At 33.2% G+C, this 44,969-nt stretch carries 43 protein-coding genes (1 of these 43 only partly in view); 8 read left to right on the forward strand and 35 right to left on the reverse strand.

Annotation, left to right across the window (positions count from 1 at the left end):
- Nucleotides 1–167 carry the beginning of a DUF421 domain-containing protein gene (locus N4A68_08785; protein MCT4564398.1) on the reverse strand. It extends 529 nt beyond the left edge of the window, so the window shows 167 of its 696 coding nt (coding positions 1–167); its start codon is at nucleotides 165–167; its stop codon lies beyond the left edge, outside the window.
- A 170-nt stretch (nucleotides 168–337) separates the two neighbouring features.
- Between N4A68_08785 and N4A68_08790 the strand changes: the two genes are divergently transcribed.
- From N4A68_08790 to N4A68_08800, 3 genes are all read left to right on the forward strand, one after another.
- A complete protein-coding gene (locus tag N4A68_08790) occupies nucleotides 338–835 on the forward strand; it encodes an ECF transporter S component (protein MCT4564399.1) in 498 nt (165 codons plus the stop codon).
- Nucleotides 825–1,547: an alpha-ribazole kinase gene (locus tag N4A68_08795; GenBank protein MCT4564400.1), complete on the forward strand. Its 723-nt coding sequence runs from the start codon at nucleotides 825–827 to the stop codon at nucleotides 1,545–1,547. Before N4A68_08790 ends, N4A68_08795 begins: the two co-directional genes overlap by 11 nt.
- 428 nt (nucleotides 1,548–1,975) lie before the next feature.
- Complete coding sequence (locus N4A68_08800) at nucleotides 1,976–2,848, forward strand: hypothetical protein (GenBank protein MCT4564401.1); 873 nt, start codon at nucleotides 1,976–1,978, stop codon at nucleotides 2,846–2,848.
- Between the two features lie 81 nt (nucleotides 2,849–2,929).
- Here the strand turns inward: N4A68_08800 and N4A68_08805 are convergent, their stop codons facing one another.
- The 8 genes from N4A68_08805 to N4A68_08840 all read right to left on the reverse strand — a co-directional run bounded on the left by N4A68_08805 (nucleotide 2,930) and on the right by N4A68_08840 (nucleotide 12,970).
- Nucleotides 2,930–4,099: an ABC transporter permease gene (locus tag N4A68_08805; protein ID MCT4564402.1), complete on the reverse strand. Its 1,170-nt coding sequence runs from the start codon at nucleotides 4,097–4,099 to the stop codon at nucleotides 2,930–2,932.
- Entirely contained in the window at nucleotides 4,092–5,447 is a 1,356-nt protein-coding gene (locus N4A68_08810) for an ABC transporter permease (GenBank protein MCT4564403.1), read from the reverse strand. Before N4A68_08810 ends, N4A68_08805 begins: the two co-directional genes overlap by 8 nt.
- Before the next feature lie 13 nt (nucleotides 5,448–5,460).
- Nucleotides 5,461–6,396, reverse strand: coding sequence for an ABC transporter ATP-binding protein (locus N4A68_08815; protein ID MCT4564404.1), 936 nt, complete (start codon nucleotides 6,394–6,396; stop codon nucleotides 5,461–5,463).
- 11 nt (nucleotides 6,397–6,407) lie between these two features.
- Nucleotides 6,408–7,406, reverse strand: coding sequence for a hypothetical protein (locus tag N4A68_08820; GenBank protein MCT4564405.1), 999 nt, complete (start codon nucleotides 7,404–7,406; stop codon nucleotides 6,408–6,410).
- Between the two features lie 137 nt (nucleotides 7,407–7,543).
- Nucleotides 7,544–8,191: a response regulator transcription factor gene (locus N4A68_08825; protein MCT4564406.1), complete on the reverse strand. Its 648-nt coding sequence runs from the start codon at nucleotides 8,189–8,191 to the stop codon at nucleotides 7,544–7,546.
- Between the two features lie 24 nt (nucleotides 8,192–8,215).
- The gene (locus N4A68_08830) at nucleotides 8,216–9,367 is read right to left on the reverse strand and encodes a sensor histidine kinase (protein MCT4564407.1); all 1,152 of its coding nucleotides are present in this window, start codon (nucleotides 9,365–9,367) and stop codon (nucleotides 8,216–8,218) included.
- A 232-nt stretch (nucleotides 9,368–9,599) separates the two neighbouring features.
- Nucleotides 9,600–10,874: a hypothetical protein gene (locus N4A68_08835; protein MCT4564408.1), complete on the reverse strand. Its 1,275-nt coding sequence runs from the start codon at nucleotides 10,872–10,874 to the stop codon at nucleotides 9,600–9,602.
- Between the two features lie 227 nt (nucleotides 10,875–11,101).
- On the reverse strand, nucleotides 11,102–12,970 hold the full coding sequence (locus N4A68_08840) for a helix-turn-helix domain-containing protein (protein ID MCT4564409.1): 1,869 nt from the start codon (nucleotides 12,968–12,970) through the stop codon (nucleotides 11,102–11,104).
- 298 nt (nucleotides 12,971–13,268) lie between these two features.
- Between N4A68_08840 and N4A68_08845 the strand changes: the two genes are divergently transcribed.
- The 4 genes from N4A68_08845 (at nucleotide 13,269) to N4A68_08860 (ending at nucleotide 18,212) form a co-directional block, all read left to right on the forward strand.
- Entirely contained in the window at nucleotides 13,269–14,462 is a 1,194-nt protein-coding gene (locus tag N4A68_08845; protein ID MCT4564410.1) for a hypothetical protein, read from the forward strand.
- A 133-nt stretch (nucleotides 14,463–14,595) separates the two neighbouring features.
- Entirely contained in the window at nucleotides 14,596–15,834 is a 1,239-nt protein-coding gene (locus N4A68_08850; protein MCT4564411.1) for a Zn-dependent hydrolase, read from the forward strand.
- A complete protein-coding gene (locus N4A68_08855; protein MCT4564412.1) occupies nucleotides 15,835–16,998 on the forward strand; it encodes a M20 family metallopeptidase in 1,164 nt (387 codons plus the stop codon).
- Nucleotides 16,999–17,045: 47 nt separating this feature from the next.
- Complete coding sequence (locus N4A68_08860) at nucleotides 17,046–18,212, forward strand: M20 family metallopeptidase (protein MCT4564413.1); 1,167 nt, start codon at nucleotides 17,046–17,048, stop codon at nucleotides 18,210–18,212.
- Between the two features lie 303 nt (nucleotides 18,213–18,515).
- On the opposite strand, the gene aroQ is transcribed toward N4A68_08860, so the two are convergent.
- The 15 genes from aroQ to N4A68_08935 form a co-directional block, all read right to left on the reverse strand.
- A complete protein-coding gene (gene aroQ, locus N4A68_08865) occupies nucleotides 18,516–18,953 on the reverse strand; it encodes a type II 3-dehydroquinate dehydratase (protein ID MCT4564414.1) in 438 nt (145 codons plus the stop codon).
- Between the two features lie 114 nt (nucleotides 18,954–19,067).
- Nucleotides 19,068–19,583 (reverse strand): shikimate kinase, encoded by a 516-nt coding sequence (locus N4A68_08870; protein MCT4564415.1) that lies wholly within the window; start codon nucleotides 19,581–19,583, stop codon nucleotides 19,068–19,070.
- A gap of 1 nt (nucleotide 19,584) precedes the next feature.
- The gene (aroE, locus tag N4A68_08875; GenBank protein MCT4564416.1) at nucleotides 19,585–20,400 is read right to left on the reverse strand and encodes a shikimate dehydrogenase; all 816 of its coding nucleotides are present in this window, start codon (nucleotides 20,398–20,400) and stop codon (nucleotides 19,585–19,587) included.
- 72 nt (nucleotides 20,401–20,472) lie between these two features.
- Nucleotides 20,473–21,633 (reverse strand): chorismate mutase, encoded by a 1,161-nt coding sequence (locus tag N4A68_08880; GenBank protein ID MCT4564417.1) that lies wholly within the window; start codon nucleotides 21,631–21,633, stop codon nucleotides 20,473–20,475.
- Nucleotides 21,630–22,721 carry a chorismate synthase gene (aroC, locus tag N4A68_08885; protein ID MCT4564418.1) on the reverse strand — a complete coding sequence of 364 codons (1,092 nt, stop codon included), beginning with the start codon at nucleotides 22,719–22,721 and terminating at the stop codon, nucleotides 21,630–21,632. The genes N4A68_08880 and aroC overlap by 4 nt, the downstream gene beginning before the upstream one ends.
- On the reverse strand, nucleotides 22,702–24,000 hold the full coding sequence (aroA, locus tag N4A68_08890) for a 3-phosphoshikimate 1-carboxyvinyltransferase (GenBank protein ID MCT4564419.1): 1,299 nt from the start codon (nucleotides 23,998–24,000) through the stop codon (nucleotides 22,702–22,704). Before aroA ends, aroC begins: the two co-directional genes overlap by 20 nt.
- A gap of 76 nt (nucleotides 24,001–24,076) precedes the next feature.
- Nucleotides 24,077–25,141, reverse strand: a complete 1,065-nt coding sequence (gene aroB / locus N4A68_08895) for a 3-dehydroquinate synthase (protein ID MCT4564420.1) — start codon at nucleotides 25,139–25,141, stop codon at nucleotides 24,077–24,079.
- A gap of 1 nt (nucleotide 25,142) precedes the next feature.
- Nucleotides 25,143–26,006 carry a prephenate dehydrogenase gene (locus N4A68_08900; GenBank protein MCT4564421.1) on the reverse strand — a complete coding sequence of 288 codons (864 nt, stop codon included), beginning with the start codon at nucleotides 26,004–26,006 and terminating at the stop codon, nucleotides 25,143–25,145.
- A 7-nt stretch (nucleotides 26,007–26,013) separates the two neighbouring features.
- Complete coding sequence (aroF, locus tag N4A68_08905; protein ID MCT4564422.1) at nucleotides 26,014–27,027, reverse strand: 3-deoxy-7-phosphoheptulonate synthase; 1,014 nt, start codon at nucleotides 27,025–27,027, stop codon at nucleotides 26,014–26,016.
- Nucleotides 27,028–27,740: 713 nt separating this feature from the next.
- Nucleotides 27,741–28,037 carry a DUF2325 domain-containing protein gene (locus N4A68_08910; protein MCT4564423.1) on the reverse strand — a complete coding sequence of 99 codons (297 nt, stop codon included), beginning with the start codon at nucleotides 28,035–28,037 and terminating at the stop codon, nucleotides 27,741–27,743.
- A gap of 384 nt (nucleotides 28,038–28,421) precedes the next feature.
- Nucleotides 28,422–29,192, reverse strand: coding sequence for a TIGR03943 family protein (locus N4A68_08915; GenBank protein MCT4564424.1), 771 nt, complete (start codon nucleotides 29,190–29,192; stop codon nucleotides 28,422–28,424).
- 10 nt (nucleotides 29,193–29,202) lie between these two features.
- A complete protein-coding gene (locus tag N4A68_08920; GenBank protein ID MCT4564425.1) occupies nucleotides 29,203–30,288 on the reverse strand; it encodes a permease in 1,086 nt (361 codons plus the stop codon).
- A 41-nt stretch (nucleotides 30,289–30,329) separates the two neighbouring features.
- Nucleotides 30,330–31,151 (reverse strand): metal ABC transporter permease, encoded by an 822-nt coding sequence (locus N4A68_08925; GenBank protein MCT4564426.1) that lies wholly within the window; start codon nucleotides 31,149–31,151, stop codon nucleotides 30,330–30,332.
- Entirely contained in the window at nucleotides 31,144–31,899 is a 756-nt protein-coding gene (locus N4A68_08930) for an ABC transporter ATP-binding protein (GenBank protein MCT4564427.1), read from the reverse strand. Before N4A68_08930 ends, N4A68_08925 begins: the two co-directional genes overlap by 8 nt.
- Nucleotides 31,900–31,912: 13 nt before the next feature.
- Nucleotides 31,913–32,860: a zinc ABC transporter substrate-binding protein gene (locus N4A68_08935; GenBank protein ID MCT4564428.1), complete on the reverse strand. Its 948-nt coding sequence runs from the start codon at nucleotides 32,858–32,860 to the stop codon at nucleotides 31,913–31,915.
- Between the two features lie 418 nt (nucleotides 32,861–33,278).
- Between N4A68_08935 and N4A68_08940 the strand changes: the two genes are divergently transcribed.
- Nucleotides 33,279–33,713, forward strand: a complete 435-nt coding sequence (locus N4A68_08940; GenBank protein ID MCT4564429.1) for a transcriptional repressor — start codon at nucleotides 33,279–33,281, stop codon at nucleotides 33,711–33,713.
- A gap of 116 nt (nucleotides 33,714–33,829) precedes the next feature.
- Here N4A68_08940 and N4A68_08945 read toward each other — a convergent pair whose 3' ends face one another.
- The 11 genes from N4A68_08945 to N4A68_08995 form a co-directional block, all read right to left on the reverse strand.
- On the reverse strand, nucleotides 33,830–34,195 hold the full coding sequence (locus tag N4A68_08945; GenBank protein ID MCT4564430.1) for a DUF134 domain-containing protein: 366 nt from the start codon (nucleotides 34,193–34,195) through the stop codon (nucleotides 33,830–33,832).
- Nucleotides 34,196–34,254: 59 nt separating this feature from the next.
- The gene (locus N4A68_08950; GenBank protein MCT4564431.1) at nucleotides 34,255–34,530 is read right to left on the reverse strand and encodes a DUF5320 domain-containing protein; all 276 of its coding nucleotides are present in this window, start codon (nucleotides 34,528–34,530) and stop codon (nucleotides 34,255–34,257) included.
- Between the two features lie 142 nt (nucleotides 34,531–34,672).
- Nucleotides 34,673–36,286 (reverse strand): nickel ABC transporter substrate-binding protein, encoded by a 1,614-nt coding sequence (nikA, locus tag N4A68_08955; protein MCT4564432.1) that lies wholly within the window; start codon nucleotides 36,284–36,286, stop codon nucleotides 34,673–34,675.
- A complete protein-coding gene (locus tag N4A68_08960) occupies nucleotides 36,283–37,047 on the reverse strand; it encodes a dipeptide/oligopeptide/nickel ABC transporter ATP-binding protein (GenBank protein MCT4564433.1) in 765 nt (254 codons plus the stop codon). The genes nikA and N4A68_08960 overlap by 4 nt, the downstream gene beginning before the upstream one ends.
- Nucleotides 37,040–37,804 (reverse strand): ABC transporter ATP-binding protein, encoded by a 765-nt coding sequence (locus N4A68_08965; GenBank protein ID MCT4564434.1) that lies wholly within the window; start codon nucleotides 37,802–37,804, stop codon nucleotides 37,040–37,042. The genes N4A68_08960 and N4A68_08965 overlap by 8 nt, the downstream gene beginning before the upstream one ends.
- Complete coding sequence (locus N4A68_08970; protein MCT4564435.1) at nucleotides 37,782–38,624, reverse strand: ABC transporter permease; 843 nt, start codon at nucleotides 38,622–38,624, stop codon at nucleotides 37,782–37,784. The genes N4A68_08965 and N4A68_08970 overlap by 23 nt, the downstream gene beginning before the upstream one ends.
- Nucleotides 38,621–39,583 (reverse strand): ABC transporter permease, encoded by a 963-nt coding sequence (locus N4A68_08975; GenBank protein MCT4564436.1) that lies wholly within the window; start codon nucleotides 39,581–39,583, stop codon nucleotides 38,621–38,623. The genes N4A68_08970 and N4A68_08975 overlap by 4 nt, the downstream gene beginning before the upstream one ends.
- Nucleotides 39,562–41,301 (reverse strand): ABC transporter ATP-binding protein/permease, encoded by a 1,740-nt coding sequence (locus N4A68_08980; GenBank protein MCT4564437.1) that lies wholly within the window; start codon nucleotides 41,299–41,301, stop codon nucleotides 39,562–39,564. The genes N4A68_08975 and N4A68_08980 overlap by 22 nt, the downstream gene beginning before the upstream one ends.
- Nucleotides 41,294–43,039, reverse strand: coding sequence for an ABC transporter ATP-binding protein/permease (locus tag N4A68_08985; GenBank protein ID MCT4564438.1), 1,746 nt, complete (start codon nucleotides 43,037–43,039; stop codon nucleotides 41,294–41,296). Before N4A68_08985 ends, N4A68_08980 begins: the two co-directional genes overlap by 8 nt.
- Before the next feature lie 101 nt (nucleotides 43,040–43,140).
- Nucleotides 43,141–44,130 carry an AraC family transcriptional regulator gene (locus N4A68_08990; GenBank protein MCT4564439.1) on the reverse strand — a complete coding sequence of 330 codons (990 nt, stop codon included), beginning with the start codon at nucleotides 44,128–44,130 and terminating at the stop codon, nucleotides 43,141–43,143.
- Nucleotides 44,131–44,400: 270 nt separating this feature from the next.
- Nucleotides 44,401–44,667 (reverse strand): hypothetical protein, encoded by a 267-nt coding sequence (locus N4A68_08995; GenBank protein MCT4564440.1) that lies wholly within the window; start codon nucleotides 44,665–44,667, stop codon nucleotides 44,401–44,403.
- Between the last annotated feature and the right edge of the window lie 302 nt (nucleotides 44,668–44,969).

Here is a 44,969-nt window from a genome sequence, read left to right on the forward strand (position 1 = left end):
TCATAAATTGCATTACCTAATAATTCTCCTAATACCAGGGCAGAAATAAAATCAAAGGGTGTCACCTGGCTTATCTGAGTCTTTCCTAAAATCTTAGTGATTAATAAAAGAGCAAAGAAACCTAAGATTAATTCATGGGTCAAATTCCAAAAAAATGATAGCTCCAATAATTTCATCCTTTCACTAAAAGAAATAATACATAGGGTGATTATGGGATTTGCTCACTTAATATATTATTTCTAAATTTAGTAAGATATATAGCAAAAAAATTAAATTGAATTTAGAAATGAAAAATACTATACTTATAGAGACAAATTCAAAACTAGGAGGATTAATAATGAAAAACAACACAAAAAAACTGGTATTGATGGCAATGTTTATAGCCCTTAGTTTTATTGGAGCCTATATCAAGATCCCTAGCCCAGTAGGAAGTATAGCTTTTGATTCTATGGCTGGATATCTAGCAGGGCTTGTTTTTGGTGGAGGTTTGGGTGGCGTAGTTGGATTCTTAGGTCATATTTTAACTTCTGCAAATACAGGTTTCCCACTTTCACTTCCAGTTCATTTAATAGTAGCATTTATGATGTTTATATCCGTTTATTTGTATGGACTTACGTATGAAAAAATCAATGTATTTGTAGCAGCATTCCTTGGAATATTAGTAAACGGTGTTGTATCTCCACTTGCATTGCTTTTATTTCCTCAGTTTGGTTGGCCATTTTTCCTTGGTATAACTCCATTTTTATTAATAGCAAGTACTTTAAACGTAATTCTTTCAATTGTAGTATATATACCACTGAAGAATAGATTAAAGGATCTCAAAAATGAGATATAGCCATAGAGATGTAGATTTTATAAAGCTGAATCAAGATCAGTATTTGACCATAGCATGTGATTCATGTGGTGCTATAGGCTTAAAAGAAAATGATATTGTAAGGGTTCCATATAGTATCACAGGAAAATATACTGCTAGGGTTTGTCTTATGGAAATTATATCTATAGGAGCTAAGCCCGTGGGTCTCACAGTAAATATATGTAACGAACCTACACCAACCGGTAATGAAATCATAGGGGGCATTGAAGATGAGCTGTCGGAGGCGGGTCTTGATATCCCCCTTACAATAAGCACTGAAAAGAATATGCCAACTACCATGACAGCCCTTGGTATAACAGCTATTGGACTTATAAATAAAAATGATATTTTACTCAAAGACATATCAAGGGGAGATTATGTCTATTCCATAGGGATTCCCAGCATTGGAAATGAAGTTTTAGAAAATCAGGAATTAATATGTAATATAAAAATCCTAAATAATATTTTAGCTGAAAAGGGTATAAAAGAGGTTATCCCAGTCGGCTCAGCTGGAATAATGGGAGAGATCGATAAACTTTGTAGACAATACTGTGTAGAAATTCAACCTTTAAATGATTTACACATAGATATTTACAAGTCTGCAGGCCCATGTACTGTCATAATAATTATAAGTAAAAATAAATTAAATGATGCTTTTGAGGCCCCTATTAATCTGATAGGAAGGATACTTTAGGATACTTCCAAGGGCAATATGAAATCCTTCTTTATTTTACATTTGAATTCTTACATTTTTATTACATTAACTTAAGTGAGCAAATTGCATAATTACCTTCTGCAAAAACTATCTACTATATATAGTTAAAAAACCTTAAGAACTATAACATATATATTATGCAATTCTGCCAAGTAAGAGTTATGAAATTTCCTCAAGTAAAAAGGTATTAATTTGGCTTGATAGAATATATTATACATACAAATATATTTAACCCAAATTATTCATAGAAAATTCAAGATTTTACTTCTTGTTTCTAGAATATTCATTAAGTTCTGTATGCACCGTTGGACTATGGGATCAGACCCCATAAAAGCCTTAGAAATCAAAATCCCCATAAATTTTTTGAGACTTTCCATGAATGATACGGGTTATATTAGGAGGTAACCATGTACGATTCTTTTTGGAATTATTTTAAAAAAAGCTTCAAGCTCATTTTTCAAAAACCTATACTATTTGTTCCAACACTAATAAGCCTTGCACTCTCCATAGTGTTTACCCTAGGCATTATAGCAAGCATTGGAGTACCGGACTCAATAGTTTCCTTAAATATTGGTATGATATCGTTAATCCTTTTAGGTGTACTCATAATGATTGTGCTTGAATTATTTATTTCTGCTGGTAATTTTAATATGATAAAACAAGCAGTTGATATTAATGAAGTAAGTATGGATGATTTCTGGGTAGGAGCTAAAAAATATACTGGAAGAATATTTTTAGGAGGGCTTATATTTTCTGGTATATTACTTCTAGTACTTCTTATAATTGTTGTACCGGTCATATTGACTAAAAGCTCTGGTTTAACTATCACATTACTCATATTGTTTAGTATTCCTGTAATTATATTTATCCTATTTATAAGTCTTTGGGAAACAATCTTAGTTTACGAAGACTGTAATATTATTAAATCCTTTAAGCTAAGCTTCTCCTTTGTAAAAAAACATTTTGGTCTTGTTTTTGTAATAAACCTATTACAAGCCATATTCACGAATGATAAAAATTCTCATAAAAATGGTGATAATGGCGCTTCAATTAATCTACCCTTCCATAGTAAACATGGAGGAAAAACTTATAATCTACATGTTTTTGGAAAGTACATACCATTTTCCATTGGAACAATTGGAGTTATTTCTATACTTATCACTATTATAAAAGCGTTCTTGTCCCTTTATTTTGAAGTAATATTCTTTGTAATATATCATGATCGAAGGAAAAGTATATTTAATGATGGTAATGGATTTAATGATTTAGAAGCTGATTAAAATGATGAATAAGTTTTGAGCTACTAAAATAGCGGCTCAAAACTTATTTATTTTACGTATTTCAATTTTATTTCTTTTTACTCAAACTTTAACCAACTTCACACCTATCATAAAGAAGACCATACCCATTCCAAGTAATATCACAGATGGCATAATAGCAGCTTCAAAACCATATCCTGCCACTGCTATTTTCTCCATACCTTCAACTGCCCACTTTTGAGGAACAAAATTTGCAATGGTTAGTAATACCTTTGAGTTTATTATATCTAGGGGCCACATACATCCACCTAGCATTGCAGTACTAGTAAGAACTACTGGAGTAATAGCTGATAGCTGAGAATATGTCTTTACAATCCCTGAGAGCAATAGCCCTAAGGCGGTTATGGTGAATACAAAGGTTCCTGCTATCATGATAATTCCTAATATACTCGAACCCCAATCTATATTAAATAAATATTTACCTCCAAGTATTAATACGCTAAGCTGGATAACTCCTATTATATAGGCCGCCACCATACTCCCACCTAATAATGAAAACTTTGATATGGGAGAAATCAACATCCTCTGCCATATATTATATTGTCTATCATTAAGTATAGTCCCTATGCTAAATACCGCTGTATAAGTAGAGAAAAATATAGCAAAGCCTATCATCATATGCTTTAGATGATTATAGCTCCTAGTACCTTCCACATTGATCATTTGTTTTTTTACATCTACGGGCTTTTTATATTTCCAACTTTCTTTGGCCTTTGAATAAATCCTAGAGACCATTTCTTCCCTATGGATATTTTTTGAACTGCTAATATAATTCGCTGTAACCTCAGATATTTTGATGTTTGTTATCATCTTATTTGAAATATTTGACATTATATTTTCTAATGTAAAGATGTAGCGATCTTCCTTTATCTTTAAAATCTCAATACCCGGTGCATTACCCATATCTATGTTTTTACTAAAATCACTATTTAAAATGAACGCCGTTAAAGCTTCGCCCTCGTCTACAAGCTTTATAGCCGTGTTATAGTCACTCATTTCATATTGGAAGGTGGAGTTTGTTTTTAATTCATCTATAAATAGTTGTGAGTATTTACCTTGATCTTCATTGATTACTAAAACCCTTGGCTTATAGCTATCAACATCAGAAGCTCCAAAAATTGCTGTTAGACCTAATGCCATAGCAGTTAGCAGTAATATAGGTAAATAATCATCCCTAAGCCTTAAAAATCTTAGCTTAATTATACTAAACATATTTTGCTCCATCCTTCCATTTCAAAATATATACTGCCATAGAATTAAACACTATTCCTAATCCTAAAAGAACCAACAAATATATCTTTACTTCTCCTATACCATATCCCATCATTGACTTTAAATAGGACTTTAACGCAATACCATTTATTGATAGAATACTTAGTTTTTGCATGAATTTGGGTAGCATTTCAAAGGGTACAAAGCTTCCTCCAATCAAGGCCATTACCTGAATTACTATATTATCGAAAACCATGGACATTTTATAGTTTCCAGCTTTAAGGGTAGCGGCAGCAATCATTGTTCCAAGTCCTGCTACAGCAAACATAGTACATAGACTTATTATGACTACTAACCCTAAATTACCCCAGTTTACTTTAAAAAGAAGACTTGAATAAAATATCATAATAGTCATTTGTAGTAGGGAGAAAATAAATACCATAAAAAATTTTCCCGCTGCAATCTTCCACTTTGAAGTGCCAGCAATAATCATTCTTTGATAAGTTATATTGTCCTTTTCCTCTAACAATGTTCTACTTCCATATCCAGCTGCAAATAGCATGAACATAGTTGCCATAGCTGCTGCATAATAATCAAAGCTTGAAATTGACTTTTTACCCTCAAGCTGTATATAACCAATATTTGCTCCTATATCTTCTATACTTTTTTCTATTTCCTTAACTATAATTCCCATATCTTCAAATACAGTTTTTTCTATGCCTTCCTCAAGTGCAGTTTCCAAGAAAACATTTTTACCAATTATTATTGAAGATATTTTATCAGTAAATCCAGACATAACTCCTTCAACCACTTGTAGTCCCATAGCATATTCCGGGTTTCCAATCACATTAATACTAACTTTATTCCTAAAAGGAGTAATGAAGTTAATAGTCATATCATAGACAAAATTTTCAGGTAGAATAACTACCCCTGCTATTTTTTTATTCTTTAATAGCTTCATTGCCGTTTCTTCATCTTCAACTCTATAGTCAATTATTTTTTTGAGTTTATTGTTGCCTAGAAATTTATCAAAAAATAATTCCTCAATATTTAATTCCTTAGCCGCCTTAATAAGATCATTACTTTCATTGTAATTTAAATTTTCACCAATTAGACCATTGGTCAAGCTATTGTTAATATTATCTATATCTTTATCCATATCATATTTTTTAACTATAGCTAAATGAAATTTTGAGATATTCCCTTCATTCATATCCATAAATGAACCACCTAATGCGAAGCTCAATATGGTAGAAAGAATTATTGGCATAAATATCATAATGGCCAAAGCCTTTCTATCGCTAAGGATTATTTTCAAGTCCTTCCTTAACATATCCATTATCCTCATATATATCTTCCCCCTAATCCCTAAGCGCTCTACCAGTTAGGTGTAAAAACACTTCTTCAAGGTTAGGTTTTTTGACATCTATTGAAAGTATATTGCTATGGGTTTCACTAACCTTATTAATAATATCCTTAAAAACGTCATGTCCATTATGGATCGTAATTTCTATCTCATTATCTATTGATTCAACCTTATCAATATAGTCTATATCCTTTATATTTCTGATAAGATTATCTGTTATCTTATCAAATCTTAAGTTAATTCTTTTATCACCCTTTATAATATCTATAAGCTCATCCTTAGTTCCACATTCAATGATCTTACCCTTATCCATGATACTTATCCTGCTGCATAAATACTCTACCTCATCCATGTAATGGCTGGTATAAATAATAGTCATTCCTTCTTTATTAAGCTCAAGAACAGTATCTAGTATATGATTTCTTGACTGTGGATCTATTCCAACTGTAGGCTCATCCATTATAAGCAGCTCAGGCCCATGTAAAAGAGCAGCACCTATATTTATTCTCCTCTTCATACCCCCAGAATACTTTTCAACCTTATCCTTGAGCCTATCCTTTATACCTATAATTTCAGCTACTTCTTCAATCCTTTTTTTCAGCCCTTTCCCCTTTAGACCATATACATTTCCAAAAAATCTTAGATTTTCATAGCCCGTTAAGGTTGGATACAAGGCTATTTCTTGAGGCACAACTCCAAGACTTTTTTGCAAAGGCTTATGATCCTCTAGTATACTCTTTCCCTTATATACTATATCTCCGTTGCTTGGCTCCATAAGAGTAGATATCATCGATATAGTTGTAGATTTTCCAGCACCATTTGGGCCTAGAAGCCCAAACACATCACCCTTATTAACTTCAAAGCTTATTCCATCCACTGCCTTTGTATTTTTGAAATTCTTCTGTAAATCAATAACCTTAAGCAAAGCCATAGCCATACCTCCTATTCATTCTTATCAAAAATATTTTCAAACATAAATGGTATACCTTGTTCTATTTCCTCTGGATCAAGGGTGTTTTCCTTTGTAAACTCTGGAAATTCAAATTTTTGCTCGCTTTCAATATCCCATCGATTAATTTCAAGCCCATACTTAAACCCATTTATATTATAAAAATCACTTCCTATAAATTTTAAATCAAACTTTATTTCTTCCTTTACTATATATCCGTCTATATCTATATAAGCTACATATGATAGATTATCAATTTTACTTTTCTTTAATCCTTCTTTAAAATCATTTAATAGCTTAGATACATCAGATATTTTATGCTTTTTGCGACCCTTGTTTATATATTCTTCTATAGTTTCCTTAAGAAGCTCGTCCTTCAGTAAAATATCGGTAGATTCACTTAAAAGGTTTTTAAACTGTTCTCCCGTTAGATTCACAGTATACTTTCTAACCTTTACCTCTCCATTAGGAGTAGTCATAAAGCTATCTTTGCTTACAAAAACATCATCACTTTTTATAGTAGTAAGCCACTTGTTCCTAATATCCTCAATAGTTTTCTTAGAGATATATTCATTTTTCCCATCTACATCCTTTGAATAATTATCTGTAAATTCTTCACTTAGCACTAAATACTTTCCTATTATGGGCATTCGAATAAATCTCTTCTCTCCATCATCATAAAAGGTTGTATCAAAGCCTATGCCCCCAAAATTATAATAGTTTCTTGCTATGGTTTTATCGGCTTCATTATCATAGATTAGATTTAATTGTGATTCAAAGCTTTTAAAATAGTTTATATCCTTTATTTCTTCACTGGATAACCCTTCGGTATCAAAGTCCATATTCATTTTCATATCCATTGACTGCTGGCCCTTTTCGATCTCCCTCGTCTTTTTAATAGACTGTATATAATCTTCAAAATCATTCCTTTGACAGCCTATTAACGACACTATTAATATACTCACCGATATTATTAACAATATTCTTTTCAATCTAATTCCTCCATCCTCTTCATTCTTTGTCCTAATTATATTGTATAAAAAAAGAGATACTTATTCTTGTATCCCTTTTCACCTATTTCTTTATAAACCCATGACTTTTTGCACATGTTTTTTATATTATATATTCTTTATAGATCATTTCTTACTGCAAATATAGCAAGCTGTGTTCTATCTCTTAATTCAAGCTTATTTAATATTTTAGTTATATGGTTCTTAACTGTTCCTTCACTAAGATATAAGTCCTTTGATATTTCCTTATTATTCTTTCCTTCTCCAACTAATCTACATATATCCTTTTCCCTAGGCGTTAAAATTTCTGCTCTACTGTCCTTCGTTCTAATTCCATTGCCCTTTGCCATCTCAGAAAATTTGCTTATAACCTTTGATGCTACCTCTGGTTGTATTAAGGCTCCTCCATTGTACACTGTTCTAACGGCATTAGCTATCTCCCTAGGAGTTGCATCCTTTAATATATATCCCGATGCTCCATTCTTAAGCGCTTCATATATATATTCATCATCATTGAAGGTTGTAAGTACTATGACCTTAACATCTGGAAAATCTTGTTTTATGAGCCCTGTGGCTTTAGCTCCATTCATCTCGGGCATTTTGATATCCATAAGGACTATGTTGGGTTTATTCCATTTACAAAGCTCGTATGCTCTCTTCCCATTATTTGCAATCCCACAGATATTTATATCATCTTCCTTCCCCAATATCATTTTAAGCCCTTCTGTTAATATTTCTTGATCATCTACAAGAAGTACATTTATCATTTCCTCACTCCCAACACCTAGCTTCTATTTTGGTAAATATCCCTTAACGATAAATCCATTCTTTGACTCAAATTCAACTTTTCCATTTAAGCTACCTATTCTTTCCTTCATACCCCTTAATCCATAGCCTTCTTTTATACTTTCTGTTCCAATACCATTATCCTTTATATAGAATTCAATATATTTGTTATATCTAATTTCTACTTTTACCTTAGTCGCTTTTCCGTGTCTTACAGAATTAGTTAAAGCTTCTTGAACAATTCTATATAATGTTGTATCTATATCACGGTTTGTACTTACATGTTCTCCAATGATTTTGAATTCTATCTCTATACCTGCTGCAATAGAAAATTCATCTATCAATTCTCCTATTGAATTTGTTTTCCCTATTGTTTCTTCTACTCTAAGAGTTTCAACTACTCTTCTTATACTTAACAAGCCATCTCGTGCCATCCTTTTGGCACTATTAAGCAATTCCTTAGATTTATCCATATCTTCATCCATCATATGGGTAGCCATTTCCATTTGCATTATTAGGGCTGTCATATTATGTCCAAGGGTATCATGTATATCCCTCGCTATACGGTTTCTTTCCTCTATTACTGCTAGGGCTTCTATTTTTTCTGAGTACTCCCTTAGCTTTTTATGGGTACTTAATAGCTCACTATATAATATATCCTTTTTTTCTTTTTCTTCCTTATTATATTGTGCAAAATTCACTATAACTAATATCAAAGCATTTACAAGTATAAAGAATGCTATTTGAGATAAATTTGCAAGATTGTTATCGTAGGATATTAATAATATATACTTTACTAGTGATACTCCAACAGTTATTATACTAATTACCAAGCTTTTATCTCTTTTAAGGGTTAAGGAAACCTCTAATAGTATGACAATATAAAAGGAATGAAAAAAGTAATTTATAAGAAATCTAGAATTATGCTCCAAAAGAAATACTAATAATATATCTATTAGAAATGAGATGCTTAATAATAGTTCCTTTTTATAAAAAAGCTTTCTAAGGATACCTAAGATTATATATATGACAAATATTCCGGTAAGTCTATACAGCCTAATTCCAGAAACATTTTCAAAGTAAACTGCCATATAGAAAATTGGCATTAGAAAGACTATTTTAATTAAGCTAAGTAATCCTTTTTTTCCAAAGTTCATTTTTATTACTCCTTCAAAGTATACTATATATAGAGAAATTCTAGTTTTCTAATAGAATTCCTCTATATAAACCTTAGATTATTGAAGAAGTCCTTTTTGATAATCCTATTCGGCATATTGTATATTGACTAAAACTAATTAAAGGGATTGTCTTTTGAGACAACCCCTTTAATAATAACTAACTATATTCATCTTAATAAATATTTGTTCAAATATTTTTTGCCATTAAATATTACTCTTGTCCATTTTCAATATTAATTGAATCTGAAGTATCCTCGAGACGCGGCTCTTGTTCTGCCTTCATTAATTCCATATAATTTATTGAATTATCTGATGTCGTCTTTGGAAATTTAATATATATATCTTTATTTATATTAGTAATTTTAGAATCAAATTCAATATTTATATCCATAGTAGGAATTGTTTCTTGTTCTACTAAAATGTCTTCACCTTCATTAGAATAATCATTAAAAGCTTCAGCATCAAATGCTATATTTATATTTCCTGAAGTGTTTACTATATATCCTTTTTTATTAATTTTTAGTTGTATAACTATTCCTTTCTCTCCTATAATCTGAATATCTTTAAAGGACTCAAACACCTCATCAATATTTTTTAATAATTCTTCTTTTTCTTCCTTTGATATACCTTCATTAAATAATTCACTATAGCCTTTTAGTTCTTCCAGTTCCTCCGGATTTGCTGAATCAATATTCCCTATGCTCTCTTCAATATAAGTAAAATATTCATGTAAAAGCTCTTTAGATGAATCACTTTCTATGAGTGCATAGGCAACTTGTTTAATAAATCTCTTAAAGGTTTTATCATCTATCTTAAGCTCATATACTTTAACTGACGCTCCGTCTACCCTATCTATACCTTTGTATTTTATAATTTTTTCATCAAAATCAAGATCTTTAGCAAACTCCTTTAAAAATTCATTGAATTTTTTCTTGAATTCATTATTAAATTTTACTAAATCCCTTAATTGACTCATATCTATATTTTCTTCTTGGCTTCGTTCTTCATTTACTTCTTGCATTAACTCTTCAAAATCTAGAACTAAATATTCTTTTTCCATATCTTCTTCCGGCATAGACATCATCAAAATCGGCGGTAATTTTATTATTTCTTTTAACTTAAAATTATCAATTGAAGTATCTGCATCTACCCATACTGAGGTATTTGTTATCATCCCACCTAAATCAATGTTTAAATCTACTTGTCCTTTAATTTTCTCTTTATCTTGCTGAGTTTTTTGATTAATAGTAATACTAGAATTATTAACTAGACTGAGCATTTGAGAGGCTTCTTGTAGTTCTTCCTCTGATGCTCCAATGAGGTCCATACTCATCTTTAATTCTGTACTGCTTTCCATTGATTTTATTTCATTATTTTTTTGAAGACTATCCATCACCCTTAATTCATTAAAATCACAGCCCGTAAAAATAGCAGATAGAAGTGATAGCATAACAATAAATACAGTAAATCTTATAGTTTTTTTCATAAAATGCCTCCTCAATTAGAATTAACGGCAACTCAAATCTCCCAGTTATTTAGAAAAACAACTCAATAGCTTCTCTAAGACAAGTTTGCCCTTATAAATTTTCTATAATATATCTTACCAAATTTACTTATAAATCTTTGTCGAAATTTGTCTTAATTTGTTTATTTATTTTTTCATTCTATCAAATTAGGAAAAAAGTCCTATAAGCAAATTTAAAAACTCCTATACTAATTTTTCAATTTATCCATAGCTGGAAGTATATCAAGTATCTCAAAGGCTATCTGTATCTTGAGTCTTTGATCATAATTATTTAAATCTACATTTAATAGATTCATTATTCTCTTTAACCTATAGCTAAGGGTATTCCCATGAATATGAAGATAATCCTTAGTATAGGTCCAGTTTCCGTTACTCTTTATATAAATTTTGAGTGTATTAAGATATTCATCCCTTGTATTTTTTTGATAGTCTAAGAGAGCCCCAAGGGTTTTTGAAATAAAATACTCAAGATCCTTTTTATCATTGTTTAAAAGTATTTTCTTTACATGTAGGTCATCATAAAATATATATAAGCTTTCTCCTGCCATGTTCCTAGTCATCCTCACAGCTTGTATGGCATTATAGTAGGAGGTTTTAAAGCTTTTGAGACCACTAATTTCGTCGCTAACTCCTGCTCTAACCTTCTTTTTTCCGTACCTGCTAAAAAAGCTCACATTATTTTCCGTCACAATATCCTTTAAAAAAACCTCTATCTTATCTCTGTTATTGCCATTACTAAATTGAAGTACAACAATAATTCTATTGCCCTTAATTAAAGTTATAGGATTTGAAAAAATTTTATTTATCTTCTGGCTAACGGAATTATAATAATACTCTATATATTTTTTTAGTTCCTTTTCATAATTTTCTTGGTCATTAACTTCCTTATCCCTTTCGACCTCAATTACTATTATTCGATGCTTCTTATCAAACCGAAATCCATAGTTTTTGGCACATTTGATTATATAATCCTTGTTCTGATTAGTAATAAGACTCTCAAGAAAATCTCCTTTAAGGGCTTGTTCCATATTGCTAAGCTCACTTATCTTTAACATCTCAAGGGCAAGTATAGTCACACTTCTTTCTACTGTAATATTATCGAGTTCTGGATAATGGTCATTGTCTGATACAACACAAAGCCACCCCAATGTGTCCTTATTGACCATTATGGGAGAGAAATAAAAATACAAGTCCTTCTCCCCATAAAAATACTTTGATCTTTCACTTTCTCTTAAATACCTTGTAAAATTATAATCTATTGATTTGATGGTATCAAAACTAGAATAGTAGTTGAAAATATAATTATTTATATTATAAAACAAATCAATTATAAATACGTCTCTTTTTAGTAATGTTGATACCTCAAGAAGAATATCTTCAATTGTGCATCCATTTAATACCATTTCCGTGAATCTACTGTGGAGCCCTGTAGAATATCTATACTTGTTTCTTTCAGACTCCAACATCTTATTATATTTTTCAAGTTCAATATTATTTCTTAATTGTCTTTCATAGTTTTGGGCATTGATTATAGCTATAGTCGCTTGTATAGATATTGCTTCAAGCAGTGATACATCATCTTCCGTAAGGGAAGCATGATTTTCAAAATTATCTATAACTATTACACCTATGCATTCTTCCCTATAGATCAATGGACAGCATATGGATTCTAGAAGATTACTTGATTTTTTTTTCAGGGACTTTTCTAGTATTTTTATATTTTCATCTCTCATCGTCCCCATAGCTTCTTTTGTTTCCTTAAAATTACTGAAAAATAGGGGTTTTTGTTTCAGAAAAGCGATTCCTGTCATGGATTCTCCAGGATAAAGCTTAGCCTTAGTAATACTATGATCAAAGCCTTTAAATGCTCTTATTTCGAGGAAGCCTGTATCCTTATTGTACAGAAAAATAACTCCAGTATCTCCTCCCTTTATTAATTCAAGGGATTTCTCCAAAAGGAAATCCAATACATAGTCCATATCCCGAGTAGAATTAAGTATCTTACTAGCTTGAAAAAGCTCTTCAAGTCTTTTAACTTTATTCTCTAACATATCCATTATCTTTTTTCCACCTTTAACCCAATGTATTTACTTGAGCAAATTGTATAATTCCTTTCTTTAAAAACCATCTACTACATGTAGTTTTAAAATCCTCAAGGCTATACCATATATATTATGCAACTTAGTCAAGTAAAAATCATGCCATTTCATCACTTAATTATGATTGTATAAGAATACACCAAATTTGTCTATGAAATTTTGTTGCTTGCAACATAGAAAAAAGTAATTATAGCTGATACAATATTTAGAATATACAATTTATTAAATAAACTTAATAAATCAAGGAGGTTATAAAATGAGTTTATTAATGGCATTTTCTGTTGTACTGGTAGTATTAGCCATAGGCGATATTATATCTACCAAAACCAAGGCATTTATTCCATCTGTATTTGTTGCTGCACTATTATTCTTATTTGGATTTTGGACTTTCTTCCCTCCAGATATCATAGATCTTGCAGGCTTCCAAAAACCAATCATTTATTTGTCCATGTACTTATTAGTAACTCATATGGGTACTTTATTAACGGTTAAGGAATTAATTAGCCAATGGAGAACCATTACTATTGCACTACTAGGTATCATAGGTATTTGTGCCCTTACACTTACCCTTGGTAGAGTGCTTTTTGGCTGGGAAACTGCTGTAATAGCTACTCCACCATTAACAGGGGGCATCGTAGCTGCAATAATAATGTCAGAGGCTGCTACTAAAATAGGTATGGAGGATCTAGCAGTATTAGCTATTGTCACTTATGTAATGCAGGGCTTTGTTGGTTACCCACTAACGGCATTCATGCTAAAAAAAGAAGGTAATAGACTTTTAAAGGGCTTTAGATCCGGTGAACTTAAAGCTGCTGAAGAAACCGCAGCCAGTATAGAGTCTGATAATACAAAGGAAAAGAAAAAACTTATACCTGCTGTACCTAAAAATTATCTAACCACCTATGTCATTCTTGCAAAGTTAGGTATAACTGCATTGGCAGCTGTACAATTTGCAAATTTGATTAAACCGGTATTAGATATATCGCCATTTGTTATGTGTCTATTTTTTGGTGTAATTGCTCAAGAACTTGGCTTTGTAGAGCAAAGACCCCTTAATCTATCAAATTCATTTGGTTTCCTTATTACAGGACTAATGGCATTCATATTTGCTGGTCTTGCTAAAGCCACACCTTCAATGCTTTCTAAGATAGCTCTTCCCCTTGCGGGAATTATTATTCTAGGTGTTTCTGGAATGGCTATTCTTTCAATGCTAGGTGGTAAAAAATTAGGATATTCTAAGGAAATGTCCTTTGCAATAGCACTTACAGCACTTTATGGATTCCCCCCAAACTACATTCTTACTGAAGAAGCATCCAAATCCCTCGCTGAAACCGATGAGGAGAAAGAATTTCTTATGGATGAAATGCTTCCTAAAATGCTTGTTGGAGGGTTTACCACAGTTACAATTGTATCTGTAATAATTGCAGGTATATTTACTAAACTATTATAAAATTTTAAAATAGGCTGAGCTACAGGGCATATTCAAAAAAGTATTTCTTTAGTTTAGCATTGGGGTGTATAGCAATGGATTAAATTCCTCCTTGCCATACACCCTATTCTAATTAGAATTGGAGGTCTGTATTATGAAGACAAATTTGAATAGGATAAAAAGGGATATAGAGGAGCTTTCGAAATTTAATGCCACTCCGGGTCAAGGACTCACAAGATTTTCACTCACCCCTGAGGATAGGGGCGCACGGGAATATATAAGAAACGAACTTTTAAACCTAGGCCTTGAGGTTTATGAAGATTCTGCGGGCAGTATATTTGGTAGAAGAAATGGTCTAAACCATGATCTTCCAGTTATAATGATAGGTTCTCATTTTGACTCCGTTAAAAATGGAGGCAATTTTGATGGCCCTGCTGGTGTTGTAATGGCCTTAGAGATAATGAGAGTTCTGGAAGAAAATAATGTAAAAACCAAGTACCCCATTGAATTTGTCGGTATGATAGAAGAAGAAGGTGGACGATTTGGTGCTGGAGTATTTGGAAGCAGAGCTATGACAGGTGCTGTATCCACCCAAGAGTTACATAACAATAAGGATGCCGCTGGCATATCGATGGCTGAAGCTTTCAGCAAATTTGGTTTTAATCCAGATGATATTTACAAAGCTCAAAGAAAACCCGAAGATATAAAAGCTTTCATTGAACTCCATATAGAACAAGGCCCTATTTTAGAAACAAATAAAAAGGATGTAGGTATAGTTGAGTTTATAGTTGGGATAAATGAATTCAAGGTTATAGTAAGGGGTAGACCCGATCATGCGGGAACCACTCCAATGAACATGAGGTCCGACGCTCTTATTACGGCATCAAATGTAATTGGAAAAATTCCTAGCTATGCAAAGCAGGCTGGCGAAGGCACCGTGGCTACGGTGGGAACACTTAGCGTCAATCCCGGAGCAGCAAATATTATTCCCGGTGAGGTTACCTTCACAGTTGATATCAGATCAAAAAAGAGTGACTGCATAAAGGAAGTAAAGGATAAAATTATCAAAGCCCTTGATTTAGAAGTTAAAGCTGCCCCAGTAAAAATAGAGATAATAGAAATGTTAGATGTAAAACCCGTTAAAATGTCTGAAGAAATAATAGATAGTCTCGAAAAAAGCGTGGAAGCAAATGATTTTTCCCATGTTAAAATGCTTAGTGGAGCGGGTCATGATGCTATGATCATGACTGCAATAACAGATGTTGGATTAATATTCGTACCCAGCAAGGATGGTAGAAGCCATTGTCCAGAGGAATGGACTGATTATGAAGATTTACAAAAAGGTATTGAGACCATATATAATACAATACTAGACCTAGGGGAGGTAATTTAAATGAATGTTAAAGAGCTTGCGAAAAAGTATAAGCAATACGCTATAGATATGAGAAGAGAATTTCACATGAATCCAGAACCAAGTATGAAGGAGGTAAGAACCTCTGATAGAGTTATTGAAGAGCTGACAAAACTAGGAGTTGAGTGCAAAAAAATAGCTGGAACAGGGGTAATAGGAATAATCAAGGGTTCCTCTAATGGTAAAACCATAGCCCTTAGGGCAGACATGGATGCCCTTGAGGTACAAGAAGAGAATGACACAGAATACAAATCAAAAACTCCCGGTTTAATGCATGGCTGTGGTCATGACGGCCATACAGCCGGATTACTTACAGCAGCCAAAATATTAACTGATATGAAGGATGAACTTAAGGGCAGCATCAAATTAATTTTTCAACCCGGTGAGGAAATAGCACAAGGAGCTAAAAAAATGATAGAAGAAGGTGCTATGGAAGGCGTAGATGGGATATTTGGACTTCATATATGGAATGATGTAGAAGTTGGTAAGGTTTCTGTGGAAGCTGGCCCCAGAATGGCATCAGCGGGATTATTCAAAATAGATATTGAGGGAAAGGGCGGTCATGGTTCTATGCCCCATCAAGCTGTGGATTCAGTAGTTGTGGGTTCTGCCATGGTTATGAACCTCCAGTCCCTGGTTAGTAGAGAAATCAGTCCTCTGGACCCTGCTGTTATAAGTGTAGGTATATTTAACTCTGGAACAAGATTTAATGTTATTGCTGGCAAAGCCTACTTAGAGGGGACAACAAGATGCTTTAGTATGGATGTAAATAATTCCTTTGAAGAAATGATTAAAAGAGTAGCTGAAAACACTGCAAAAACCTATAGGGCCAATGTTAAGCTTGACTATAAACAACTTGTTATTCCTACAATTAATAATCCAGAGATGTCTGCTATAGCTGAAAAAACAGTGGAAAAAATCCAAGGAAAAGATGCCCTTATTACCTATGAAAAAACCACGGGTGGAGAAGATTTTTCGTTTTTCACTGAAAAAGCTCCAGGGGTTTTCGCCTTTGTAGGGTCAAAGAACGAGAAAAAAATAGAATATCATCCCCATCACCATCCAAAATTTGATATTGATGAAGATGCATTAGAGGTTGCTTCAGCATTATATGCTCAGTTTGCAATCGACTTCTTGAATTTATAAATACAAGGGATAAACAACTTTGAGGTCTAATAATAAAGGAGAATAAAATGGATTACAAAAAATTATTAGAGAATGACAAGGAATATATCGTAAAGTTAAGAAGAGAATTTCATTCTAATCCTGAACCAAGCTGGAAGGAGTTCCAAACATCGAAAAGAATCAAAGAAGAATTAAAACGTATTGAAATTCCTTATATTGAAATAGCCGGAACCGGTGTTATCGCTACTATAAAAGGGGATCATCCCGGTAAAACAGTTGCATTGAGGGCAGATATGGATGCTCTGGCCGTTAATGAAGAAAATGATATAGAATATAAATCCCAAAATCCAGGAGTAATGCACGCCTGTGGTCATGATGGTCATTCCGCCATGCTTCTAGGAGCCGCTAGGGCTTTAGTTAAAATAAAGGATAAAATAAAAGGCTCTATTAAGCTAATATTTCAACCTGCCGAAGAACTCGTTCAAGGAGCGAAAAAACTAATTGAGGAAGGTGCCTTAGAAGGTGTTGATGGTATATTGGGTATACATCTATGGTCTGGCGTCGAAACTGGAAGGATATCCGTAGAGTCTGGCCCTAGAATGGCCTCTGGTGATCTAGTTATCATAGACATTATAGGTAAGGGTGGACATGGTTCTATGCCCCATCAAGGCGTTGATGCTACTGTCGTAGCATCATCACTAATTATGAACACCCAATCAATTTTGAGTAGAGAAATAAGCCCATTAGATCCAGTCGTTTTTACCATAGGTGAGCTTAGAGCGGGTACAAGATTCAATGTTATAGCAGAGAAAGCCCATCTTGAGGGCACCATTAGATGCTTTAAACCCGAAATAAGAGCAAAACTTCCCGAGATAATAAAAAGACATGCAAATTCTACTGCCTCAACATATAGGGCTAAGGCTGAGGTTCAGTATATAAAGGGAACACCCCCTACTATTAATGATTCAAAATGCTCATCTATTGCTGAAAGTACTGTTTTAAGTATGCTTGGTGAAGATGGACTCATGAAAATGGAAAAAACAACAGGTAGCGAGGATATGGCATACTATCTTGAAAAAATACCTGGTTTGATAGCCTTCGTTGGAACAAGAAACGCTGAAAAGCAATCGGATTTTCCCCATCATCATCCAAGATTCAATATAGACGAAGATAGCTTAATTATAGGAACTGAACTTTATGTTAGATTTGCTATAGATTTTTTAGAAAAATTTTAAACCCATAACAAAGGGGTGTCTCAGAATAAAGTTCATATTCTGAGGCACCCCTTTATACAAATATGAGACTAAGAAAATTAATAAAAAGAAAAGAGAATGACTTCAAGAATTTAGCAAGAAAACTATCTGAAAGATTTGTGAAAAATTCGTAGAAATGACAGGACGTCATTTCTTAGGCCATGAGGCATGGACGCCTCACGGGAGCGTTAGAATTTTTCTCAAAGCTTGAAGATAAAGTTTTCTCTAAATTCTTGTCGGATTGAACGTTCTTTTTATTAATTTTCAAAATCCCACATTCATATATTATAAAGCACTATAATGATTAATTAAGCCCATCATAGCCATCACATACCCGTATATCCCAAAACCACTTATTTGACCGATACAAGCTGGAGCTGTCACGGATTTTCTTCTAAATTCCTCTCTTCCATGGACATTGCTAATATGTATTTCTACAGTGGGGAGTCCTACGGCCTTAATAGCATCGAGTATGGCAATACTATAGTGGGTATATGCGGCTGGATTAATTATTATACCATCATATTTACCATAAGCCCCTTGTATATAGTCTACTAGCTCCCCCTCAATATTGCTTTGAACTAGCTCTATATCTATATCCAATTTATTTGCTTCGTCCCTAAGATAACTACACATTTCCGAATAGGTTGTTTGTCCATAAATACTTTTTTCTCTTATACCTAAAAAATTGATATTTGGACCATTTATTATTAGGATTTTCAAGGTTTTCAACTCCTAAACAAAGACGTCTAACGACGCTTTATAGTTCTAAGTTCTAAGTGTTAAAGTCTCTCTAATAGGTCTTAAAAGATCTATAAAAATAAAAAACTTACAACTTTAGCAATAAATATTTTTCACAATTTCTATAATTCTTTCCACTACATCTTCTATGCTACCATCATTTATTATTTCATAATTACAATACTTCTTATATAAATCAATTCTTTCATTGTAAAGCTTGTAAAGCCTTTCCTTTCCATCCTTTAGTAATGGACGTCCATGGGTTTGTATATCCGATATTATATTGTCTAAGGCTCTATTAACAAAGATAATTATACCACTTTCATTTAAAAATTCCATATTCTTATGAAATTTTATTACTCCCCCACCTGTAGATATGACAGAGTCCGTATACCTACTTACTTCTTCCACTGATTCACTTTCTAATTTTCTGAAATATTCTTCTCCATCATTTTGAAATATATCTGGAATACTTCTACCTTCCTTTTTTTCTATATATTCATCTATATCACAAAATTCCATGCTTAATTCGTCAGCTACAAGTCTTCCTATAGATGTTTTACCAGAGCCCGGCATCCCGATTAAAATAATATTTTCATTAACTTTTTTCATACTAGATTACCGCCTTCAATATGCTGTGATATATTTTCTCTATAACTTTGTCATCTATTTTTATATCATTCCACAGTTCCTCTGCCTTTACCGCCTGGCCTACTAGCATATATAGTCCATTTACTGCTTTAATTCCTTGTTTGGATGCGTTTTTTAGAAATAACGTTTCTATTGGATTATAAATCAAATCAACGGCTGCCTCAAATTTAGAGATATCTTCTTTGCTGACTGGACAAGCTTCTATCTTAGGATACATGCCACAGGGTGTACAGTTAATTATTATATCCTGGTGGGATAAGGCTTTTATATCATTATAGGAAATCATTCTATGATCCTTAAATTTTTCCCTTCCTTTAGTTATATCCCTGGTCACGAAGGTAACATCCATTACATCTCCATCTAATAGGTATTGCAATACAGCTTTAGAAGCCCCCCCCGTACCTAAAATAACTGCATTTTTATTTTTTATATGGATATCAAATTTATCCAGCATAATACCAAAGCCAAAATAATCGGTATTATAGCCAATTGCTTTATTCTCCCTAAAACAAATGGTATTTACAGCACCAATCTTTTTCCCTTCGTCGGATACCATATCTAAATACTCCATAATGTCTACCTTATATGGAATAGTGACATTTACTCCCTTTGCCCCCACTGCCTTCAATCTATAAACTGCATCCCTTAAATTTCCTTTTTCTATTTCGAGTAAATGATAGTAGCCTTCCATATTTAATTCCTTAAATATTATGGAATGTATAGCAGGGGAAAAGCTGTGTTTTAATTTCTCACCTATAAGACCAAAAAGTCCACTCATATAATATCACCTTTCTCCTTCAACCTTCTTCCTATCTCCGTTAAATAGAGTTCCTGCTCCTAATTCTAATTTCTAAATCCTATGCCCAACGTAGTTCCCTAATAATTTAAAATAACTACTATTTTCTTTTATAGCCTTAATTGACTTTCTGACAGTTTCATCATGAAAATTACCATTAATATCTATATAAAAAAAGTATTCCCATGACCTATCTATAATAGGCCTTGATTCTATCTTTATCATATTTAAATTATTTTCTGCAAAAAAACCTAAAATTTCATATAATGCACCGGGTTGATGGGCTGTTGTGGTTACTATACTGACTTTATTACAGTCCTTATTAACCTCTAAATCTCTACCTATTATAATGAATCTTGTATGATTGATTACATTATAGTTTATGTTTCCCTTAATAATATCTAGATCATAAAGCTCAGCAGCTTTGCCACTGCAAATAGCTGCCTTTTCTTTGCATTTCTCTTCATTTATATATTTTGCACTTATTGCAGTATTCTTAAATGGTATTAGCCTAAGATCTCGATAATCCTTAAAAAATTCACTGCATTGCTGAAAGGCTTGTGGATGAGAATATACCTCTGTAATATCTTCAAGTTTAGTGCCTTTAGGCCCTACTAAATTATGTTCGACCTTTATACATCTTTCTCCCACTATATAAAATCCATACTTTCTTAGAAGATCATATACCTCTGATATACCGCCAGTAGATGAATTCTCAATTGGCAGTACCCCATAGTCTATCCTATGATTTTTAAGGGCTTCAAATATATCCTGAAAATCCATTACATTATATGTGCTAACCTTATCCCCAAAATACTGTGTTAAGGCTTCTTCGCTAAAGGAACCGGGCTCCCCTTGATATCCTACCCTTAGTGACAAGGGATATTTCCTTATGCCATAATTTTGATTTTCTAAAGTAGAACATGCTTCTTCGTCACAACTATCTATATTTACATATTCTTTTTGCACTTCCTTGCTTATTTCCATGACTTTATTTAAGAAATTTGTAGTAGACTCTTGAAATTTTTTATTCTTTAGTCTCGATATATTTTTTTCTATTACCTCTACTTCCCTAGCTTGATTAAATATTTCAAGATCATTATTCTTTTTATATTCTGCAATCTTGAGTACTGTTTCCATACGTTTTTCAAATAAAGCTACAAGTTCCCTATCTATTTCATCAATATGACTTCTTAAGTTTTCAATTTCACTCATTTTAACTCACCCTTTTCCATCATCAAATCTATTAATGCTATAGCACAGGCAGATTCAATTACAGGCACTGCCCTAGGTACTATACACGGATCATGTCGACCATCTATTTGAAGCTGGGTTTCTATACTTTTTTCTATATCTATCGTTCTTTGGAGTTTACCTATTGAAGGGGTCGGCTTGATTGCGGTTCTAAGTATTATAGGCATACCATTAGTTATTCCCCCTAATATCCCCCCATTGTTATTTGAATATGCAGTGATTTTTCCTTCTTTTATATATAGTTCATCATTTGACTGGGATCCCTTGACTTTAGTTATATCAAAACCTGCTCCAAATTCTACTCCCTTTACTGCAGGTATAGAAAATAATATATGGGAAAGCTTACTTTCAACGGAATCAAAGAAGGGTGAGCCTAAGCCCTGTGGTAGGTTTACTATTGCCGCTTCAATTATTCCTCCTACAGAATCCTTCTCTTCCTTAACCTTTAAAATATATTCCTGCATGTCTTTGCCTTTTTGATCATCAATAACACAAAATTCTTTATTTGATAAGCTTTTTAACAGGGTAGGCTCAATATGTACCCCATCAAATGAACTGTCTTTAATATCCCCTATACTTTTTATATGACTTCCTATTAATATGTTTTTGCTTAGTAGAATCTGCTTTGCTACAGCTCCCGCAAATACCAATGGAGCAGTAAGTCTCCCAGAAAAATGTCCTCCTCCTCTATAATCATTGAAGCCTGAGTATCTCACATGACCTGTATGGTCGGCATGACCGGGTCTCATTATGGATCTCATAGCCTCGTAATCCCTTGAATGCTGATTAGTATTGTATATAAGGGAGGATAGTGGTGTTCCCGTGGTTCTGCCATTAAAATACCCACTTAATATTTCAAAGCTATCGCCTTCTTTTCTTGGAGTAGATATCTTGTTTCTTCCTGGAGCCCTTCTCTGCATCTCTTTATTTATATATTCAAAATCTAGCTCAATACCTGGTGGAAGTCCATCTATAACTACTCCTATGGCTTTTCCATGGGACTCTCCAAAAATTGAAAGCTTGATATTTTTACCCCACATACTGCTCATCTATTTTTCCTCCTAAGCTCATAAAGTCCTTCCAAAAATCTGGATAGGATTTCTTTACTGCATCACTACCGGTTATTATTACAGGCTCAGTGCATTTAATAGAAGCTATGGCAAGGGACATGGCAATACGATGATCATTCCAGCTATCTACAGTCCCACCCCTTAGATTTTCTTTTCCTTCGATTATTAATCCATCTTCTAGCTCTTTTACATCGGCTCCTAATTTATTTAGCTCCGTAGCTATTGCCCTTAGTCTATCTGACTCCTTTATTCTAAGCCTTTCTGCATTAATTATCCTTGTTGTTCCATTGCTTAATGCTCCTAATACTGCAAGTACTGGCACTATATCTGGGCACTGTGAAGCGTCTATTACTGTACCCTTTGTTTCTGACCCATTTATTGTGATAAAAGCTTCATTTATCTGAAGATTACCACCCATCCTTTGCACTATTTCAAGTATGGCTCTGTCTCCTTGAAGAGAATCAATTCTTAAATCCCTACACTTTATGCTGTTACCTAAAATTCCAGCAACAATCCAAAATGCGGCCTGGGAAAAGTCTCCTTCTACTCTATAGTCTCTACTAATATATTTTTGATTCCCTTTTATATAAAACTCTTTATAATCCCTGTTTTCTATTTTGATACCAAACTGATTCAATATATCTATTGTTAAATCTACATAGCCCTTTGACTCAAGCTCAGTTGTTATTATGATCTTTGAATCCCCATCAAGTAAGGGTAATACAAACATGAGTCCAGTTATAAATTGTGAGCTAATATTTCCCTCTACCTTAAAGCTTCCCGGTTTTAGTACACCCTTTACCCTTAATGGGAGCCTCCCATCATCATTACTATACCCTATGCTTTGCTCATCAAATATCCTATAGTAGGTGTCCAAGGGTCTTTCCACAAGCTTACCCTCACCAGTAAATGTTACTGCATCTCCTACAAGCCCCGCAAAGGGAATTAAGAATCTTAATGTCGATCCCGATTCCTTACAATCAATATTTGATTCTGGTGCCTTTACACTAGGATTTCCTCTTAAGGTAACATAATATGTGTCTTCGTGGGACTCTATTTCTATACATTCTATCCTCGTTCCAAGTCCCTTCATTCCCTGTAAAGTTGCTTTGATATCCTGTGAAAATATTAAATTATCTATATCGCTTACTCCATTGGAAAGTCCTGCACAGATTATTGCTCTATGGCTTAAGCTCTTTGATGGAGGTATTTTTATTTCTCCCTTAAGCTCTGTTGGATATATTTTAACAGAATTCACTACAAACTCCCCCTTCAAATCTATGTTCTTTATGGGTCATATCATTCTGATCCACGTACTCTTCTACCTGTGTCCTTTATCCTATATATCTCTCTGCATCTTTTCTATCTATATTTTTTATGAAACTATTCCCTATTTCCCGTAGCAATATAATACTTAACCTATCTCCTTTATTTTTTTTATCTAGCCCAATGGCTTTTATAATATCCACTTTTGGGACATCCGGCATCCCATGGGGTAGATTATATTTAATAAGAAGCTTCTGGATAACCTTAGCCGTATCCTCCTTAGTCATCCCCAGTTCTTCACTTCTTTTTGTTATATTATACATCCCTATGGCTACAGCCTCTCCGTGGGTATATGTTTTATAATTAAAATTTTTCTCTATGGCGTGACCTATTGTATGCCCAAAGTTTAGAAGCATCCTTTCTCCTTTATCCTTTTCATCCCTCTGAACCATATCCCTTTTTACGTCACAGCATCTATATATAATTTCTTCAATATTATCAAATAGTTCATCCTCTGTCTCAATATTCATGAGTTTATCAAATAAACCCTTATCCTTTATGCATCCGTATTTTATAACCTCTGCCATTCCATCATATAAGAATCTTTTATCAAGTGTTCTTAGTAGCTGTGGATCGATAAACACTGCCTCTGGATGATAAAAACTACCCACAAGATTTTTACCCATAGGTAAATTTACAGCAACCTTTCCCCCTACACTGCTATCAATCTGAGCCAAAAGAGATGTAGGTATCTGAATAAAGGGGATTCCCCTGAGAAGTGTGGAAGCAGCAAAACCAGCTAAATCTCCAACAACTCCTCCTCCCAGGGCTATAATCATATCTCCCCTTGTTATTTCAAAATCCAAAAGCTTTTCATATATGTCTTTAGCTGACTCCAGTGATTTGCTTTTTTCTCCCGGTTGGATTACAATAGTTGTGGTTTGAAAATTATTTATATTTAATTGATTTATTATCTTTTGGCCATATAATCCTTCAACATTTGAATCGGTTATTATGGCAATTTTTTTATTTTTATATATTTTTTTTATTTCTTCTCCTATATTCCCTAAAATTCCCTTTTTAATAGTTATAGAATACTTTTTCTGTGGAAGATTCACTTCTAAGTTATTCATACTAGATTAATTCCTCCCTTTTTTGACATCCCTTTTTAAATAAAGCTTTGAGGCTATCCTTATCATTACTAATTATGGCCTTTTTAAAATCTGCTATGCTATTTTCAAATATTTCTATTTGTTTTAAAGTATTATTACGATTATCCATAATCAACTCTGTCCAAAGCTCTGAATTAATCTTTGCTACCCTTGTGGCATCCCTGTAGCTTCCTGCAACAAAAAACTTAGTATCCCTTCTACTATCACTATTTATAAGGGCTGATGCCATTATATGAGGAAGATGACTGGTAAATGCAATGATTTCATCATGCTGACGAGGCCCTAGTTTTACTATATTTTTAAATCCAATTGCTTTTATAAGCTTCTCTATATTGTCGATATTTTCCTTTTTATTTTTATCCGTAGGAGTTATTAAATAATTTGCATTATTGAAGATATCCTTAGAAGCATATGCTAATCCTTTACTCTCCCTTCCCGCCATCGGGTGACCACCAATAAAGTCTATATCCTCCCTAATACATGTGTATATCTCTTCAATTAACTTCTCCTTAATACCTGCAGTATCGGTTATAATAGCACCTGACTTAAAATTATCCATATTGTCATTTATAAATTTTACTGTCAAATTTGGATATATACAGGTTATTACTATATCAGATTTTTCAAGGGGGATTTTAGGGTCTATATATCCTTTATCAATTATCCCCATATTTTCAGCAGTTTTTATGACCCCTTCGTCTATATCAATAGCCAAAAGCTTTTTAGGGTTTAATTCCCTTAAGGCAATTGCAAATGAGCCTCCAATCAATCCTAAACCAACTATGGTTATAGTAAAATCACTAAAGTCTATCTCACTCAAATCCATCACTCCATTATAATTCTTTATTTTCTATCTTTGCTAATTGTTTTAATTTTTCCATTAATGAACTAAATCTCTCGGGTTTTATTGATTGTTGTCCGTCACATTTAGCGTTTGCTGGGTCATTATGAACTTCTATCATCAACCCATCGGCTCCAACTGCTAATGCTGCTTTTGCCAAGGGTTCAACCAGCCACCATAATCCACCTGCATGGCTTGGATCCACAATAACAGGTAAATGGCTGTATTTCTTTATAACAGGTATAGCACTGAGATCCAATGTGTTTCTAGTATATTTTTCAAAGGTCCTTATTCCTCTTTCACAAAGAATAACTTTTTCATTTCCCTCGGACATTACATATTCTGCAGCCATTAATAACTCTTCTATAGTGGCAGACAATCCTCTTTTTAGCAGTACTGGCTTATCTAGCTTTCCAACTTCCTTTAAAAGATCAAAGTTTTGCATGTTTCTAGCACCTATTTGTATGACATCTACATCCTCAACAAATTTATCAATTTTATTCGGTGACATAAGCTCAGTAACTATGGGAAGTCCTGTTTTCTCTCTAGCTATCTTAAGAAGCTCTAAGCCTTCATCTCTGAGCCCCTGAAAGCTATAGGGTGAAGTTCTGGGCTTGAATGCTCCCCCCCTTAAAAAAGTAGCCCCACTTTCTTTTATATCCTCGGCAATACTTACGATCTGATCTTCACTCTCTACGGAGCAAGGTCCTGCTATTACAGTAAATTTATTTCCACCAATCTGTCTACCATTTACCTCAACTATACTTCCCTCTGGGTGGAAAAGCCTATTTGCTTTTTTGTAAGGTTCCTGTACAAATATTAATTTCTCCACATTTCTATTTGCCTGAATTTGTGATGGGTCAATTCTACTTGTATCTCCCACAAGTCCAAGTAAATGATAGTTTTCCCCCTTTGACTCATGAATTTCACAGCCTAAACTCTTCATTTTTGTTTTAATTTTTTCACTCTCTTCTTCTTTTGCCTGGGGTTTCATAACAATTATCATACTAAAATCTCCCTTCAAATTTTAATTTTTTATAGTTTGAGGAAATTGCATAACTCTGACTTGGTAGAATTGCATAATATATATGGTATAGCTTCAGAGATTTTAAAACTATATACAGTAGATGATTTTTATAGAAAGTAATTATGCAATTTGCTCGTTTTATTATCATCAAGTATTTCTTGAATAAAAATTGTATAAAAAAAAGAAGACTCTTCTAATGAGTCTTCTTGGCTTACCATCTATTTGTTTAAAAGCTGTAGTAATATTTTCTATAGCTTTATACTAACTAGTCAATAGCAGCTTGCTTTTCCTATTCTCATTAGAAAGGCTTTCCAATATTTTATTGCAAAACGAATAACCAGCGCTAAAATAAAAGTAAAAATAATAGCCCCAGCTAAAAAAGTAAAAATAACTATTAAATTGTTTTGCATTTACCTTTCTAATAAGTTTTTCCATTTCCTTTGCCTCCAAGCTTCTTTCAAATAATTTTTTATATTGAAACTGATTATATCAGATAAGTTATAGATGTCAATGTTTTTTAAGAAAATACACAATTTATTTTATTATATAAAATATTTTAACAATTCACTACAAAGAATAAATATTTAGTTCTTCTCCCCTAATATTTATATTATATTTTATGCCAAAGACATCTATTTGATATCAATTATTTCTTTGGTATAAAATAGATGTCCTTGTTATTTATGTATATTTTAGTTAATAGCTGTATTTCCTGTAACTTTAGCTAAAGCATTTTCTAAGGTTTGCAGACTGCTATTGTGTAACCTTAGATGGGGTATATTTTTTTTCTTGGAAATCTTCATTGTTGTATGTACAAGCTTATGGGATACAACATCTGTAAAGGTAACTATATAATCTGGAGTACCTATTCTTTTCATCAAATCTCCCTTCATCTTAGTAAAGACCTTCACCTTACATCCATGTTTTTTGCCTGTATCTTTATAAATTCTTTCCATTCGTTCATGTCCGCCTATTATAACAACACTCATGTTTTTCACTCCTTTTCCAATTGATAACGATTATCATTATTAATATTTTATCATACTTCATTATATTGTCAAGTGTAGATAGCATAATATTATCAATATTTATTGTATTATAAAAAAATAGTATAGATATATTTCCCTTTAAAAACCCCAGGTCATATAAAAAAAATAAACAAGTCATTTTACGAAGTGATTTTGATTATTTTCTAGGCACTCAGTCACAAACATACTTACTGTACTGTCTGTAAGTAATTGAGTATCGTGGAAAAGAATCAAAATACAAGTAAAATAATTTGTTTATTTTTTCTAATTGAGCAAATTGCATAATTCCATTCTACAAAGTTTATCTACTATAGTTTAAGAATCCCCAAAGCTATGCCATATATATTATGGGTATATATATTGATCTTTAGGTGGCTCAATAACCTCTACCTTAGTGATCTTAATTAATGCCACCTTTCCTTCCTCATGGGTATATTCATTGTAATATATTGTTGACTCCACCCTGCCCATAATTTTAATCCATTCATTATCCTGTGGCTTATTATCCCCACCCCATTCACACAACAATCCCGCGACCTGAGCATCCGCTGCACAGCAACTCATTAACAACCTAGCAATTACAAATCGTTCCTCTGAAAAATCCGATTCTCTATACACAAAACCTGATAATTCAACTTCTTCACCTATCATTTCATCCAGATTTTCATATAATATCATCATAGTATCCTTGAACTTTTCTCCATGGGCACTATAATAATCGGCACTAGTATCTATGTTCATATCAAGCTGTATCTCTTCATCATCAATAGCAGGCTTTTCTTTATTATCTAAATTACTATTAACTATATTTATATTCTTATTAGAAACTACTTTGGCACTTAGGTTCTCTGGATTTACTATAAAGGCTAAAAGTAATGGAATTATGAATATGATATATCCCGGTTTTATTCTTTTATTTTGTTCATATATAAATATTCTTCTAAACTGAAATATAGATAATAATATAAAAACACCCAAAGAAAAAAGTACATACTTAAACATCTTAGGATGCATATATGTATTTATTTTCTGTGTATTAAACAACCCATAAATATAGTAGGCAAAGGAAGCTAATATTATAAACCATATCAATTCATTTATATTAATTTTCTTCATTTCAGCACCTCTATATTCCCATTATATTCACAAGCATAGCCATAGTAAAGCATACTAAAGATATGATAGTTATTAACTTTATTACAAACTTTATTTTAAACGAACTACTGAGCATCAAAGTATTTTTTATGTCTATCATCGGGCCTAATATCAAAAATCCTACTATAGAACCTGTGGTGAATTGCCCAACAAAGGTTCTAGCTATGAAAGCATCTGCTTCTGAACATAGGGATAGTACAAATGCCAAAACCATCATAACTATAGTTGAGGATATTTTCCCCTCCCCTATTGATAAAATATAGCTTCTAGATATGAATGTTTGCATCAATGCCGATAAAAATGCTCCTATTATTAGAAACTTACCCACATTATATAATTCTAGGCCCGTATGTTCTATTATATTAATCCCCTTAGATAGGATACTATCTTTTTTACCGATTACAGAGTGATGATGATGTCCACATCCACAGATATCATGGCTATGGTGATTATGCTCATCACTACATCCACACCTTATATGATCCTGGGAAGTATTATTTTTTAAGGGATTATTATTTTGTATAATCCCCACAATATGACCTATCAATATAGCACTGGTTAGCCCCAGGAAACCCCTTAAAAAAACCATATGGGCTTCACCAGAAAATGCATAATAGGTGGAAGCTAATACCACAGGATTTACAATGGGTACTGAAAGCATAAAGGTTACTGCTATGTGAATCGGCACTCCTTTTTTAATTAACCTTCTCATTATAGGAACAATAGCACATTCACATACTGGAAAAACAAATCCCATTAAAGAAGCCGCAACAAGCCCTACAAACCTACTTTTAGGAATGATTCTTGCAATAGCTTTTTCCGATACAAATATTTTAATTATTGATGATATAAAACTTCCGATCATTACAAATGGTATAGCCTCTAATATTATACTCAAAAAAACTATAGTAAACCCTTCTAAGTAGCTTTTTTCACTATTTAAAAGGCCATTACCCTCAAAGCCAATCATAATATTTAAAAAAAGTATTGTTATAAGGCTACCTATGATAAAAATAAATATCCTTTCCATTTTATTCATCATTTGTGTTGAAATCATAATATATCATCCCCACTCACCTTATAAAGCTCAGTACTTTATCATTGGGCTTTATCTCGATTTATTATTCTAAAAATTAAGGCTATCAGAAAGAATCCTATTACTGATAATAGTATTATTGTTGCCCCCGAAGGTATATTATATTTGTAGGATATAAGTAGTCCGCTAATACTGAAAATAGCCCCTATTATACTGGATAATACCATCATATTTCTAAGATTATAGGTAAATAGTTTTGCTATTGCCGGAGGAATCGTTAATAATGCTATGACCAATATTATTCCTACAACCTTTATTAAAACAACTATACTTAAGGATATTAATATAAATAAAATATATTCAAGGGATAGGGTATTCACCCCCAATATTTTAGTGAATTCCTCATCAAAAAGATAAGCCCTCCAATAATTAAATATACAAGCAATAGAAAGTATAATAATAAAGCTTAGTATTACCATCATCTTTATATATAGGGAGGAAACTGTAAGTATATCTCCAAATAAATATGAAGTCATATCCGGTGGATATCCAGGGGATATGGAAATAAATAATATTCCCAATGCCATACCAAAGGACCAAAACATACCTATTAAGGTGTCTGAATAAGTATTTATTTTCCTTTTGATAGTAGATATTCCTAAAGAAGCTAAAACAGAAAATATGAGCCCTCCTATGATAGGCTCTATACCCAATAAATATCCTAACCCTATGCCTCCAAAGGAAGCATGTGCTATTCCTCCACTCATACTAACCAATCGTTTTTGTGTGATAATTGTTCCAATAACACCACATACGATACTCGATAAAATAGCAGCCATAAATGCATTTTGCATAAATGTATAACTAAATAATGCTTTAATCATATCTGACCTCCCTATGGCTAGCCAATTCCCTGTGGATTATTCCTCCTTTTGTGATATCTTTATTAGGAAATCCACACATTTTTTCAACAACTCCAGGATCTGGTTTAAGGTCTTCTTTATAATATTTTAAGGTTCTATTTACATATACTATATTATCCATATGGGGAAGTATATCCTCCATCTCATGGGTAACAATCATTATGGTCTTTTCTTCCCTAAGTTTATTTAACATATGGTAGATTTCTTTTTTTGTTTTAACATCTAGGCTCGATGTAGGTTCATCTAGTACAAGAATTCTTGGATCTGTAATTAAAGCCCTAGCTATAAGAACCTTTTGTAGTTGTCCTCCCGATAATTGCTTAATTTGTCTATCCCTAAATTCAAGTATTCCTAATTTCTCCATAATATTTTCTGCATGGCTTATATCTTCAGCAGAATATTTTTTAAACCATCTGATTTTTTTTTGTAATTTGCCCATAAGTATTACATCCAAAACATTGATTGGAAAGCTTCTATCAAAAAAAGCAAATTGAGGAACGTACCCAATGGGTTCGCTCCCTTTTATGGAAATTGACCCCGTTGTTGGCTTGATAAGTCTTAACAACACTTTTAGTAGAGTAGATTTTCCTCCACCATTTGGTCCTATTATCCCTAAAAACTCTTTATTTCTTATTTTCAAATCAACATTTTGCAGCGCACATACTGAGCCATAATAGACACTCACGTCTTTTATCTCAACATCATACATCCACAACTGCCTCCTACTTTACAGCTTCTTTTAATTGACCTACTATATATGTTAAATTTTCTATATAATTTGGAGCTAATGGTGCTACTTTGATAGTGGCTCCTTCTATTTCCTTAGCTATGGTTTCAGCTTGATGACTATCAAATTCTTGCTGATAGAAAACAAACTTAATTTTTTCCTGTTTTGCAAAATCTATAACATTCTGAAGCTTCTTAGTAGTAGCTTCTTTTCCTTCCTCTTCTATAGTAACCATTTTCAATCCATAATCATCGGCAAAATATCCAAAGGCTGGATGATATATGATAAATGACTGACCAGCTAGCCCACTGAGAACTTCTTTAATCTCATTATCAGCTTGATCGAGCTTCTCTAGATAATCTGCTGCATTTTTCGTATATATCTTAGCATTTTCAGGATCAATATCAATCAGCTCATCTTTTATTACATCTATCATGACCTTAACACGCTTCGGAGAAAGCCAGATATGGGGATCCCTTATACTATGCTTTTCTTCATTGTCTTTATGATCCTTATCATCGTCATGCTTATGATGCTCTCCCAATTCAAAATAACGGTGAGGATAAACTCCTTCCACTATATCAGCTAATGACACCACCTTTACATCTTTATTAAAATCCTTTATCTTAGGTAGAATATTAGCTCTCTCAGTGGGAACCCCCATAGAGAAATAAACTTTAGCTTCACTAAATTTAGTCATTTGTTTAGGTGTCGGTTGATAATTTGCTGGGCTATGGCCTGGAGGGATCATGGTTACAACATCTACTAAATCCCCAGCCACTGCTTTAACAAAGGTCTCCTCGGGAACTATGGACACTGCTATAGTAATTTGATCCTTACTACTATCAGCCTCTGTATCTAGTGGCTGCTTTCCTTCACAACCAATGATACTTACCATCATGATTATTAATACTATGTAGATAAAACTCTTTTTAAAATTCACTTTTCCAGCCTCCTCATTGCAAATAATTTGCATTTTCAACTACAATTTTACCATATTCTAGTGAAATGTCAATATGATATTACGTAAAATGTAATCTTATATATAAGGATTTCAAAAGCCACAAAGCTATACCATATATATTATGCGACTTAGCCAAGTCAGAGTTATGCAATTTCCTCAAGTCATATTCAAAAAATAAACTAGTTATCTTACTCGTCCTTTTAATTCTTTTCGTCGTTACTTGATCACTTATATACAGTGAATATGTGCGTGACCCGGTACTTAGAAAATAATCAAAATTACTTCGCAACCTAACTTGTTTATTTTTTTCATATTCCTAATACTTAAATTCAGTTGTTTCTTTATCCTATTTATTATATGATATTGTAAAAGGATTATGTATTTTGGAGTGAGGCTTATGGAATTAACGTATATAATAGATAAACTAAAATCTAATGGCTATAAGGTTACTGCCCAAAGAAAAGCAATTTTACAGGTATTGTCTTCTAATCAAAGTAATTTAATTTCAGTTGAAAATCTATTTAATAAATCAAAGGAAATCTATCCTAAAACTAATATGTCTACTGTATACAGAAATCTAGAAATACTAGAAAAACTAGATCTTGTATATAAATTTACCGGTGAAGATGGTATAGCTCTATATAAACTAGTATGTGCTAAAAAGCATCATCATCATATTATATGCAAGGGTTGCGGAAAAACCGAAGTAATAGATTTTTGCCCCATGAACACCTTTGAACAGCTATCAAAGGATAAAAATTTCAGACTGACTGATCATAAGCTCGAATTATACGGGTATTGCAATGATTGTCAAAAAAGCAAAAATAAATAAAATGTTTCGTATAGTCATGTTAACTTAATAAACATATAGAAGTTCATTTCAAATTATATGGGATAAAGTTTGTAAATGGTTCATCAAATCCATATACAAACTTTTATATTATTCATTTACTTGTTTATTCTTCCATGCCTATGTCTTTTCCCAGAACAGTTATTACACATATCAATATCCATATCCCTACCGCAAATTTTATAATTTCCGCCTTCAACCCTTAGTATCTTGCCATTTATAATACTTTTAGCAATTTTTTTTCTAGCATCATTATATATTCTTTGAACAGTTGAACGTGCCACTCCCATTAATTTAGCACAATCTACTTGATTCATTTCCTCTAGATCAATAAGCCTAATGGTTTCCAGTTCTTCTACTGTCAAAATAACGGCATCTGAATCATCGGCATCTGTACTTAACGGACCATAAACTTTAATATCTGGCATTCTACAAACTCTTCTCCATTTTTTAGGTCTAGGCATTTCTTTACCTCCCTCATAATTATAATTATATATTAACAAAATAAAGGAGTGAAGTAAATTCACCCCTTATCTTCTTCATAGTTTCTCAATGCATCCTCAATATTTTTAAGTTCCATCTGCAAATCTTCTTTTTCTTTTTCGAGAATAGCTTTCTCAATTTTGGGATCTAGCTTATCATTATAAAAATACCTTCCAAAGCCTCTCCTACATCCAGTCCCTGCTCTTCCACCTCTTCCTTTACTAAATATAAATTCCTTCCCATTAGTACATTGTCCTAAGCCCCTACCGGTTCCTGTTCCTTTACCCATTGGCCCTGTTCCATCATATCTTGGCATATGAAAACCTCCTTTTTAGTTTTGGGTATATACCCTTTATAATTTATATTATATCAAGTTTTGGGTATATGTCAATAACTTTTGTAATTATATAAAAAAAAAAGACCTTAGCCAATTAGTGCTAAGATCTCATTTGGGTTTATTACTTTACAAGCATCATATCCAGCTCACCGGGAATAGCAGGGAACTCTAATTTAGAAATGGTTTTTTTATCATATAAAGCAATTTGCTTTTGATAAGAAATCGGAATATATATTGCACTATCATGAAGCTGTTTTAAAATAGAATCATAGCAAGCTTGTATCTCTTTCTCATCATTGGTGGAAAATAATTCAGTTATCTTGGCATCCAACTCTGGCTTATTTGGAAGCCCTTGCTGAGCAGGGTTGTCAAGACTATAGCTCATCATACCTCCAATGTAATTATGTGGATCATAGGGTGCCCCATAGGTTGCATTAAACGAAAGATCAAAATCTCCTCCGAACCCTCTCGAACCCCAAACCATCAACTCTACACCATCTAATTTGACATCAATGCCAATTTCTTTCATTTGTGCTGCAAACATTTGTGCTATACTCTCCTCTGCCCCTCTACCCGTAACATACATCAATTGTAATGTAAGAGGCTTTCCATCCTTTTCTCTAATATCCTTTCCAGCGGGAAGTACCCATCCTGCGTTATCTAAAAGCTCGGCTGCTATTTCTTTATTATATTCATATGGGGTTACAGCCACATTACAATAGGGAAGCTTTGGATTTAAAATAGTATCGGCTTTTTCTTCTATACCTAAAAGAGCTGTGCTTATAATATCTTCTTTATTTACACCTTGTAGGATGGCCTTTCTCACATTGATATCTGCTAATATTTCATTTGTAGTATTCATTAAAATACACCCTGTATTTGATTCATTTTCAGAGTAAGCACTTCCAATTTTATCATTATTTTCAAACTGTGAATATGCTTCATAGGAAAGCTGCTTTGCACCATATATTAGATCCACATCGCCACTTTGTAATGCCATAACTCTGGAATCATGATCTGGAATTATCTTAACAGTAACCTTTTCAAATTTTGGTTTTTCTCCCCAATAATTTTCATCTAATGTAAATATGTATTCCTGATCCTTTATTGCCTCACTCAATACATAAGCACCAGTACCAATGCTGCTTTTTAACATCCCTGCTGTGTTGCCATCATCGGGAATCGATGAGGGACTAATCATTCTAATTGGAAACTGTGAACACATATCTAAAAATGCCGCATAATATGGTTCTTTATAGATAAATCTCACTGTTAATTCATCCACCACCTCTACTTTATCAAGCTTTGCAATGGCCCCCATCCAAGAGAAACGATCCGCATTTTGTAGAATCCCATCCAAGTTTTGTTTAACTACCTCTGCACTTAGTATATTTCCATCTGAAAACTTTACATCCTTTCTAAGATGTAATGTATATATCTTACCATCAGTTGAAGACTCGAAACTTTCAGCTAGATATGGTACCGCCTTCTGTCCATCAAATTTTACAAGGGGTTCATATACGAGGCTTAAAATTTCATGACTAAATCCATCCTCGGAAGTAAGGGGCCCAAAGTTATCTAAATCCCTGGACCAAGCAATAACGAGTTCGTTATTTCCCTCCACCTCATTTGAAATTGTTTCCTTTTCCTCTGGATTCGTTGGCACCTTGGAACAGCCCACAATTAATACTGCTGCTATCATAATTAATATTAAAGCACTTCCTATTCTTTTCATTTTAGTCCTCCTATATATTTTAATTTAGGTACTGCATCTATAAGCTGTTTTGCATAACCGCTTTTAAGCTGGTACATATCCTCAAACTCCTCTACATCCTCTATCACCATCCCTTCTTTTAGGATAACGATATGGGATGCTAACCTTTGAGCTATACTTATGTCATGGGTAATCATGATAAATGTAATATTTTGACTAGTCTGGAGTCTTTGAATTAGTCTAATCATATTGTTTTTTGTTTCTGGATCAAGCCCTGATGTCCCTTCATCTAGAACAATCATCTTAGGATCGCAAATAATAGCCCTAGCTATATTAATCCTTTTTTGCTGTCCAGTACTGAAGGTATGGGGATATTTTTCTCCATCCCTGGGGTTTAAATCTACGATAGAAAGAATTTCTTCTACCCTCTTATATCGCTGATTCTTCCTAAGAGTTGTAAAATTCCTCAGTGGCTCTGATAAAAGGTCTTTAACCTTCATCCTGGGATTGAGACTATTATGGGAATCCTGAAAAACAGGCTGTATATCCTTCCTGTAGTCTTTCCAATCCTTTTTGTCAAAGAACTTTAGGGATTTTCCCTTGTATGAAATATCACCTTCATTCCATGCCTCAAAACCTAATAAAATATTTGCAATAGTAGATTTTCCACTACCACTTTCTCCAACGATTGCAATGCTTCGTTTGTTTTTTAGATGAAATGAAACATCCTTAAGTACAGGATTATCTTCATAGCTTTTAAATAAATGGGTAATGTCAAGCATAGTCAATCAGTTCCTTCAGCATTATTTTAGTTAATTTTGATTGTGGCGAGGTTAGAATTTTTTCTGTACTTCCATATTCTAAAAGCTTCCCACCAGAAATAACAGCAACATTATCTGCTATCTGACTTAGAACAGCAAAATCATGGGATATGAAAACAATAGTGACTCCATAACTTTCATTAAGTATTTTAAGCTCTGAAACTATTTCTTTTTGGGTAATTGTATCCAATGCAGTGGTTGGCTCATCGGCTATTATGATTTTACTTTCTACGGACATAGCTAAAGCTAACATAACTCTTTGCAGCATTCCCCCACTCAGTTCATAGCAATAGCTTGAAAATATTCTATCAAATTCCATTAATCTAAGTTTCTCAAACCATTTTTTTGCTATATTGTCCGCCTCTTTTTTACTTATATTCAAATGATATGTAAGGGTTTCTCGGCAATGGGAGCCTATAGTAATAACTGGATTAAAGGCCGTCATGGGATTTTGCATTACATAGGAAATTTCTTTTCCTAAAAAAACTGACATATCCCTTGGTGAATATACTTTATTATTCCAATCTATTTTCCCTGAAACTTTGAATTGCTTTGATGCTAATAGCCCGGTGGTGGCTTTGAATGTCATTGTTTTACCACTCCCGGACTTTCCAACTACAGCTAAAATTTCGCCTTTTTTTATCGATAGATTCATAGAATCAATCAAAACTCTATTACCCCACTCTACTTTAAGATCATTGATCTTCAACAGCCCCATGTATATCACCTTTCTTTTTATCAAATAAATCTCTAAGCCCATCCCCCAATAAATTAAAGCCTATTGCAGTAAAAAATATAAATAACCCAGGATAAAGCATTAACTGGGGCTGTGAAAATATATGCTTTCTACTTTCATTCAGCATAGCACCCCATTCTGGAATAGATGGACTTACACCAAGTCCTAAAAAGGAAAATGCTGAAAGTTCCAAAATGATTCTCCCCATACCTACACTTACATACACAATGAATGCCGGTAGTATGTTAGGAATAATATGCCGTAAAATAATTTGTAGGCTTCCTGTTCCACAGGCTACTGCTGCCTTTACATAGCCCTTATTTTTTTCCTCTAAAACATATCCCCTTACAAACTTAGCGTACCAAGCCCATTGGGCAATTACCATGGATAACATTAAATTAACAATACCTTTACCAATAATGCCAATAAGTACAAGTACAAAAACCATCTGGGGAAATGCCATAATCACATCACAAATTGCTACAAATATACGATCAGCCCTTCCCCCAAAATAAGTAGGTATGGTTCCTAAAAACAGACTTATAATGGATATGCCCCCTATAATAACAAAGGATACTCCCAGGGAATATTTTGTTCCCACAGCTATCCTTGTAAGTACACATCTTCCGAAGCCATCTGTCCCTAGGGGATACGCCTCAGATATGGTTTTGAACTTATCTCCAGATGAAATTTCAAAGGGATCATGGTTTGAGATCATAGGATATATGATACCAAAAGCAATAATCATACATAAAATCAGTAAACCAAGGGTACATTGTTTATTTCTAAAAAATTCCTTCATAGCAGACTGTTTTCACCTACCCTCTTATCCAGCTTGATAGCAATAATATCCGATAATAGATTTACCAGTGCAAAGGAAAATGCAATGATAACTACATAAGCATTGACTGCTGGATTATCCCTCGCAAATATGGCATCAATGCCGTATCTTCCCAATCCCTTTATAGAAAACACCGTTTCAATTATTGCTGTACCCGCCAAAATATTACCAATATTTTGGCCCAAAAGAGAAATTAGTGACACACTAGAACTTTTTAGGATATGCTTTGTCATAATTTTATAGCCCGGTATTCCCCTTGCCCTTGCATATGTAACAAAGTCTTCATCGAGTTTTTCTAAAATATTAGTTCTTACCATCCTCGTATACGTAGCAATAAATGGGATACCTAAAGAAATACTAGGCAAAACATAGCTTCGGAGGCTATCATCAAATACAAAGGGTAAAAGCTTTAATTTTATAGAAAAAAGATATATAAGCATAAGTCCCATCCAATAAGAGGGAACTGACATGCCCATCAATGAAATTCCTCTGATGGCTTGATCTGCTATTTTATCCCTTTGGAGTGCCGACAATATACCTAAAACAATAGATGAAGAAAGCATAATCAGTACTGCTCCTACTACCAGCTTTAGGGTTCTACCAAAACACACTGTTATTTCCTTTACTATGGGCTTCCCAGTCACGAAGGAATCTCCAAAATTAAGGGTAGCAGCATTTTGTAGCCACATTAGGTATCTTTCATGGAGTGGTCTGTTTAGTCCCAACTGAGCCTGTATTTTTTGTACGGTTTCTTCATTTGGCGGCATCATATGCTTATGTATATATGCATCAGTAGCATCTATTGGAGATAAATTCAGTAGAAAAAAGCAAAGCATAGTAATACCTAAAAGCACTAATACTAGGGAAATAACTCTCTTAAATATAAATCTTCTGACTTTTATATGCTTCGTATTTTCCATTCATTCACCCCTAACTGGCGTTTCCACAAGGAATGATAAATTCCATTTTTTCTGGTTAACCCTTGATGTGTTCCCTTTTCCTTTAATACACCATTGTCTAAAACAAGAATTTGGTCCGCATTAGTAATAGAGGAAAATTTATGGGCAATAACGAAAACCGTTTTTCCTTTTACTAACTGGGATATTGCTCTTTGGATATCTACCTCGTTGACTGGAGCAACTCCGCTAGTTGCCTCATCTAATATGATAATAGGTGAATCCTTTATGATGGCCCTTGCAATGGCAATTCTTTGACGCTGACCACCTGATAAAGTCGTTCCACCTTCTCCTACCATTGTTTTGTAGCCATTTGGAAGCTTTTCAATAAAATCATGACAGCAAGCGAGTCTAGCTGCTGCTTCAATTTCTTCCTTGGCAGCTTTCTCATTACCATATCTTATATTATTGTATATGGTATCATTAAAAAGGTAATTATCTTGAAACACTACGGATATATATTTCATAAGGGTTTCAATTCTATACTCGCGAATATTTCTACCACCAAGCTTTATCTCCCCACTATCCGTATCCCAAAATCTCATCATAAGCTGTATCAAGGTTGTTTTTCCGCTACCAGAAGCCCCGACAATTGCAGTTAATGTATTTTGAGGTGCAATAAAAGAAAGATTTTTAAGAATAGGCTTCTCATTATATCCAAAGTATACATTTGAAAATTCTACATCAAAGGATGTACATTCAATATCCTTCTCTGGTTCCTCCATGGGTTTAAAGTTCATTAGATGTTCCACTCTATCAAGACTCACCTCCATTCCTTTAAGTGTCCCTGAATAGGACGATAAAATTTCAAAGGGCTGATAAATATGAATGCCTATGACAGAAAACATCAAAAATATGCTAAAATCAATACTTTTATCTATTAGTAAATAGCTGCCTAGGCATAAAACTACTCCAAGTCCTAGATACATAAACATGGCATATCCTTGAAGTAAAGGAATGATTTTTGCATCTTCTTTAATGGTTTTATCCGCAAATTGTCGAAAAACCTTCCCCATACGTTCATGATGATTTTTTTGATTATTGTAAGCTTTTACCGTTGCCATACCTTGAATATATTCCACGGTATGATTTATTAAATTACTTTCTGCTTCTAGCTTTACCTTCGCAGAGTGGGCATACATACGCCTGATAACTTTATTAAGCATAAAAGAAATGGGAAAACCTATAAAAAAAGCAATAGTCATAGGAATATTCAATACCCCTAAAAATAGTATGGTTACTACCAGGGTTGTAACACTACTTACTACCTTAGATACAAGCTGCATAGCGTAAAGCTCAATCTGTGTAAGCTCATTGGTTACAATGGCATTTATTTCTCCAAGACTTCTACCCATAAAATCTCCCATAGGCATTTTTTTAAGAAATTCGCATATGTCTTTTCTTTTTTGGGCAATTACTTCATATCCTACACTACTAATAGTTGATGTTTCCTTAAAATGAAAAAGGTATTGTAGAAAAATACATATAGCAAATGTAAATGTGTATATATAAATATTTGTTTTTGATAAGGATTTACCTACCATATCTCTTATAAAGAAAAACATAAACATAAGGGGCGCACAAGAAAAAGCACTTTGTAAAATTCCATATGCTATTCCTTTTTTAACCTTTGAGCTAAAGGTTCCCGACAGTTTTATTATTCTTTCAACAGAATTAAACATATTCCCACGCCTCCTCCCTATTAATTTTAAAGTTAAGGGATTCCTGGTATTTTTTATACATATTGTGATATAGTCCATTGATAGCTAATAGCTGGAAATGAAGCCCTTCTTCTTTAACTATTCCCTCTGAAAGTGCTATAATTTTATTGGCATCCTCAATGGTAGATAATCTATGGGCAATTACCAACACCGTTTTATTTTTCGACAAATTAGATATAGCTGACTGAATCTCCATTTGGCTTTCTGCATCGCAAGAAGCAGTTGCTTCGTCTAGAATAATAATTGGTGCATCCTTCAAAATTGCTCTAGCTATTGCAATACGTTGCTTTTCCCCACCGGATAATTTTATATCTGTACCTCCAATAACAGTATCTAGCCCTTTTTGTGTAACTAAATCCTTACAGGATGCAAGCTTTGCTGCCTCCATAATTTCTTCATCTGTGGCATCGGGCTTGCCCATTCTAATATTGTTTCTTAGGGTATCATGAAAAATAATGGTATCTTGGAAGACAAAACTAATATTATCCATAAGCTGCTGGAAGGGTATCTCTTTAACGGGTATCCCTCCAATTAAGATTTCCCCGGAATCTACATCCCAAAATCGTGCAGCAAGCTTGGCAATTGTACTTTTACCACATCCCGATTCTCCTACCAATGCAGTTAATTCTCCCCCACGAGCTACAAAGGATATGTCCTTAATAACCTGTTTATCATCTTCATAGCTAAAACTTACATTCTTAAATTCGATAGAATGATTTTTAAACTTAACTGTTTTTTTACAGTTTTTCAGCTCTTCCATGGATAGGAATTGCTTTATCTGTTCATAGGATTGACTAATCATTGGCATGGTGTCAGTAAATTCACCAAGCTTTACAAGTGGAACAGAAAAGGAAAAGGACATCAAAAAAAAGAAAATGATAGTACTAATATCGATTTTACCCTTTAGAAATAATAATCCAGCCGTTGGTAAGAGAACTAATAGATTGGCTTTTATTAAAATAGAAAATCCAGACATATATTTCCAACAAGCTTTGTACCAATCTAAAACGTGATATTTAAAATTATCCACAGTAGTTTCAATCTTTGCCCTAGCCACATCTGTCTTATTAAAGGATTTAATAACTGTCATTCCTTGGATATACTCTATAATAGAAAAATTCATATCCATTAAAGATTTTGAATAATTTTCCATTTTCTCTTCACTGCCTTGCATCATTCCAGATAATATTTTATATGCAATCGGTATAATAATTACCGTTGCCAAAGCCATTCTCCAATCTAAAGCAAACAATAAAATGCCAACCGCTATTGGTACTCCCAGGCTAGATGATACCTCTGGAACATGATGTGCTAGAAATTTCTCAAGACCTTCTACATCTTCCACTATGAGCTTCTTATAATAACCGCTATTCCCTTGCATCACAACTCCCAGGGATAGGCCTTCCAATTTATTGAGCATTTCTAAACGAATGCCATATAGCAAATCCGCTGTAGCCATATGGGAGATATAAGAGGATATAGCAAAACAACTAAATCGCATTATGATACCTAGGATTGCCCAAATAATATAATTACGTATTTGATAGTTTGAGTAATAAATCTCCGTAATGACCCTAAAGGTACAATAATAAGGAATAATAGAAAAAATTACTGAAATAAATCCAAATACCACAGAAAATGAAAATTTTCTTTTTTCCTGCAGGCATATATTTATCAGCCCTTTAATACTACTAATCATGGTATAACCACCTCCTAAAAAAAATAAGACCATACAATCCAATTTCCATAACTAGGATTATATCGTCTTATTTAAAATTTTTCTGCCTATAGAAGGAGCTTTTATGCTCCAAAACGAAAATGTTTTGGATTTTCTCCGTAAAACTCCCTAAAATTTCTTGCAAAATGACTGGCATTGCTGTATCCTACAGCACATGAAACTTCTCCAATGTTTAAGTCCTTTTGCTGTAATAACTCCTTGGCTTTGACCATTCGTATATGTTTTAAATATCCAAAAATCGTCATATTATAAAGCTGTTTAAATCCTTTTTTTAATTTATACTCATTTAAATGCACTTCCTTAGCTAATTGATGAATTGTATATGGCTCAACTATGTTTTCTTCAATCAATAATCTAGCTTGCTCAATTGCATCCTTAGCCTGCTTATCAAGAAACACTGAATTATCTTCAAGCTTTAATAGATTAATCTCTTTTTCCCATATAAGGGATAATGCCTCTATTGACTTACTTTGCAAATACATCAGTTTTCCAATATTAGAAAAATCACATGCCATCATTTGGTTAAAAATCGATGTCAGTTCCATTCTTGGTTTATGTGGTTTAGTCAAATCAATTGCCCTAGAGGATCGTTTGAATTCATTTAAATCTTGATGATATTCAGTATTTAAAAGACTATCAGACACAAAGCGTTCGTCAGCAATAATGGTTATGTATTTAATTCTTCTACCTTCAACAAGTTTAAATATTCCGCACATTTCTTCTCTAAAATAAACACTCATGTTTCCGCTACTTAGATTCATATCCCTAGCCAAGACTTCATTATGAAACAAATTTCCTTCAATCATATAATTGATTTCATAGGGTGGATCGATGAGGTGATACTCAAATCCTATAGATTTTTTCAGATATAAATCCGTGATGCACAGCTCCAATCCATTTTTAAACCGTATTTGTTCTATGCAGCCTTCTCCAAATTCAGGATTTACATAATACCGTTCATACATGCCAGCCTTTTCACTTTCAAATTTACATTCTTGAACAAAGAACTTATAAAAATCATCGGCATTGGTAACTATGAAATTTTCATTCACAGCACTCACCTCTCTCAATAAAAAATATATTATCAACGACGTTGATAATAGTTATCAATATCATCAATTATAATTTATTCTCTCTAAATTGTAAAGTTTTCCTATTTTATAAAGGTTCTTATTTCTATACTTCTTTATTGTTATTAGTCCCTTTTTATTAGATTTTGAAAATAGAAAAAGACCTTAGCAAACTTAATACTAAGATCTTTTTTATTAAACAAACTATTTACAAAGTTCCTAGAGCAATCCATAGTACACCCTAAGCATTACTTAAAATGGTACTTTTTCTGCACTAAATGATACATAATCCACATTGTCTTTCCATCCTCTAAGTCCTATGCATCCATCTACATTAAGCTTAGAATCTTGAGTTTTTATGTATGACTTTCCTTCTACAAACACTTCTATTGCGTTTCCTATTTTTTCAACACGAAGATCATATTCCTTACCACTTTTTACATCAAAGCCAAGCTCAACTTCCTTTAATCTATTCCAACTATTATTAGCACATTCAATGTGTAAAGTATATATAAACATATTAGCCCTACATAAATTTCGTTTTATTTACAAACAAATGCCAAAATACAGGTATTATCTGCAAGGCAAAAGGTGATTATGTATGTATATCTACTTGACAAAAGCAGAAAAAAAGCACCAATTGACTTTTAATCAAATTGTGCTTTTTTGTGATTGGTTACTTGAGGAAATTGCATAACTCTTACTTGGCACAATTGCATATGCGAATATCATCCTTAATTTAATTACTTAAGATATAAGCATATTTGGTGGTATAGCTTTGAAGATTTTTAAACTACATGTAGTAGATGGTTTTTATAGAA

Origin of the sequence: Maledivibacter sp., assembly GCA_025210375.1 — a bacterium.
Classification (GTDB): Bacteria; Bacillota; Clostridia; order Peptostreptococcales; family Caminicellaceae; genus JAOASB01.

What these genes read in the sequence shown, in the direction of transcription:
- N4A68_08790 (MCT4564399.1), top strand. Translation starts at nt 338, where the DNA reads ATGAAAAACAACACAAAAAAACTGGTATTGATGGCAATGTTTATAGCC.
- N4A68_08795 (MCT4564400.1), top strand. Translation starts at nt 825, where the DNA reads ATGAGATATAGCCATAGAGATGTAGATTTTATAAAGCTGAATCAAGAT.
- N4A68_08800 (MCT4564401.1), top strand. Translation starts at nt 1,976, where the DNA reads ATGTACGATTCTTTTTGGAATTATTTTAAAAAAAGCTTCAAGCTCATT.
- N4A68_08805 (MCT4564402.1), bottom strand. Translation starts at nt 4,099, where the DNA reads ATGTTTAGTATAATTAAGCTAAGATTTTTAAGGCTTAGGGATGATTAT.
- N4A68_08810 (MCT4564403.1), bottom strand. Translation starts at nt 5,447, where the DNA reads ATGAGGATAATGGATATGTTAAGGAAGGACTTGAAAATAATCCTTAGC.
- N4A68_08815 (MCT4564404.1), bottom strand. Translation starts at nt 6,396, where the DNA reads ATGGCTTTGCTTAAGGTTATTGATTTACAGAAGAATTTCAAAAATACA.
- N4A68_08825 (MCT4564406.1), bottom strand. Translation starts at nt 8,191, where the DNA reads ATGATAAATGTACTTCTTGTAGATGATCAAGAAATATTAACAGAAGGG.
- N4A68_08830 (MCT4564407.1), bottom strand. Translation starts at nt 9,367, where the DNA reads ATGAACTTTGGAAAAAAAGGATTACTTAGCTTAATTAAAATAGTCTTT.
- N4A68_08835 (MCT4564408.1), bottom strand. Translation starts at nt 10,874, where the DNA reads ATGAAAAAAACTATAAGATTTACTGTATTTATTGTTATGCTATCACTT.
- N4A68_08840 (MCT4564409.1), bottom strand. Translation starts at nt 12,970, where the DNA reads ATGGATATGTTAGAGAATAAAGTTAAAAGACTTGAAGAGCTTTTTCAA.
- N4A68_08845 (MCT4564410.1), top strand. Translation starts at nt 13,269, where the DNA reads ATGAGTTTATTAATGGCATTTTCTGTTGTACTGGTAGTATTAGCCATA.
- N4A68_08850 (MCT4564411.1), top strand. Translation starts at nt 14,596, where the DNA reads ATGAAGACAAATTTGAATAGGATAAAAAGGGATATAGAGGAGCTTTCG.
- N4A68_08855 (MCT4564412.1), top strand. Translation starts at nt 15,835, where the DNA reads ATGAATGTTAAAGAGCTTGCGAAAAAGTATAAGCAATACGCTATAGAT.
- N4A68_08860 (MCT4564413.1), top strand. Translation starts at nt 17,046, where the DNA reads ATGGATTACAAAAAATTATTAGAGAATGACAAGGAATATATCGTAAAG.
- N4A68_08870 (MCT4564415.1), bottom strand. Translation starts at nt 19,583, where the DNA reads ATGAAAAAAGTTAATGAAAATATTATTTTAATCGGGATGCCGGGCTCT.
- aroE (MCT4564416.1), bottom strand. Translation starts at nt 20,400, where the DNA reads ATGAGTGGACTTTTTGGTCTTATAGGTGAGAAATTAAAACACAGCTTT.
- N4A68_08880 (MCT4564417.1), bottom strand. Translation starts at nt 21,633, where the DNA reads ATGAGTGAAATTGAAAACTTAAGAAGTCATATTGATGAAATAGATAGG.
- aroC (MCT4564418.1), bottom strand. Translation starts at nt 22,721, where the DNA reads ATGAGCAGTATGTGGGGTAAAAATATCAAGCTTTCAATTTTTGGAGAG.
- aroB (MCT4564420.1), bottom strand. Translation starts at nt 25,141, where the DNA reads ATGAATAACTTAGAAGTGAATCTTCCACAGAAAAAGTATTCTATAACT.
- N4A68_08900 (MCT4564421.1), bottom strand. Translation starts at nt 26,006, where the DNA reads ATGGATTTGAGTGAGATAGACTTTAGTGATTTTACTATAACCATAGTT.
- aroF (MCT4564422.1), bottom strand. Translation starts at nt 27,027, where the DNA reads ATGATAATTGTTATGAAACCCCAGGCAAAAGAAGAAGAGAGTGAAAAA.
- N4A68_08910 (MCT4564423.1), bottom strand. Translation starts at nt 28,037, where the DNA reads ATGAGTGTTGTTATAATAGGCGGACATGAACGAATGGAAAGAATTTAT.
- N4A68_08915 (MCT4564424.1), bottom strand. Translation starts at nt 29,192, where the DNA reads ATGAAGAAAATTAATATAAATGAATTGATATGGTTTATAATATTAGCT.
- N4A68_08920 (MCT4564425.1), bottom strand. Translation starts at nt 30,288, where the DNA reads ATGATTTCAACACAAATGATGAATAAAATGGAAAGGATATTTATTTTT.
- N4A68_08925 (MCT4564426.1), bottom strand. Translation starts at nt 31,151, where the DNA reads ATGATTAAAGCATTATTTAGTTATACATTTATGCAAAATGCATTTATG.
- N4A68_08930 (MCT4564427.1), bottom strand. Translation starts at nt 31,899, where the DNA reads ATGTATGATGTTGAGATAAAAGACGTGAGTGTCTATTATGGCTCAGTA.
- N4A68_08940 (MCT4564429.1), top strand. Translation starts at nt 33,279, where the DNA reads ATGGAATTAACGTATATAATAGATAAACTAAAATCTAATGGCTATAAG.
- N4A68_08945 (MCT4564430.1), bottom strand. Translation starts at nt 34,195, where the DNA reads ATGCCTAGACCTAAAAAATGGAGAAGAGTTTGTAGAATGCCAGATATT.
- N4A68_08950 (MCT4564431.1), bottom strand. Translation starts at nt 34,530, where the DNA reads ATGCCAAGATATGATGGAACAGGGCCAATGGGTAAAGGAACAGGAACC.
- nikA (MCT4564432.1), bottom strand. Translation starts at nt 36,286, where the DNA reads ATGAAAAGAATAGGAAGTGCTTTAATATTAATTATGATAGCAGCAGTA.
- N4A68_08960 (MCT4564433.1), bottom strand. Translation starts at nt 37,047, where the DNA reads ATGCTTGACATTACCCATTTATTTAAAAGCTATGAAGATAATCCTGTA.
- N4A68_08965 (MCT4564434.1), bottom strand. Translation starts at nt 37,804, where the DNA reads ATGGGGCTGTTGAAGATCAATGATCTTAAAGTAGAGTGGGGTAATAGA.
- N4A68_08970 (MCT4564435.1), bottom strand. Translation starts at nt 38,624, where the DNA reads ATGAAGGAATTTTTTAGAAATAAACAATGTACCCTTGGTTTACTGATT.
- N4A68_08975 (MCT4564436.1), bottom strand. Translation starts at nt 39,583, where the DNA reads ATGGAAAATACGAAGCATATAAAAGTCAGAAGATTTATATTTAAGAGA.
- N4A68_08980 (MCT4564437.1), bottom strand. Translation starts at nt 41,301, where the DNA reads ATGTTTAATTCTGTTGAAAGAATAATAAAACTGTCGGGAACCTTTAGC.
- N4A68_08985 (MCT4564438.1), bottom strand. Translation starts at nt 43,039, where the DNA reads ATGATTAGTAGTATTAAAGGGCTGATAAATATATGCCTGCAGGAAAAA.
- N4A68_08995 (MCT4564440.1), bottom strand. Translation starts at nt 44,667, where the DNA reads ATGTTTATATATACTTTACACATTGAATGTGCTAATAATAGTTGGAAT.